Genomic DNA, 56761 nt, shown 5'->3' on the forward strand with positions numbered 1-56761 from the left:
CGGCGGGGATGTCGCCCTCGGTCGCCTGGAACCCTCCCGAGTAGGTGTACGCCCTTCCCCCGACGAGGTTGGCGACGCCGCGCAGGCCGGACTCGGCTCCCAGGGGCACCTGAATGGGGGCTATCGGCGTACCGAAACGCTGCTTCAACTCGGCGAGGGTCGTGGAGAACGAGGCGCGCTCGCGATCCAGCTTGGAGACGAACACCGCCCGGGCGATCCCCTCCTCGGCGGCCATCCGCCAGATCTGTTCCGTCTGCACCTGCACGCCGTCGACCGCCGACACCACGAAGAGGGCCAGGTCGGCGATGCGCAGGGCGGCGCGCACCTCCCCGACGAAGTCCGACGTCCCCGGCGTGTCGATGAGGTTGATCCGGTGTCCCTTCCAGGTGAAGGGCGCCATCGCCAGGCTGACCGAGGAGCCGCGCTCGTGCTCTTCCGGCTCGAAGTCGGTGACGGTGTTGCCGTCCTCGACCCGCCCCATCCGCGTGGTGACTCCGGCCGCAAAGAGGAGGGCCTCGGCGAGCATGGTCTTGCCGCTGCCGCCGTGTCCAACGAGTGCGACGTTGCGAATCTGGTCCGAACCCATGCAGCCTCCGTTCCGGGCGGGATTGTAGTGATCGGGCCGGGGCCCGAACCCGGTGTGGTAGGTTCCGCTCGAGGTCCACCCATGCTCGATCTGAGAGCGCGCAAGAACGTGTCCCGGGCGGCCGACCCGGTGGCTCGCCTGCTCGGCAGGATCGGGCTGAGCCCGACGCTGGTGACGCTCGCCGGCCTGGCATTCTCGATCGCCGGGGCAGTGCTCATCGCACTGGGACATCTCACCTGGGGGGCGGGCACGCTCGGCTTCGGAGCCGTGCTCGACGTGCTGGACGGGGTCCTGGCCCGGCTCACCGGGACCGAGACCGTTCGCGGGGCGTTTCTCGACTCCTTCACCGATCGGGTGGGGGAGGTGGCGGCCTGGACCGGGCTCGCCTTCTACCTCGGTGAGCGCGCCGAGGCGGCATTGGTGACCCTGTCGATAGTGGCGGTGTGCGGATCGCTCCTCATCCCCTACGTTCGCTCCCGGGCCGAGGCCCTCGGCGTCGACGGCAGGGGCGGCCTGCTCGGCCGGGCAGAGCGGCTCCTGGCCTTCGGATTCGGGATCGGTCTCGCCGGCCTCGGACTGCCCACCCTCGAGGCAACGATCTGGATCCTGGCCGTGGGCACATGGCTGACGGTCGTGCAGCGGTTCGCTCAGACCTGGAGACGCCTGGCGTCGTGAGAGAGGCCCTCGGCTACTACGCCTACCGGTTCCTCTCCGGCGCGTTCGGACTGCTGCCTGCTGGCGTGGTGAGGCGGGTCGGGTTCGGCCTCGGCTGGCTGGGCTCGTTCATCGCCCGCGATCGGTTTCGCATGGCCCAGCGGCACCAGGCGCGGGTCGGTGGCGAGGGGCCTGACCTGCGGCGCCGAGCCCGATTGGTTTTCGCCCACTACGGCCGGTACTGGGCCGAGACCTTCTGGCTTCGCCCGAGACGCCATCACTCCATTCTGGAGCGGACCACCCTCGAGGGAGTGGAGCGTCTCCACGCCGCCATCGCCACCGGGCGCGGGGTGATCGTCGCCCTTCCCCACACGGGGAACTGGGAGGTGGCGGGACTCCGGGCAGCCGCCGAAGGGGCGCGGGTGCTCGCCGTCGCCGAAGACCTGGGCAACCAGCGGATCGTCGACTGGTTTGTCGCCATGCGCAACATGATGGACATCGACATCGTGATCGCTCGCAAGGGGGGCCGTGTCACCCGCGACCTCCTCGAGCGTCTCGGGGCCGGAGGGGTGATCGCCCTGCTCGCCGACCGCGACGTCACCGGACGCGGCGTCGAGGCCGAGTTCTTCGGTGAGATCACGACGATGCCTGCTGGTCCCGTGGCCCTCGCCGATCGCACCGGGGCCGTGCTGTTGCCGGTGGGCATCTACTTCGGTGCCGGAGACCACCACCGGTTCGTCATCCATCCTGCCATGGGGATCCCGGCGGGGGACACCGCAGAGGAGAGGGTCCGCCTCGGCGTGGCGAAACTGGCAGGAATCCTGGAGGAGATCATCCGTGTCGCCCCGGAGCAGTGGCATCTGATCGTCCCCAACTGGGCTTCGGATCGGGCGTCGTCGTGAGGATCGCCGTCGTCTGCCCGTACGCCTTCGATGCCCACGGGGGAGTGCAGGACCAGGTGGAGAGGCTGGTTCGATGGCTCGGCGAGGAGGGGCACGAGGCCTGGGCGGTGGCTCCCGGATCGGGGGGTCCTCCGGGGACCAGGACCGTCGGTGCCTGGCGCTCGGTTCCGGGAAACCGCGCCCGCGCCCCGATCGCCGTCGATCCGCGTGCGGTTCGGCGCGTGGCCGAGGCCGTCGCCGACGCCGATGTGGTCCACGTCCATGAGCCTTTCATGCCGATGGTGTCGCTGGGGGCACTGCTGGCGGAGACACCCCCCGTCGTGGCCACGTTCCATGCCGATCCGGGCAAGGTGGGAAGGCGCCTCTATCGGCTGGCGCGTCCGCTGATGCGGCGGGTCGCCGGCCGCATCGCCGTGGCCACCGCGGTGAGTCGGGTGGCTGCTTCGGCGATCACGGGAGTTCCCCGGGTGAGGATCATTCCCAACGGCATCGATCTCGACCGGTTCGATCCCGAGGCGCTGGCGATCCCGGGGCGGGTGCTGTTCATCGGCCGGGACGAGCCCCGCAAGGGCCTCGATGTGTTGCTCCAGGCCTGGCCGCGGATACTGCGCGATGTTCCCGGTGCCACCCTGCGCGTCGTCGGTTCGGAGCGGGACTCGGGGCCCGTGGGTGTGACCTTCCTCGGGCGCCTGGGAGCCGAGGAGAAGGCGATCGAACTCGGGCGGTGCCAGGTGCTGGTCGCTCCCAACCTGGGGGGAGAGAGTTTCGGGCTGGTGGTGCTGGAGGGCCTGGCTGCTGGGCGCGCCGTGGTCGCCTCGGCACTGCCCGCATTCGCCGCCGTCGCCGGCGACTCGGCCGTTCTGGTACCGCCTCACGACCCGGTGGTGCTGGCAAGGGCGGTGGCCGACCTGCTGGTCGATCCGGCCGCGGCGAGGCGACTGGGGGACAGGGCGGCAGCGCGGGCCGCCGCCTTCGGGCGCGAGACGGTGCTCGGCGCCTACATCGCCGCATATCGGGATGCCATGGCCCACTCTGGTTGAGGCCCCGCCGACGGTAGAATCGATCACTACTACAAGGAGTCATCCCGTGGAACAGGGCACGGATCGCGTCAAGCGCGGGCTCGCCGAGATGCTGAAGGGCGGCGTCATCATGGACGTCACCACGGCGGATCAGGCCCGCATCGCCGAGGAGGCCGGAGCGGTGGCGGTGATGGCCTTGGAGCGGGTGCCGGCCGACATCCGTCGCGATGGGGGGGTGGCCCGGATGGCCGACCCTTCGCGGGTGGAGGAGATCATTTCCGCCGTGTCGATCCCGGTCATGGCCAAGGTGCGGATCGGCCACTTCGTCGAAGCGCGGATCCTGCAGGCTCTCGGGGTCGACTACATAGACGAGTCCGAGGTGCTGACCCCGGCCGACGAGGCACACCACGTCGACAAGTGGCAGTTCACCGTCCCCTTCGTCTGTGGAGCGCGCGACCTGGGCGAGGCGCTGCGTCGCATCGGTGAGGGCGCCGCCATGATCCGAACCAAGGGCGAGGCGGGGACCGGCAACGTGGTGGAGGCGGTGCGCCACATGCGCGCCGTGACCGGAGGGATTCGACGGTTGCAGGCACTCGACCCCGAGCAGCTCATGTCGGAGGCCCGTGATCTGGGGGCGCCGTTCGATCTGGTGCAGGAGGTCGCCTCCACCGGACGGCTGCCGGTGGTGAACTTCGCCGCCGGTGGGATCGCCACCCCGGCCGATGCAGCCCTGATGATGCAGCTCGGCTGTGACGGTGTCTTCGTCGGGTCCGGCGTCTTCAAGAGCGAAGATCCGTCACCGAGGGCGCGTGCCATCGTCGAGGCCACCACCTATCACTCCGATCCCCAGATCCTGGCCAAGGTGTCGCGTGGGCTGGGAGAGCCGATGGTGGGCATCGAGATGGACCGGCTCGCCGACGAGGATCGTCTGGCCCGCCGGGGCTGGTGACCATGCGCGTCGGGGTTCTCGCCCTTCAGGGCGACTTCCGGGAGCACGCCGCCGCCCTGAAGGCGATCGGCGCCCAACCGGTGCTGGTCCGTCTGCCCCGGGATCTTGCCGGTCTGGAGGGGCTGGTGATCCCGGGCGGCGAGAGCACCACCATCGGGAAGCTCGCCGATCGGTACGGTCTGGTGGAGCCGCTCCGTGAGGCCATCGGGTCGGGCCTCCCCACGCTCGGCACCTGCGCCGGGCTCATCTTCCTGGCGGCGGCGACCACCGAGGAGCAGCCGCAGGTTCAGCTCGGGGTTCTCGACGTCGTGGTGCAGCGCAATGCATTCGGGTCTCAGGTGGCCTCCTTCGAGGCAGACCTCGACATCGCTGGACAGAAGGAGCCGATGAGGGCGGTGTTCATCCGCGCTCCCTGGATCGTGAAGGTGGGTTCGGGTGTGGAGGTGCTGGCCGAGGTCGACGGGCACCCGGTGATGGTTCGCGAGGGCGCAGTGATCGGGACCTCGTTCCACCCCGAGCTCACCCGGGATGGCAGGGTCCATCGGATGATGTTCGAGAGCGGGTAGGAGGTCTCATGTCGGGTCACTCGAAGTGGTCGACGATCAAGCACAAGAAGGGTGCCAAGGACGCCCAGCGGGGCAAGCTGTTCGCCAAGCTGGCACGCGCCGTGGAGGTGGCAGCACGAGAGGGAGGCGGCGATCCCGATGCCAACGCCACCCTGGCGCAGGCGGTGGCCAAGGCCAAGGCGGCTTCCATGCCCAACGACAACATCGACCGGGCGATCAAGCGCGGGGCGGGCGAGATCGGCGGCGCCGCATACGAGGAGGTCTGGTACGAGGGGTACGGTCCGGGCGGTGTTGCGGTGTTCGTGCAGGTGCTCACCGACAACCGGAACCGCGCCGCCTCCGACGTCCGGACGGCCTTCAGCCGCGCCGGCGGAAACCTGGGCGAGCCTGGTTCGGTGGCGTACCTGTTCAGCCAGTGCGGCTATCTGCTCGCCGCAGGTGACGAGGACGCCATCCTGCTCGCCTCGCTGGATGCAGGTGCCGAGGACGTGCGTCCCGGCGACGGCGAGCACGAGGTGATCTGCCCGCCGGGACTCCTCTTCCAGGTGCAGGCCGCCATGGAGGAAGCCGGGATCGAGGTACGCGCCGCCGAGGTCACCTGGCTGCCGTCCACCACCATCCGCCTGGATGAGGCAGGCGCCCGGGCGGTTCTCCGGCTGGTGGATGCCCTCGAGGACCTCGACGACGTACAGACCGTCTTCGCCAACTTCGACATCTCCGACGAGGTGATGGCGGCGGTCGCAGGCTGAGCGTTCCCGGGGCTGCAATTCCGCCCGGCGACGTGAGCGGCGTGTAACCTACCGTACACATGTTCGTCCTCGGCATCGACCCGGGCCTCTCCACATTGGGGTATGGAGTGATCGAGGGGGGCTCGGTGGTCCGTCCCGTCGCCGTGGGCGTGATCCGCACCGATCCGGCTCTCGCCACCTCCGTCCGGCTGCAGGAGTTGGCAGGCGACCTCGAGGCGATCATCGCCGAGTACCGTCCCGATCAGGCTGCCATCGAGGAGGTGTTCGTGAATCGAAACCTTCACTCGGCCCTGGGCGTGGGGCGGGCTTCGGGGGTCGCCATCCTGTTGGCGGCTCGGGCGGGGATGGAAGTGCACGAGTACACACCTACCGAGGTGAAGAAGGCGGTCACCGGCCGGGGTGACGCCTCCAAGGCTCAGGTGCAACACATGGTGGCGCGAAGACTCGGTCTCGCCGCCGCCCCGGCTCCCGCCGACGCCGCCGACGCCCTGGCCGTCGCCTTGTGCCATCTGCAGACCTTTGCCTCTCTGCGTGCCGGAGGCCGACGGTGATCGGCCGCCTGAGGGGGCTGGTAGCCGGCCGTCACGGTGAGGGTGCTCTCATCGAAGTGGATGGCGTCGGCTACGAGGTCGCCATGCCGGGGCGCGACCTCGCTCTGCTGCCCGCCGTCGGGGAGGAGGCGGTGGTGCACACCCACCTCCACGTTCGCGAGGATGTGATGGCCCTCTACGGCTTCGCCGGCGAGGATGGACGGAACCTCTTCCGCCTCCTGATCGCCACCAGCGGAGTCGGCCCCAAGCTGGCGCTGGCGATTCTCGGGGTGTTGCCGCCGGAGAGGCTGCGGGCCGCCGTCCTCGCCGAGGACGTCGATGCCCTCACCCAGGTCCCCGGCATCGGCACCCGCAGTGCTCAGAAGCTGGTGCTCGACCTTCGGGCGCGACTCGCCCTCCCCGCCGGCGACATTCCAGGGCCTGGCGGCATGGCCGAGGTGCGCCGGGCACTCGAGGGTCTCGGGTACGACGCTTCCGAGATTCGAGAGGCGATCGACGGTCTCGAGGGTGACGACCCACAGGCCTTGCTCAAGTCCGCACTGCAGCGTCTGGGCCGGAGATGAGGGAGGAGGGCCTCCTGGCGGCGCGTCCCGGCCCCGAGGAGGCCGCCTTCGAGGCCGGATTGCGTCCGGGGACCCTCGACGAGTTCATCGGACAGGACGACCTCAAGGAGCGTCTCTCGATCCTCATCGAGGCGGCACGCCAGCGGGGTGAGCCTCTCGACCATGTCCTCTTCAGCGGGCCGCCGGGTCTGGGCAAGACCACCCTGGCTTCCATCCTCGCCGATGGCATGGCGGCCCAGTTTCGGGGGACCTCGGGCCCTGCCCTCGAGCGGGCAGGCGACCTCGCCGCCATCCTGTCGAACCTGGGCCCCGGCGATGTGATGTTCATCGACGAGATCCACCGGCTTCCCCGCCAGGTCGAGGAGATCCTGTACACGGCGATGGAGGACTTCCACCTCGACGTCGTGGTGGGCAAGGGTGCCGGGGCCAGCTCGATCCGTCTCGACCTGCCGCCCTTCACCCTGATCGGTGCCACCACGCGAGTGGGGAGGGTGTCGGCGCCTCTGCGCGACCGCTTCGGATACGTGGCGCGCATCGACTACTACCAGGCGGTGGAGCTGGAGTCGGTGGTGAGGCGGTCGGCCGGCCTACTCGAGATCCCGATTGCCGACAGTGGGGCCGCCGCCATCGCCCTGCGTTCTCGCGGCACGCCGCGAATCGCCAACCGCCTCCTGCGGCGGGTGCGCGACTTCGCATCGGTTCGGGCAGGTGGCGTCATCGACGACGGCACCGCCCGGCGGGCCCTCGAGGTCTTCGAGGTCGACCCGGCCGGGCTCGATCGGATCGACCGCGCCATCCTCGAGGCGGTGATCCTCAAGTTCGGCGGTGGTCCGGTGGGTCTGTCCACGCTGGCGATCGCCGTCAGCGAGGAGACCCAGACCGTCGAGGACGCCTACGAGCCGTTCCTGCTGCAGATGGGGTTCCTGCAGCGCACGCCTCGCGGCCGGATCGCCACCCGGCTCGCCTATGAGCACCTGGGGCTGGAGGCCCCCGGCGTCGACCATCAGGGCAGGCTCCTCTAGCGGGTTCCCCGGTTCGGCCGAAGGATGACGGCGGCCATTAGGTTGTCCCCCTCCGATGGACACCGCCGAATTCCGCTACGAGCTGCCCGCGACCTCGATCGCCCAGGAGGCGGTCGAGCCCCGGCACGCGGCGCGCCTCCTCGACACCAGGGATCTCGGAGATCACCGCTTCTCCGATCTCCCTGGCCTTCTCCGGGAGGGGGATCTGGTCGTCGTGAACCACACCCGGGTGAGGAGGGCCCGCCTGCGGGGCAGGCGCCTCACCGGTGGTGCGGTCGAGCTGCTGGTGCTCTCTCCGGTCGGAGACGGCAGGTGGGAGGCCCTGGCCCGGCCGGCGCGCCGGCTGCGCGCCGGCACCGAGATCGAGGTGGGAGGGTCGAGGGTGGTGGTCGAGGATGATCCGGTCGAGGGAAGGGTGGTGCTTCGATCGTCGAGCGGGGATCTCGAACGGGAGATGGAGCGAACCGGCGAGGTGCCGCTGCCTCCCTACTTCACCGGTCATCTCGAGGATCCGGAGCGATATCAGACGGTGTACGCCAGACGCCCGGGGTCGGCGGCCGCCCCCACCGCCGGGCTCCACTTCACCGGGGCGGTGCTCGACGCCCTGTCGCGGCGTGGGGTCGCGGTGACTGGCATCGAGTTGGAGGTCGGGCTCGACACCTTCCGCCCGATCACCGAAGATCGGGTCGAGGCCCATGAGATGCACAGCGAGCGCCTGGTCGTGGACGAGGCGACGGTCGCCGCCGTCGAAGAGACACGCAGGAGCGGCGGCCGGGTGGTCGCGGTCGGAACCACGGTGGTGCGAGCGCTGGAGTCGGCGGCGACCGATGGCATCCTCCGCCCGTTGGACGCCAGGACCGACCTGTTCATCAGGCCCGGCCACCGGTTCCGCGTCGTCGATTTGTTGGTGACCAACTTCCACGTCCCCGGTTCGACCCTTGTGGTCCTGGTTGCGGCCTTCATGGGGGAACGCTGGCGGCAGGCATACCAGGTGGCCCTGGAGAGGGGGTATCGATTCCTGTCCTTCGGCGACGCCATGCTGGCGGAGCGTTCGCCGTGAGCACCCTTCGCTTTCGGGTCTTGGCCACGGATGGGGCCGCCCGGCGCGGCGTCCTGGAGACGGCGCACGGATCGGTGGAGACTCCCGCCTTCATGCCGGTCGGCACCCGGGCCACGGTGCGAGCGGTCGACTCGGCGGATCTGGAGACGGTCGGTGCCGAGATGGTCCTGGCGAACACCTATCACCTGGTGCTCCGCCCCGGTGATTCGGTGATCGAGTCGTTGGGAGGCATTCATCGATTCATGGCCTGGGACAAGCCGATCCTCACCGATTCGGGTGGATATCAGATCTTCTCGTTGGACCCGCGCCTCGACGAAGAGGGAGTCACATTCCGGTCGGCGTACGACGGCTCGGCACTTCGCCTGACACCCGAGGATGCCGTGGTCGTCCAGGAGCGAATCGGCGCCGATGTGGCGATGGTCCTCGACCACCTGGTCGGTCTTCCGTCTCCTCGGGAGGTGGTCGTCGATGCCATGGAGCGCACTCTGCGGTGGTCGGAGCGGGCGCTGGCGGTGCATCGGCGGACCGACCAGGCCCTCTTCGGGATCGTCCAGGGCGGTGTCGATGTCGACCTGAGGGCGGAGAGCGCCCTGCGGACTTCCGACCTCGGGTTCGAGGGGTTCGGGATCGGCGGGCTTTCGGTGGGTGAGTCACCCGAACAGCGCGACTCCGCCCTCGAGGCGGTCGCCGGGGTCCTGCCGGCGGACCGTCCCAGGTACGTCATGGGCCTGGGGGACACCGCCGGGGTGTTGGATGCTGTGGCTCGCGGATACGACATGTTCGACTGCGTGTGGCCGACCCGGCTGGCGCGCCACGGCAAGGTGTTCACCTCGAGCGGAGACTTCTCGGTGCGACTGGCAGGCCTCGCCGGCGACGAGCGCCCGCTGGATCCGGAGTGCGAGTGCCTCACCTGCCTTCGGTACTCCCGTGCCTACCTGCGCCACCTGGCGGTCACCGGCGAGCTGTCCGTGCACCGGCTCCTCACCATCCACAACCTGCAGTACACGCTTGGCCTCATGGCCAGGGCCAGGGAGGCGATCACCGCGGGGAGGTTTGTCGAGTTCCGGGAGCAGACGTTGCAGCGACGAACGCCCCCCGCCTGACAGGGGCTACTCTTCGAACTCCCCGGGGCGATCCTCCCGGGGTGGTTCGCGACTCCGGAGGACCGATGATCCAAATCCTCGCCCAGACCGCCGAGGACGCCGCCGCCGAAGGTTCGGCGTGGCAGGTGCTGATCCTCTACGCCGTGATCATCGGCGGGCTGTTCTACTTCCTGATGATCCGCCCTCAGCGGACGCGGATGCGCCGTCACCAGGAGCTCGTGTCGTCGATGGCGGTCGGTGACGAGGTCACGACCATCGGCGGGATCTTCGGCAGGATCGAGTTCCTCGACGACGAGAGTGCCGTGCTGCTGGTGGAGGGTGGCGGGCGACTGCGTGTGCTGCGCCGCGCCCTTGCCGGAAAGGTGACCCGGTAAGCGGATGACGCGTCGGTCGGCCCTGATCACCCTGGGGATGACGCTTGCCGTCGTCTATGGGGGCATGGCGCTCACCCAGTTGGGTGGCGTCAGGCCCCTGCTCGGCCTCGATCTCCAGGGCGGGTTCTCGGTGGTGCTCGAGGCCGAGGAAGGAACCGATCCCGAGGTCCTCGATCAGGCAGTCGAGATCATGCGCCGGCGCATCGAGGCCCTGGGCGGCGTGCAGGAGCCGGAGATCGCCGTGGTCGGCGACTCCACCGTCGAGGTGCAGCTGCCCGGCGTCACCGACCGGGATCGGGCACTCGAGGCCGTGGGAACCACGGGATCGCTCGAGTTCAGGCCGGTGCGTCAGGTGAGCCCCATCCCTGGGGTGAGCCCGGTGTTCTTCGGAGCCACCCCGACCCCAGAGCCGGAACCCGACACCACCACGACCACGGTTCCCTCGGTGGGCGGCACAACCTCGACCACGGCCGGCGAGGGCACGGCCTCGACCACCACCACGACCACCGTGCCGGAGGGGTCCACGACCACGGAGCCATCGACCACCACCACGACGCTCGATCCGACCGAGGGCATCGTGCTGCCCGCCGGGGTCACCTGGTGCGACGAGGTCGAACAGGCCGGATGCGTCGATCGGGAGTCGGGCCTGACCGTCGACCCCGATCCCACCCTGGACGCCTTCCTCACCACGGGCCCCGCCGGTGGGGACATCATCTATCACACCGCTCCCGCCCGGATCCTCGGCTCCGACCTCGAGGGTGCCCAGGCGCAGTTCTCCGGAGGCACATCAGGGAGCGGCAACGTCGTCGGCTCCTGGGTCGTGGTGCTCGACTTCACGGCCGAGGGCGGCGACAAGTTCGCCGAGGTGACCAGGGAGCTGGCCAACTACGCCATCGGCGATCCCAGGCGCCAGTTCGCCATCGTCCTCGACGGAGAGGTGCAGTCGGCGCCCCAGGTGTCACCCGAGGTGGATCCCAACACCGGGATCACCGGAGGCAGCGCCATCATCACCCTCGGCTCCTCGGCCGATCAGGAGGAGGAGGCGCGCAGCCTCTCCGTCGTCCTCCGCTACGGAGCGCTGCCAGCGGCCTTCGAGATCTCCACGGTTCAATCGGTCTCGGCGACGCTGGGGTCGGATTCGCTGCGCGCCGGCCTGATCGCCGGATTCGGCGGCCTGGCGCTCGTCGCCATGGCCATGATCCTGTACTACCGGGCTCTCGGGCTGGTGAACGTCATCGGCCTCACCGTGTTCGGCAGCCTGATGTTGATGGTCTTCTCCCTGCTCGGGGAGTGGCAGGGGGTCACCCTCACCCTTGCCGGAGTGGCCGGCGTGATCGTCGCCGTCGGCATCACATCCGACTCCTACGTCGTCTACTTCGAGCGGATTAAGGAGGAGGTCCACCGCGGTCGCTCGCTGCGATCCGCCATCGATCACGCCTTCTCGCGGTCGATTCGGACCATCCTCACCGCCGACACAGTGTCGTTCACCGGCGCCGTGCTGCTGTTCTTCCTGGCGGTCGGATCGGTGAAGGGCTTCGCCCTGGCCCTGCTGATCGCGACCGTATGCGACGTCCTGGTGGCGGTGTTCTTCACCCGTCCCGCAGTTGCGCTGGTGGCGATGTCGCGCCTCGGCGACGGCGGTCGCTTCTCCGTCCGCGGCGCAACCGGTCTGCCCCCGGAGGGCACCTCATGAGCGTCTGGCGCGACCTCTATCGCGGCGACACCCGGTTCGACTTCTTCGGCAACCGGAGGCGTTGGTTCACGATCTCCGGCGTGATCGTGGCGGTTTCCCTGTTCGCCCTGGTCTTCCTCCGCCTCGACCTCGGGGTCGACTTCGAGGGAGGGACGCTGGTCGAGTTCGAGAACCCCAATGCCGTTTCGGTGACTGCGGTTCGGTCGATCGTGGACGGTCTCGACATCGGGGGCGGGCGGGTCCAGGAGGTCGGTGGACAGGGGATTCGGGTGCAGACCGCCCAGCTCGACCCAGCCGACGAGGACCGGCTGGTCGACGCCCTCGCCGCACTCCTCGGCGAGGCTCCCGAGGATGCCAGTCGGTTGTCGGTTGGCCCCACCTTCGGATCGCAGGTCGCAGAGTCGGCCCTGCGGGCGCTGATCGTCTTCTTGATCGTGGTGGCGCTGTTCATGGCGTGGCGGCTCGAATGGAAGATGGCCGGGGCCGCCTTGATCGCCCTCGCCCATGACCTGATCTTCACCGCCGGGATCTACGCCCTGGTCGGTTTCGAGGTGTCGCCGGCGACGGTCATCGCCATCCTCACCATCCTCGGGTACTCGCTGTACGACACCGTGGTTGTGTTCGACAAGATCCAGGAGAACGTGCGGGAGAGGGGGGACCGCCACGCCTTCGGCTCGATCGTCAACCTCTCCATGAACCAGGTCCTGATGCGCTCCATCAACACCTCGCTGACCACGCTCATCCCCATCAGCAGCCTGCTGTTCGTGGGATCGTTCCTGCTGGGAGCCACCACGCTGCGCGAGTTCGCACTGGCGCTGTTCGTCGGGGTGGCCACCGGCACCTACTCGTCGATCTTCCTGGCGGCTCCGATCCTCGGCGTCTGGAAAGAGGGCGAGGAGCACTGGATCAAGGTTCGCCGGCGGGTGGAGCGCAAGGGAGCCGAAGACGACTTCGCTCCCACCCACGGCGCCACGGTGCCGGCGGCTTCGATGGTTGGCGCCACGGGCTCCGGGGCCGTGCCCAGGCCTCCGCGCAAGCGGCGCAAGCACCGCCGGTGAGTCCCGTCGGCCGATCTTGAGCCGAGCCGCCTCCCTACAATCCCTGGATGGATGGCCTGCGCGCCCTGATTCGTGACGTCCCCGACTTTCCCGTACCCGGGATCGTCTTCAAGGACATCACACCGCTGCTGGCGGATCCCAAGGCCTTCGCCGAGACGGTCGACCTCATGGCCGAGCCGTGGTCGGGCGATGGGATAACACACGTCGTCGGGATCGAGGCCCGGGGTTTCATCCTGGGAAGCCCGCTGGCGCTGCGGCTCGGCGCCGGGTTCGTGCCGATTCGCAAACCGGGTCGCCTCCCGGCAGCGACGCTGCGGCGCGAGTATCTCCTGGAGTACGGAACCGACGCCCTTGAGGTGCATGCCGACGCCTTCACCACCGCAGACCGGGTGCTGGTCGTGGACGACGTCCTGGCCACCGGTGGGACCGGCTCGGCGGCGGTGACCCTGGTGTCGATGCTCGGCGCCGAGGTGATCGGATTCGGGGTTCTGGTCGAGTTGGGGCTCCTCGAGGGTCGGGAGCGGATTCCGGTCGTCACCGAGGCGGTGATCCGATATGGCTGACCGGCCCCAGGACGCCGTCATGGCAGAGCTGGCCCCGGTGCTCGACGGATTCAGGACCCACTTCCCTCACGCCTCGGACAGCGTCATCCACCGCGCCTACGAGAGGGCGGCAGCCGCCCATGCCGGGCAGCTCCGCAAGTCGGGCGAGCCCTACATCACGCACCCCCTCGCCGTGACCCAGATCCTCGCCGGGTACGGCCTCGACGCCGAGACCCTGGCGGCCTCGCTGTTGCACGACACCGTCGAGGACACCGGGCTCACCCTCGACGAGATCCGTACCGAGTTCGGCGACACCGTCGCCGGCCTCATCGACGGCGTCACCAAGCTCGACCGGCTCCGTTACTCGTCGACCGAGGAACAGCACGCCGCAACCATCCGCAAGATGGTCATCGCCATGGCGCGCGACGTGCGCGTGCTGCTCATCAAGCTGGCCGATCGCCTTCACAACGTGAGGACGATCAGCCCCCTCTCCAGCGAGAAGCAGCAGCGCATCGCCACCGAGACCCTCGAGGTGTACGCACCCCTGGCACACCGTCTGGGCGTGCAGGAGATCAAGCACGAGATGGAGGACCGGTGTTTCGCCATCCTCCAGCCTCGTCGCCACGCCGAGGTGCTGGAGCTCTTGCGGGCGCGCGCACCCGAGCGCGACGCCTATCTGACGGCGGTGATCGACGAGGTACAGGCCATGCTCGGCGAGGCGGGGATCGCCGCCGAGGTGACGGGTCGACCGAAGCACGTCTACTCGATCTATCGCAAGATGGTCGATGGCGGTCGGACGTTCGACGAGATCCACGACCTGATCGGGATCCGGATCGTGGCCAAGGAGGTCGCCGACTGTTACGCCGCCCTCGGGATCGCCCACACCCGCTGGCCGCCGGTGCATGGACGGTTCAAGGATTACATCGCCATGCCCAAGTTCAACCTCTATCAGAGCCTGCACACGACCGTGCTCGGGCCCGGCGGCCGGCCACTCGAGGTCCAGATCCGGACCCGGGAGATGCACGACCGGGCCGAGCAGGGGATCGCCGCCCACTGGCGCTACAAGGAGGGCGGGGCCACCGAAGAGGACCTGAAGATCACCGGTGACCTTGCCGAGACCGCCGACGACTACGACAGTCCCAGTGAGTTCCTCGCCGGCCTCAAGCTGGACCTCTACCAGGACGAGGTCTTCGTGCTCACCCCGGGAGGTGCCGTGAAGACCCTCCCGCGCGGGGCCACGCCGGTAGACTTCGCCTACTCGGTGCACACCGAGGTCGGGCACCGGTGCACCGGAGCGCGGGTCAACGGTCGCCTGGTCCCGCTGAGCACCCGTCTCGAGTCGGGTGACATCGTCGAGGTGATCACTTCGAAGTCGGACTCACCCAGCCGCGACTGGCTGGGGTTCGTCCGGACCTCACGGGCGGCGGCGAAGATCCGTCAGTGGTTCAGCAGGGAGCGGCGGGAGCAGACCCTCATCGAGGGTCGGGAGCAGGTGACCCGGCTGCTGCGGCGAGAAGGTCTCGGCCTCAAGGCGGCGGAGAGGGACCGCAACCTGGCGGATGTGGCCGAGTCGCTCGGATTCAGGGACATGGATTCGATGTTCGTCGCCGTGGGCGCCGGGAACGTCCAGCCGGGCACGGTGATCAGCCGCCTGGTGCGGCTGGTTCGTCCCGACCTGGCGACGGAGGACGACGAAGACGAGGCCGGCCTCCTTCCGGCGGCGCCGCACCGCGTGACGACGGGCGGTGTCGTGGTCGAGGGCATGGACGACATGCTGGTCAGGGTGGCCAACTGTTGCACCCCGATGCCGGGTGACGCCATCGTCGGCTTCGTGACCGTGGGCCGCGGTGTGTCGATCCATAGGGCCGACTGCACCAACGTCGGCGCCCTGGGGGATCGATCGGAGCGGATGATCGAGGTCGGCTGGTCGGCCGAGGAGTCGGGGACCTATCGCGCCGCGGTGCAGGTCGAGGCCCTCGACCGCCCGCGCCTGCTGCGAGACGTGACCACGACCCTCTCGGACCTGGGAGCGAACATCGTCTCCTCGTTCAGCGGCACCAATCGCGATCGGGTGGCCATCCTTCGGTTCGAGATCGAGCTCTCCGACGTGACCACCCTCGATCGCGCCCTGACCGAGATGAAGTCGGTCGACGGCGTCTACGACGCCTACCGGCTGCTGCCGGGGAGGACTGACTAGTCAGCCAGGTTGCTCGGGAATGACGCTCAAGGCAGGGCGATCACCTCAAGCCGCCACCTCGAGTGGTCGATGACCACCATGTGAGCACATCAAGCGGCTCCGCGGCGCGTCGCGCCGAAGACGGGTTCACCATCGTCGAGGCGATGGTGGCCGTGACCGTGCTCGCCCTCGGGATCGTTCTCACCATGCAGCCCCTTCTCGGTGCCATGCATCGCGTCAACGATGCTCGCGTGGTCCTGGTGGCCGAGAACCTGGCCCAGGCCGAGGTGGAGGCGATCCGCGCCCTCGACTACGGCGACGTCGGGCTTCCCGGTCGAACCCCTTCCGGAGTCCTCACCGAGGACCGCACCATCACCGTCGAGGGCCGTGACTATCAGATCGAGGTCGATATCCGGTACGCCGGGTCGTTCACCGGGCTCACCGTCGTCCCCCAGGGCGGTGATGGCGTGCAGGGAAGCTGGGATCCGGGCGTGGACTACAAGATGGTCGTCGTCACGGTCACCGCCGAGGGGCGAGACACCGACCCCGTGGTGATGGAGACCATCGTCGCCCCCCGCCAGATCGGCGCCCACGAGGGGATCGCCAACGCCCGGGTGTATGTGGTGGCGTACGAACCGTTCGCCACGGGAGGGATGGCACTGCCGATCCTCTCCATCCAGAATGGTGTCGGGTCGACCATCTCGTCGGCCATGTCGGCCACGGAGCAGGTGTTCCCGGCGATACCGACCGGGGCCTACACGGTGATCCTCGGGCAGGCCAACGGATGGGTGATCCACCCCGACGACGTCGTCGCCGGGCTCACCGAGATCACGGCGGCCTCGGGGACCCTGGTGGAGACCACTCTGCGGGTGTACCGCCCGGCGACCTTGATCGCAGAGGTCGTCGATGCTTCCACGGGGTCGGCCATCGCCGACGCCCGGATCACCCTCAACCACCTGGAGAGCGGACGGATCACCTCGCTCGACGCCGGGGTCTACACCGCCGAGGGCCTGCTTCCCGGCGCCTACGACATCTCGGTGACCGCCGACGGCCACCTGCCCTGGTCGGCATCCTCGCTCAACGTGCCGGCCGGGTATCCGGATCCGGTGCATCTGCTGACCGTCGCCATGGAACCGATCGTGGTCACCACCACCACGAGCACGACGACGACCACGGTGGCAGGCAGCACGACCACAACCACCGTGGGGGGCACCAGCACCACCACCAGCACGAGCACGACGACCACCGTGGCCGTCCCCACCGCCACCGTGCTGGTGACGGTCCGCGACAACACCAACCGTGTGGTGAACGGCGCAACGGTCACGGCCAGCCACCCTTCGGGCGGCGAGACCGGCGGCTACACGGACTCCCGCGGCGAGGTGCTGCTCACCCTCGAGGCCGGCGTGAGCTACACGGTCACCGCATCGACCGACTGGGGTCACGGCCCCAAGTCCGGATCGGTGACCCCTGGGTCCCAGGCGAACCTCGATCTCAAGCTCACACGCCCCTCGGGCAAGGGGACGATGGTGCTCAAGGGTGGAACCCAGGCCGAGTTCCTCTTCCGCGAGGTGGGGATCAGCACCTGGAAGGTGATGCCCAGCAGCTACCTCGGCGAGGCTTCGTTCGTGGGCTACGCCGGGACCTACGACGTGGCCAAGCGATGCCTGGCCAACGGGGCGGTCCTCGGTCAGCGGACCGCCAGCGTCGCCGCCGACCGCAACCGATCGGTCACGATCAGGGGCGGAACCTGCCCGTGAGGCGGCGTCTCTCCTCCGATGACGGTTTCAGCCTGGTCGAGCTGGGGGTGGCCCTGGCGCTGTCGGGAATGGTGGTCGGCACCCTCGTCAGCGTGTTCCTCTCGTTCAGCCAGAACGTCGGCGACTCGGAGCGGCGCGCCGAGCACCAGGCGCTGTCTCGCGAACTGATCGCCGAGATCGTCGTCGAGCTGCGCCAGGCGGTGAGGGCGAACCCCAACGGCGACCCGGTGGAGAGCGTCGACTCGGATCAGCTGGTGTTCTACACGACCCAGGTGGGAAGCAGCGAGCCGGTGCGCACCGTGTACGCGCGGACCGATTGCAGCGCCGGCATCTGTGAGCTCTGGGTCACCCGCTACGCCGTGGACACCTTCGCCTCCGGGGTGTACACCTTCCTCACCACGCCCAGGGAGGAGAGCTTCCTGCTCGGGGGCGTCCTCGAGGACCAGCCGCTGTTCTACGGGATCGATTGGGTGGGGGATCCCAAGGTTCAGGTGCACATCGCCTCCTGCGGCGCCCCGGTCGCCTGCGACTTCCCGCTGGTCGGGATCACGCTGCGCTCCTATCCCCTCAACACCTCGGACGGCGCCCGGCAGGTCCTCGAGATCCAGGAAGAGGTGAGGATCCGCAATGGCTAGGCGCGACGAGGGATTCGCCATGATGACCGTGGTGATGGGGCTGGGGGCGATAGTTGTGCTCGCCACCGTCGTCTTCCAGGGTGCCCTGCGTGAGTACGACGGGGCCCAGTACCAGCGCCGCGACGACACGCTGATCGCCGGTGCCGAGGCCATGCTGGAGCGCTACGCCACCAAGCTCACCATCGACCCCCTCTACTACCTCTCCTGGGTGGACGAGGCCGAGCTTCCGAGGCGCTGCACCCAGAACGGCTCCTCGGGCAACGGCGACGTCGTCCAGCCCGGCAACGCCTGGTTCGACGACTGCTTCACCTGGACCTACGAGCCGCTCACCGACTACTTCTTCCACCCGCTCGTCCTGGGAGTCGCCGACAACCCGGCCGACGACGTCGGCGTGCGTATGACCGTGACGCCGCCCGAGTCGAGCGAGATCGGGGTGGGTGTGACCCTGGTGGCCACGCACGGCGAGTTCGGGCAGTCGCGCGCGGTGCAGGCTTCGGTACGCGCCGAGGCGATCAGCGAGTTCGCCTTCCTGGTCGAGGACGACCTTCGCTTCGGATCCGGGGCGAACATCCACGGCAAGGTCTACACCGGCGGCAACCTCGACTTCGTCCAGACGCCGGACCAGGGCAGGGTTCATCGCAACGCCTACGCCGAGGGGCTCATCGGCCGGACCGCCGGATACGGCCCGCCCGAGTTCGTCTCCGGAGCGGTTGGTTACGACTCCGGCGGGACATACCAGGACATCCGAACCCAGTACCCGGACCCGCTCGACTTCACCAACTTCTGGGACGACCTGGAGATCATCCGCAACGTCGCCTGCTACCGGGACGGACTGTGCCTCTCGGCGACCAACCCTGCCCTCAACCTCGTCCAGACGCCCACCGCCTGGCTGCTGCGCCCCACCACCAGCGGGTCCAATGCGCGGATCGAGGTCTCGGTGGCCTACTCGAACACGACCACCGGGTGCCTCACCGCCGAGGAGTGGTGGTGGTTGAACTCGCAGAACGCCGCGTGGACCCTCCTGGGGACCTACGACGTGCCACCGAGCGGCGTGGTCTGGGTGGAGGGGCACGCCGTGATCGGACAGCCCGGGGACACCTCCCGGATCGGGAGCTCGATGACGATCTACGCCGGGTCGCTGGGTGCGCCGCGCAACGTGATCCTCGCCAGCGACATCATCTATCAGTCGGGCACTTCGGGTACGACCGTCCTCGGCCTGATCGCCTCCGACGAGATCTGGATAAACCCATACGCCGTGGGAGGGGACGACGAGATGACCTTCTCGGCGGCGCTGCTGGGACAGGGCGGATCACTGAACGTGGCCCGCGACTGCGGCAGCAGCGGCAGCGTGATCCTTCCCTACTCGGGCGGGGTGCCGGTGTCCACCCTCCACACCAACGGGGCCATGGCCCTGAGGGACACCGGCGACGTCGCCGCCCATTTCGGCACCCGCAACTATCAGTTCGACCAGCGCCTGGAGACCATGCGCCCACCGTTCTTCCCGTTGATGCGCGAGACCTGGACCTATCAGGAGTGGTTCGAGGTCAACCTGCCCTGCTGGGCGACGGCGGCGGGGTGCGGATCCTGATCCGGTAGCGACGGGCTCTCCGGCGGTACCCGATCGACCCCGCCCTATCGTGGGGCCCATGCTGATCGATGGCGCCTCCCTGTGGCTGGCCGAGACGAACTCGTGGGTGTTCGCCGCCGAGAGGGGGGGCCTGGCGGTTGTGATCGACGCTCCCCCCGATCCCGATGGCGTCGGAGCCCTGCTCGCCCGTCACGAGCTGACCCCGGTGGCGTTGCTGGCCACCCACGGGCACGCCGACCACATCGGCGGGGCCGGCGATGTCGTCTCGCGGTTCGCCATGAGTGCCTACCTGCATCCCGACGACGGGTGGCTGGCAACCGACCCCAGAGAGCAGCTGAAGGCCCTCTGGGGGATGCTGCCGCCGGGCGAGTTCTCCTCACCCCAGCGTTGGGAGTCACTGTCCGACGGCGCCGTCCTCGCCCTCGCCGGGTTCGAGGTCGAGGTGATCCACACTCCGGGCCACACTCCGGGCCACTGCTGCTTCCACGTTCCGGCAGAGGGTGCCCTGTTCAGCGGCGACCAACTGTTCGCAGGATCGATCGGTCGCACCGACCTCCCGGGCGGCGACCATGGGGCGCTGATGCGAAGCATGGGCGAGCGAATCGTCACCCTTCCCGAGGAGACGGTGGTCCTGCCCGGACATGGGCCCACCACTACCCTGGCGCAGGAGCTCGCCACCAATCCCTTCCTCGAGCGTTTCCGCAAGTGATTCCCCGGCTCAAAGGCACCGACGACATCCTTCCCCCCGACTCCGAGCGGTGGCGGCGGCTGCTGCGCGCCTTCGACGAGCTCGCCGAGCGCTACGGATACGACCTGGCGGTGATGCCGGCCATCGAGAGCACCGAGCTGTTCGCCCGGGGCGTCGGCGAGTCCACCGAGGTGGTGGAGAAGCAGATGTACACGTTCACCGACCGTGGCGGCCGCTCGGTGACGCTGCGTCCCGAGTTCACCGCGGGGATAGTGCGCGCATATGTCGATTCGGGTGCCTCCGGCGTGTTGAAGCTGGCGGCATCCGGGCCCCAGTTCCGCTACGAGCGCCCGCAGCGCGGTCGCCGGCGCCAGTTCTTCCAGGTCGACCTGGAGTATCTCGGCGAACCCGGGCCGAACGCCGATGTGGAGGTGATCGAGTTCTCCCACCGCCTGCTCACCATGCTCGAGGTGCCGGAACCGCAGGTGCTGCTCAACTCGATCGGAGATCCAGCCGATCGAGCCGCCTACCGGGTGGTGCTCCTCGACTTCCTGGCGGGTGTCGAGGGGGAGCTGTCGCCCGACGCCAGACGCCGACTCGCCGACAATCCGCTTCGGGTGCTCGATTCCAAGGCCGACGCCGAGGTGGTTGCGGACGCCCCGGTGCCGCTCGATCATCTCGGCGGGGAAGCCGCATCTCACTTCGCCAAGGTGCGGGCCGGGCTGGAGTCGCTGGGGGTTCCCTACGCGCTGGCTCCGAGGCTGGTGCGCGGCCTCGACTACTACAACCGCACCGTATTCGAACTGGTGTCGCCGGGCTTCGAGGCGGCACAGGCATCCCTCGGGGGAGGAGGTCGCTACGACCCTCTCGCCGAGATGATCGGGGCCGACCGGCCGGTTCCCGCCGTGGGCGTCGCCCTCGGCTGTGACCGGATCGTGGCCGCCATGCCCGGTCCCGCCTCGGGGCGTCTCGACCTCTTCGTGGCGCTCGCCGATCCGGAGCAGTACGGAGAGGCCGAGCGGTGGGTCAGCGACCTGCGGGCCCGCGGCCTGCGGGTCGACTGGTCTCCCGGCGGATCATTGAAAGCCCAGTTCCGGGCCGCCGACCGTTGCGGTGCGGCGGTGGCAGCCGTCGTCGGCGGTGAGTGGAACGCCGGTGAGGTCACGGTCAAGGACCTGACAACCGGTGAACAGTCGGTGGTGGAGATCGAGGAGGTGCTCGCTTGGCTACAGAGGTGATGAGGACGGCGCGCGCCGGCGAGCTGCGTTCCCCGGACAGCGGCCGACAGGTGCGGCTGGCCGGCTGGGTGGCTGCTCGCCGTGATCACGGTGGCATCCGCTTCTTCGATCTGCGAGACGGCAGCGGCCTGGTCCAGGTGGTGATCGATCCGATGCTCGATGCCGCCCTCGCCGACCGGGCGCAGGCCCTGCGCGACGAGTTCTGCGTGCGGGTCGAGGGAACGGTGCGCATCAGGCCCGAGGGCACGGCCAACCCCGAGCTCGGCTCGGGGGAGGTGGAGGTGGCGGCCACCGGGCTGGAGGTGCTGTCGACCTCGGACCCGTTGCCCTTCCAGATCGACGACCGCGCCGAGATCGACGAGATGCGTCGGCTCGAGTTCAGGTACCTGGACCTCCGCCGGCCAAGAGTGGCCCGCAACCTGATCGCCCGGTCGCGTGCGATGGGGGCGATTCGAACTTCGATGCTGGAGCAGGGGTTCCTCGAGGTGGAGACACCGACCCTCGTGAAGTCGACGCCAGAAGGGGCCCGTGACGTACTGGTGCCCAGCCGGCATCGTCCCGGCAGCTTCTACGCCCTGCCCCAGTCGCCGCAGCTGTTCAAGCAATTGCTCATGGTCGGGGGGGTGGAGCGGTACTACCAGCTTGCCCGCTGCTATCGGGACGAGGACTTCCGTTCCGACCGTCAGATCGAGTTCACCCAGCTCGACCTCGAGGGGGCGTTCTGGGACCGGGAGGGGGTGTTCGCCGCGGTGGAGCCGGTCATCGGGGCGACCGTCGCCGCCCTGCGTGGGGAGTCCGTTTCGGCACCGTTTCCCCGGCTCACCTGGGACGAGGCCATGGCCCGCTACGGATCGGACAAGCCCGACCTCCGTTTCGGCATGGAGATCGTCGACCTCGGCGAGGTGTTCGCCGGCAGCGGTTTTCAGGCGTTCGCCTCGGCTCTCGCCGAAGGGGGGATGGTCGCCGGGATCGACGCCGGGAGGCAGGATCTGTCGCGCTCCGGCCTCGACTCCCTGGTGGAGAGCGCCAAGACCCTCGGTGCCCGCGGCCTGGTGTGGATGGTGGTGGAGGAGGGCGGGGTGTTGCGATCCCCGATCACCAAGTTCCTGAGCCCCGATGAGCAGGCGAAGGTGATCGGTGCCTTCGGGGCGGCACCGGGTGATCTGCTCCTGATCGTCGCCGACGACCGCCGGAAGGTGCTTCCGGTCCTGGGTGCGCTGCGTCTCGACATGGGCCGGCCCGACGGCCACTCCGAGCTCAGGTTCGTCTGGGTGGTCGACTTCCCGGTGTTCGCAGTGGACGACGAGGGGGGGCTCAGCCCGGAGCATCATCCATTCACGGCCCCGCACTCGGTCGAGGAGATGCGCTCCAGTCCCCAGACCGCCCTGGCGCGCGCCTACGACCTGGTGGTGAACGGCGTCGAGCTGGGCTCGGGCAGCGAGCGGATCCACGACCCCGCCACCCAGAAGGAGGTGTTCGACATCCTGGGGATCTCCGACGAGGAGGCCGAGAACCGGTTCGGGTGGTTCCTGAGGGCGCTGCGTTACGGCACCCCTCCGCACGCCGGGTTCGCCTTCGGCCTCGACCGGCTGGTCATGGTGCTCCAGGATGAGCCCAACATCCGCGAGGTGATGCCGTTTCCCAAGACGCAGAGCGGATTCGATCCGATGACGGCTAGCCCGGGGCCGGTGGACGACACCCAGCTGGTGGAGCTGGGGATCGACCTCCGCCCGGAAGTGAGGGTCGCCCTCACCGGGGAGGTGCCGGCCGGTTGATGGACGACCTCTTCGCCGCCGACCGCGAGGCCCGGCGGCGCGGCGCCGAGCCGCTGGCGGCGCGGATGCGCCCCCGAACCCTGAACGAGGTCGTCGGGCAGTCCCATCTGCTTGCGCCAGGGGCGGCCTTCGGGGAGATGGTGCGTGCCGGCCGCCCGGTGTCGATGATCCTCTGGGGCCCGCCCGGAACCGGAAAGACGACGCTCGCCCTTCTCGTGGCCGAGGCGTCGGCGGCGGCGTTCGAGCCGCTGTCGGCGACGTCGGCCGGGGTCAAGGACGTGCGCGAGGTGCTCGCCGCCGCCCGCCACCGGCTCGAGGAGTCGGGACGGCGAACCGTCCTCTTCCTCGACGAGATCCACAGGTTCACCAAGGCCCAGCAGGATGCCCTGCTTCCCGGAGTGGAGGCGGGAACGGTGATCCTGGTCGGAGCGACCACCGAGAACCCGTTCTTCGAGGTGAACTCGCCGCTGATCTCACGCAGCACGCTGTTTCGCCTGGAGCCGCTGACCACAGCCGAGGTCGAGGGCTTGATCGATCGAGCGTTCCGCGATCCGAGGGGAGTGACGGATCCGCCCTCCATCACCCCGGAGGGACGCGCCCTGCTGGCGGGACGATGCGGAGGCGACGCCCGGCTGGCACTCACCGCCCTCGAGGTGGCCGCCCTGGTGGCCGCCGGACGCGGCGACGAAGCGGTGGGGGAGGCGGCGGTGGCAGAGGCCCTGCAGCGTCGGATCATCCCCTACGACCGCGCCGGTGACCGGCACTTCGACGTGATCTCTGCCTTCATCAAGAGCATGCGCGGCTCCGACCCGGACGCCGCCGCCTACTGGTTGCAGACCATGATCGCTGCGGGCGAGGATCCCGAGTTCATCGCTCGACGCATGGTGGTCCTGGCGTCGGAGGACATCGGCCCGGCCGACTCCAGGGCGCTCCTGGTGGCCGTGGCCGCCGCCCAGGCGGTGCAGTTCGTGGGGCTTCCCGAGGCGGCATACGCCCTCCACCATGCCGCCCTCTACCTTTCGGCGGCGCCCAAGTCGAACTCGGTGGCCGGCCTGTTGGCAGCAGCAGGGGAGGCGGTGGAGTCCTCGGCCGGTGCCGACGTGCCGCCCCACCTCCGCTCCACCGGATATCGGGGGGCCAAGGTGCTCGGCCACGGGGAGGGGTACCTGTATCCACACGATCACCCGGAGGGTCTGGTCGCCCAGCAGTACCTCCCCGACGGGATGGAGGACCTGGTCCTCTATCACCCGAAGGATGCCGGGGCCGAGCCCTCCATGGCCGAGCGGGTAGCCGCCGCCGACCGGGTCGGCCGCAGGCGCCGCCGCCGCTGACGCCGCAAGGCTCGACTTCGGGACTCCGGTACTCTCAGGGCTCCATGGCGACGCCTCCTCTCACCGGTGCCGAGATCCGCTCCGCATACCTGGAGTTCTTCCGGGAGCGCGGGCACACCGTCGTGCCATCTGCATCCCTCATTCCGACGGATCCATCGTTGCTTCTCACCGTCGCCGGGATGGTCCCCTTCAAGCCTTACCTGCTCGGTGACGAACCGGCCCCCTACCGCCGGGCCGTCACCTCACAGAAGTGCATCCGGACTGTCGACATCGACATCGTCGGCACCACCGCCCGGCACATGTCGTTCTTCGAGATGTTGGGGAACTTCTCGTTCGGGGACTACTTCAAGGAGAAGGCCATCCCCTGGTCGTATGAGTTCTCCACAGAGGTCCTCGGGCTGGATCCGGATCGGCTCTGGTTCACGGTCCACGAGAGCGACGACGAGGCGGCCGAGATCTGGATCGACGGTGTCGGAGTTCCTGCAGAGCGCGTGCAGCGCCGCGATCGCGACAACTTCTGGCAGATGGGGGTGGCCGGACCTGCCGGGCCCTCATCGGAGCTGTTCTACGACCGCGGGACCCAGTTCGGTCCCGATGGCGGGCCGATCGTCGACGAGGAACGCTTCATGGAGTACTGGAACCTGGTGTTCATGCAGTACGTCCAGGACGAGCCGTATCGGGTGGTCGGCGACCTGCCTGCCCGGAGCATCGACACCGGGTCTGGCCTGGAGCGGGTGGCGGTGATCGTCCAGGACGCCCCCAATGCTTTCGCCACCGATCTGGTGAGACCGGTCCTGGCGGCCGGAGAAGCAGCCACCGGCAGGCGGTACGGCGACGATCCGTCGGCCGACGTCGGGCTGCGCATCCTCGCCGACCACGGGCGAGCCATCACCTTCCTCATCGGCGACGGAGTGGTGCCTGCCAACGAGGGTCGCGGCTACGTGCTGCGGCGCCTGTTGCGACGCGCCGTGCGCCACGCCTGGCAGCTGGGTGCCGAGGAGGCGGTGACGCCGCGCCTGGTGGATGCCACCGTGGATGTGATGGGCGACGCCTACCCGACCCTGAGGCAGGGCCGTGACGGCATCGTCGAGACCGCAGAACGCGAGGAGCAGCGGTTCCGGAGGACCCTCGAGTCCGGCCACACCCTGTTGTCCGCGGAGCTGGGAGTCCTCGGCGAGGGTGCGGTTCTTCCGGGGACGACCGCCTTCAAGCTCCACGACACCTACGGGTTCCCGGTGGAGCTCACCGAGGAGATCGCTGCCGAGCTCGGGTTGACGGTCGATCGGACAGGCTTCGATGCCGAGATGGAGCAGCAGCGGACCAGGGGGCGAGCCGCCCGGGCAAAGGGCTCCGCAGGGGAGTCAACGGGTGCGTACAAGGACCTGCTCGACGCCCACGGCCCGACCGGGTTTCGTGGATATGAGCTGCTGGAGACCGAAGCCTCCCTGCTCGCCATCCTGCGCGACGGCGAGCCGGTCGACTCCGCTCCCGAGGGCGCCGACGTCGAGGTGTTCTTCGATGCCACCCCCTTCTACGGGGAGTCTGGTGGGCAGGTGGGGGACACCGGGACCGCCACCACGGCGACGGGCAGGCTCCGGGTGACCGACACCAGGCTTCCACTGCCCGGCCTGCACGGTCATCGCGCTCGGGTGGAGCGGGGGAGTGTCGAGGTGGGCCAACAGGCGCTCCTCTCGGTCGATGCGGGGCGCAGGGAGCGCATTCGCAAGAGCCACACCGGCACCCACATCCTGCACTGGGCGTTGCGCGAGATCGTGGGTCCCCATGTGCATCAGGCGGGATCCCTCGTGGAGCCGGGGCGCCTGCGCTTCGACTTCTCCCACTTCGCCGCACTCGACGAGGAAGAGGTGCTCGCCGTCGAGCGCATCGCCAACGAACGGGTCATAGAGAACGGGGCCGTGAAGTCCTATCAGGTGTCCCGGGCCGAGGCCGAGGAGCTGGGGGCCCTGGCATTCTTCGGCGACAAGTACGGGGACCAGGTGCGCGTGGTGGAGGCGGGTTCGTACTCGCGCGAGCTGTGCGGCGGGACCCATGTTCCCACCACGGGCCAGATCGGGCCTCTGGTGGTGCGCGCCGAGTCCTCGATCGGTTCCAACCTTCGCAGGATCGAGGCCCTCGCCGGGTCGGCCGCCTACGAGTACATGACCGGCCTGCGTCGTCAACTCGATGAGGCGGCGTCGCACCTACGGGTTCGGCCAGATGAGGTGGCGGGTGCGGCCGCGGCAGTCGTGGCCCGCTCCAAGGCGCAGGAGGATCGCATCGAGGAGTTCGAACAGGAGAGCCGGTCCCGCATCGCCGCCGAGATCGCTGCCGGAGCGGTCGACCGGGCCGGGCGGAGCCTGGTCGTGGTCGAGACTGGGAGTCTCGATCCCGAGGCGCTACGTCTGCTGGCACTTCAGGTGCGCGATCGGATGGGCACCGGGGTGGCGGTTCTCGGATCGAGGCGCGACGGCAAGGCCGGCCTGGTTGCGATCGTGTCGCCCGATCTGGTGAAGTCCGGAATCTCCGCCGCCGAGATCCTGCTGCCGGCGGCTCGGGCGGTCGGTGGCGGCGGGAGTCGCGATCCGGAGCTGGCACAGGCCGGCGGTCCGCACGGTGATCGGTTGGGAGACGCCTTGGAAGAGGCGCGCCGTGGCGCCGTCGCCGCGTTGGAGGCGTGACGGTGGGCCGGGTGCTGGCACTCGATCCCGGCGAACGGCGGGTCGGTGTGGCGGTGAGCGACCCCTTGCACATGATCGCCCAGCCGGTGGGAACGATCGACCCCAAGAAGGACCTGGAGGGTTCGGTTCAGAACCTGATCACCCAGTGGGAGGTGGAGAGGGTGATCGTCGGGCTTCCCGTGAGGCTCGATGGTGGAGAGGGCGCTGCCGCCGAGGGCGCCCGGCGGTTCGCCGATGTCGTCGCCGCCGCCTGCTCGATCCCGGTCGAGATGTACGACGAGCGCTTCAGCACGGTGGTGGCCGAGCGGGTGATGATCGAGGGTGGTGCCCGGCGCCGAGTCCGTCGGGAGCGGCGCGACTCCGTGGCCGCCGCCGTGTTCCTGCAGGGGTGGCTCGATCGGGATCGGCGATGAGCCTCGAACTCGAGAGGTATCGACCGCCTCCTCGTCCCGGCCGGTCACGAGCGATCAGGGCGCTGACTGCCATGGCGATCACAGCCGTCTCGTTGCTCGCCGCCTACGCCGGGGTGAAGTGGCTGGCGGCGGAGGTGAGTGATCTGATCGCCGGACCTTCGGTTTCCACCGTGGCTCCGGGAATCCCCGTCGAGTTCGAGGTGGAGCCCGGCGCCAGTGCATCGCAGATAGCGCGCGACCTGGCGGCTGCTGGTGTCGTCGAGTCGGCCTCGGCGTTCGATCGCGTGGTGCGGGAGCAGCGGGCCGCCGATCGCCTTCAGGCGGGCGTCTATCAGTTGGAGACGGGGATGGCGCCGACGGCCGTCCTGGCCCTCCTCATGGAAGGACCTCCTCGGTCCTTCTACCTGCTCACCGTGGTCGAGGGGCTCACCACGGCGCAGATGCTCGAATCGGTTTCCCGCCAGACGGACATCCCCTTCGAAGACCTCACCCGGGTGTTGCTCGACGGGACCGTGACCAGCAGCCTGATGCCGGGAGACGCGACCGCGTTGCAGGACTGGGAAGGTCTCCTCTTCCCCGACACCTACGAGTTCGCTGCGGATGCGACCGCCGCCGACATCCTCGACCGGATGGCGCGCACCGCCGAGCAGAGGGTCGCATCGATCGATTGGAGTGCGCTGGAGGCAGCCGGCTACACCCCTTATGAGGGGTTGATCATCGCCTCCGTGATCGAGCGCGAGGCGGTTCTCGACGACGATCGGCCGCTGGTGGCAGGCGTCATCATGAATCGCCTCGAGGCGGGCATGAAGCTGCAGATGGACGCCACCGTCGTCTATGCACTGGGCGGGCTGCCGCCCGGCGGCTTGACCCTGGCCGACCTCGAGGTCGACTCGCCGTACAACACCTATCGGATCTCCGGCTTGCCTCCGACTCCCATCGCCGGGGTGGGGCCGGCTTCGCTGGCCGCTGCGGCCTCGCCGGCGGAGACCGACCATCTCTACTTCCTGGTGGCCGACGACACCGGAGCGCTGCGCTTCACCGCCGACTTCGACGAGTTCATTCGCTGGCAGCAGGAAGGCGTCGGCGGGTGACCTCGGGAACGAGGGTGGTCGGGGGTCCGGCCGGCATCCGCCTGGCGCTCCTCGGCGATCCGGTGGGCCACTCGCGCTCTCCTGCCATTCACTCCGCGGCGCTCGCCGCTCGCGGCGTCGCCGGGCGGTACGAGGCCAGGCGTGTCGACGAGGCCGGCCTGCTGGCGGCGTTCGAGGAGATCCGATCCGGCGAACTCGATGGGGCAAATGTGACCACCCCTCACAAGGCTCGAGCAGCAACCGCCTGCGATCATCTCTCCCCCGAGGCTCGGGCGGCCGGTGCGGTCAACACGGTTGCAGCCACCGGCGAAGTGTTGTTCGGCTGGAACACGGACGCCGTCGCCGCCGGGGAGATGGTGGCGACCCTTCCCGAAGCGCCGATCCTGGTCCTGGGCGCAGGACCGGCCGCCGCCGCAGTCCTCGTCGGAGTCGACGACCACCAGCGGATCGTGTCGGCGCGCCGACGCTCTGCCGCCCAGGCGCTCGCCGATCGCCTGCCAGGGCCCATCGCCGTGGTCGAGTGGGGAGCTCCGCCACTCGAACCGGTGGTCCTGGTCAACGCCACCAGGATCGGGATGGTGCCCGGAGAAGGCGCCTCGCTGCCCCTCGATGGTGTTCGTGGGGTGATCGACCTGCCGTACGGCGACACGCCCACCGATCTGGTGAAGGCGGCAGGCGCCGCCGGGATCCCTTTCAGGGACGGGGTCGATTTCCTGGTGGCCCAGGCGGCGGCGGCGTTCGAGATCTGGACCGGTGTGGTCGCTCCGCGCGCCGTCATGCATGCCGCCGCCACTGGCACCTGATCGCTCAAGCCCGCTGACATTGCTGCCGAAATCCACCGTGATGGGCTGATCGCGGCCCCGGAGGAATCGTGGCAGAGAGCCGTCCACTCGGATCGGTGCTGGTCGACTCGGGCATGGTGTCCGACGAGGACATGGACCGCGCCCGCGGGATTCAGGCCGAGTCCGGCGAGGCGCTGACCGAGGTCCTCGTCGATGAGGGCATCGTCGAGGAGATCGAGCTGGTACGCGCCCTGGCGCGCCACATCGGCGTCGAGTTCATCAACCTTGCCGAGAGCAACATCGATCCGGCGGCCGCCGCCCTGATCCCCGACACGCTGGCGCGTCGCTACGCGGTGATCCCGGTCGCATTCGAGGGCGAATCCCTGGTGGTCGCCATGGTCGATCCGGGCAACGTGCTCGTGCTCGACGACGTAAGGGCGATCACCGGGCGCCGGATCATCCCCAGGATCGCCACCCGCGCCGACATCGTCGATGCCATCCGGCGCCTCAGCAGGTACGACGAGTCGGTGGCCGATCTTGCCGAGCAGGTCGGCGACGATCTCACCGAGGAGGACATCGGCACCATTCAGGCGGCGGTCGACGAGGCCCCGATCGTGAAGCTGGTGAACACCCTGATCACTCGCGCGGTGAACGAACGCGCCTCCGACCTCCACATCGAACCCGGTGAGCGCGACCTGCGGGTGCGCTTCCGCATCGACGGCGTGCTCCACGAGGTGATGACCACCCCGCGGTCGGTATCCGGCGCCGTGGTGAGCAGGCTGAAGATCATGGCCGATCTCGACATCGCCGAACGCCGCGTCCCTCAGGACGGCAGGGTGAGCCTTCGCGTCGGCGGCCGTCCCATCGACCTGCGGGTGGCCACGCTGCCTTCGATCTATGGAGAGAAGGTGGTGCTGCGAATCCTGGACAAGGACGACGCCATCCTCGGCCTCCCCGAGCTCGGGTTCCTGCCCCGCTCCCTGGAGCGGTTCTCCAAGTCGTACACCCGTCCCTACGGGGCGATCCTGGTCACCGGCCCCACCGGTTCGGGAAAGACGACGACGCTCTACGCCACGCTCGACATCCTCAACCGCCCCGAGGTGAACATCATCACGGTCGAGGACCCGATCGAGTATCGGCTCCCCGGGATCACGCAGGTCCAGGTCCATCGCAAGGCGGGCCTGCAGTTCGCCACGGTTCTCAGGGCGATCCTGCGAAGCGACCCCGACATCGTGCTCGTGGGCGAGGTCCGGGACACCGAGACCGCCAAGATCGCCGTCGAAGCAGCCCTCACCGGGCACCTCGTGCTCTCCACCCTGCACACCAACGATGCGGCGTCGTCGATCGGTCGGCTGATCGAGATGGGCGTCGAGCCGTACCTGGTCGCCTCGGCCATCGACTCCATCCTCGCCCAGCGGCTCGCCCGGCGACTCTGCGACCGCTGCAAGGAGCCGCGGCAGGCTTCGGCCGAGATGATCGGTGAGATGGGCCTCGACCCCGCCGACGGACCGGTGACCATCCACTTTGCCACCGGTTGCAAGATGTGCGCCGACACCGGATACCGCGGCCGGGTGGCGATCAACGAGGTGCTGCTGGTTACCGAGGAGATCGAGCGCATGGCAGTGGAACGCCGCCCATCCAACGAGGTGAAGATGGTCGCCGTGGAGCAGGGGATGTCGACTCTGCGAGCCGACGGGATGGAGAAGGTCCGCCTCGGGATGACCACCCTCGAAGAGGTCCTGAGGGTGGTGGTGTGATGGAGGCTCCGGTGACCGTCCGTCAGCTCGGCCAGGCCCTGGTCGATAGGTCGGTGCTCACTCCCGAAGAGTTCGAGGCCGCCCTGCTCGCTGCACAGACCGCCGGCGTGCCCGCCGCGGTGCATCTGATCGAGTCGGGGCGGGTGAGCCGTCCGGAGGCTCTGGCCGCGGTCGCCTCCCGCCTGGGGATAGAGTTCGTCGACCTCGACGACGCCGTTCCCGAACAGATGGCACTGCAGCGACTGTCACGCGAGGCGGCCCGTGCCGAGATGGCCCTGCCGCTTCGGATCGACGCCGGATCCCTGGTCATCGCCACCGACGATCCCCTCGACCTCGGCCGAAGGGAGCGCCTCACGCGGGCGGCGCGCAGCGACGTCACCCTGGCGCTCGCCTCGCGTTCGACACTGGTGAGGGCGATCGAGGCCGCATACGAGCCAGGCAGGCAGCCGGTCATTGCCGCCGCTCCGCCCGGACCCGCCCCCGAGAGCGCCACGCGGGTCGAATCCGGGTATCACGTGAACGACCTGCTGGCGGAACTGATCGACCAGGGCGGCTCCGACCTTCACCTTGCTGCCGGTTCGCCGCCCCAGATTCGGATCAATGGGGACCTGCAGCCGGTCGGTGACTACGAGAGGCTGCTCCCGGCGCAGATCCGTTCGCTCACCTACGCCATCCTCTCGGGGAAGCAGCGCGAGACTTTCGAGGAGAACCTGGAGCTCGACTTCTCACATCCGGTCCCCGGGAAGGGACGCTTCCGGGTCAACCTGTTCCATCAGAGGGGCTCCGTCGGAGCGGTGATGCGAGCCATTCCCAGCAGCATCCCCACGATCGAGGATCTGGGGCTGCCTCCGGTGGTGCGAGATCTGTCCGACATGCGCCGGGGCCTGGTGCTGGTGACCGGAATCACCGGATCCGGGAAGTCGACGACGCTCGCCGCCATGCTCGACGCCATCAACTCGTCCCGAGCGGCGCACATCATGACCGTCGAGGACCCGATCGAGTTCATGCACCACCACAAGATGTCGCTGGTCAACCAGCGCGAGCTCGGCGGCGACACCCGAACCTTCGCCGAGGCCCTGCGCCGCGCACTCCGGCAGGACCCGGATGTGATCCTGGTCGGTGAGATGCGCGACTTGGAGACCATGGCGACCGCCCTCACCGCCGCCGAGACCGGCCACCTTGTCCTGGCAACGCTGCACACCAAGGACGCCCCCGGTTCGGTGGAGCGGATCGTCGACGTGTTCCCGCCCCACCAGCAGCAGCAGATCAGGGTGCAGCTGGCGGAGAGCCTTCAGGGTGTGATCAGCCAGCAGCTGCTCCCGACGGCCGATGCCAAGGGACGGGTGGCGGCGGTCGAGATCCTGGTCGGCATCCCGGCGGTGCGGAACCTGATCCGGGAGGGCAAGGGCCATCAACTGCGCAGCGTGATGCAGACCGGTGGCAAGCACGGCATGCAGACCATGGACGCCGATCTGGCGCGGCTGGTCCGCTCCGGAAAGGTCGATCCGACCGTCGCCACGAACCGGGCCTACAACCCGGATGAGTTCACCAACCTCCTGGGAGGCAAGACGCGATGACCACCACCACGTTCGAGTACCGCGCCCGCGATCGCCGCGGCACCGTCCACTCCGGAGCGGTCGAGGGATCGTCCTCGGCGGCGGTCGCCAGCAGCCTGCGCGAGAAGGGTCTGGTTCCCCTCAAGATCGCCGAACGGCGCGACTCGGCTCTCCAGAAGGAGATCTCGATCCCCGGGTTCCGCAAGAAGGTGAAGCCGAAGGAAGTGGCCATCTTCAGCCGACAGCTGGCGACGATGGTCAACTCCGGGCTCACCCTGATCCGGGCCCTCTCCATCCTCGAGGAGCAGACCGACAGCCAGTTGCTCGCCGGCATCATCGGCGATGTCCGCGGCCAGGTGGAGCGGGGAAGCTCGCTGTCCGTGGCGTTGGAATCTCATCCCCAGGTCTTCAACCACCTCTACGTCTCCATGATCCGCGCCGGCGAGGTCGGTGGTGCCCTCGACGAGACCCTGGTGCGAATCGCCGACACCCTCGAGGCTGCGGTGCGCCTGCGCTCCAAGGTGAAGTCGGCGATGGCCTACCCCGTGGTGGTGCTGGTGCTGATCGTGCTGATCGTCGCCGGGATGATGCTGTTCGTGGTGCCCATCTTCGAGAACATGTACGCCGATCTGGGCGGCTCGCTGCCACTGCCCACCCAGGTGCTGATCGGGATCTCGGGGATACTCACCACCTTCTGGTGGGTGTTCGTGGCCCTGACCGCGGGTGCCGTGTTCCTGTTCCGGCGGTGGAAGGCGACCCCCGAGGGGCGCTATGCATGGGACAAGCTGAAGCTGAGGCTTCCCATCTTCGGGAAGGTGGTGCAGAAGATCGCCATCAGCCGCTTCGCCCGGACCTTCTCCGTGCTCAGCCGCACGGGAGTGCCCGTGCTCCAGGCACTGGACATCGTGTCGGTCACCTCGGGCAACGCCCTCGTGGGTCGCGCCATCGACGAGGTCAAGCTCTCGGTGAAGCGAGGCGAGTCGCTGGCCGGCCCACTGCAGCGCCATGACGTCTTCTCGCCGATGGTGGTCCACATGATGGCGGTGGGCGAGGAGACCGGGGCAATCGACACCATGCTCTCCAAGGTCGCCGACTTCTACGACCAGGAGGTCGACGACACGGTGAGCGCCCTGACCTCGCTCATCGAGCCGCTGCTCATCGTCGTGATGGGTGTGGTCGTGGGCGGGATCCTCATCTCCCTCTACCTCCCGATGTTCAACATCGCCAACCTGATCCAGAGCTGATCCGGGTTCGCCGATCGCCGTCGGAGCTGGGGTTCGGGCGCGCCTGCGGAACCCTGTCGAGGACTAGTCACCTCGTTCCACGAGATGACACCCGCTTCCGTCAGAAGTGCCTCAAGTGGCGGCCACGGTCGCGCCGATGAATGGGGGAGTCCAGCCAACCGGCTGGCGAACCGAGATCCAGGAGGTTCTCACAATGCTGAAGACCATTCGTCGGGCCATGCGCCGCGACGAGGGGTTCACGCTCATCGAGCTCATGGTCGTGGTGATGATCATTGCAGTCCTCATCGCCATCGCCATTCCGTCGTTCCTCGGGTTCCGTAGCTCGGCCCAGGATCGTTCGGCACAGAGCGAAGTGCGCAACGTGCTCCTCGCCGAGAAGGCCTACTGGCTGGACAACGGCGACTACACCGAGACGGCGGCCAACATCACCGCGTTCGAGCCGAACGCAGTGATCAACGCCAGCCCGGCTCTCGGCGTGTACCTCGACCTAAACGCGGCGAGCGCAGACGTCGTCTGCATCACCCGCCAGTCCGACTCGGGGAACTTCTTCTCCGTGTGGGAGAGCGCCACGGCCGGCACGTTCTACGGGGCGACCGACCTCAGCGCCGCAGCCTGCCCGGCTGCTGCACCTGACGCTTACGCCCAGGGCGGCTGGTAAGACCCCTGCGGGCGCCTGATCGGCGTCCCAGGTCCCACGGTCGGTCACATGATCGGTCGTATCCAGGGGGCGGGAAATCCCGCCCCCTGGTCGCGTCCTGACCCGGTTAGCCTCCGACGGCGGTTCACCCGAGGAGGGTCATGATCATTTGGGGAGCGGCCTTCGCCGGGCTCCTGATCGGCAGCTACGTGAACGTGGTCGCCCACCGCGTTCCGCTCGGCAAGGGCGTGGTGCGGTCGCGCTCCGAGTGTCCGGAGTGCGGCCACGAGATCGCTGCCGGCGACAACATCCCTCTGGTCTCGTTCCTACTGCTCCGGGGCCGCTGCCGGCACTGCGGGAAGCCGATATCGCTGCGGTACCCGGCCGTCGAGGCAGGCACCGCGATCGCGTTCGGCCTCGTCGCCTGGCTCATTGGGCCGTCGTGGGTGCTTCCCGCCTATCTGTGGGCAACCGCAGTCGTCGTCGCCCTGGTGGTCACCGACCTGACCCACCGTCGCATCCCCAACCGGATCCTGTACCCCGGCGTGGCAGTGGGCACGGCTCTACTCGCCGCCGGCGCCGCGCTGGAGGGGGAGATCGGCGCCCTGGGCCGGGCGTTGATCGGTGGCGGCGCCTACTTCGGAGGTCTGCTGCTACTGGCGATAGCGGCACGAGGAGGCTTCGGGTTCGGCGATGTCAAGCTGGCGTTCCTCCTCGGCGAGTTCACGGCCTATCGGTCTTGGGGCGCGCTGCTCACTGCGGTCATGGGCGGGTTCGCGGTCGGAGGGCTGATCGGAATCCTGCTGCTCCTGGCGCGACGCGTGGGCAGGAAGGACGTGATCGCCTTCGGCCCGGCGATGACCCTGGGCGCCGCCATCGGGCTCGGGTTCGGTGAGGCTATCTCCTCCTGGTATCTGGGCCTGTGAGCCCTTGGTTTGTGGGTGGCGGCCAGAGCATGGCGCGCAGCGCGCAAGAGTGATTCGCCTTCTGCGCAGCGGTGCTTGGTGATGGGGTGGCAGCCCGTTAGCCTGTGATCACATGGGCGTAACTACACGCCTGTGAGACAGCGAGGAGCCGTGATGGTTCCCATCGAAACCATCTGGAGAGCTGCCCCATGTCGGTGACGGTCGGGCTCGACATCGGGTCGGAGGCGGTGCGCGCCGCAGTGGTGGAGACCGCCAAGTCGGGCGCAGTGCTGAGGCGCTTCGCCGAGATGCCGTTGCCCCCGGGCGCCGTTCGGGCAGGAGACATCGCCGACGAGGACGCCGTGACCGAGGTCGTGGCCGCACTCTGGAAGCGAAACCGGTTGCCGCGCAAGCGCGTGGTCGTCGGCATCGGCAACCAGCGCGTGATCGTCCGCCAGGTGGAGGTCACCCACCTGGAGGAGGACGAGATGGCGGATGCCCTTCCCTTCCAGGTTCAGGACGCCATTCCCATTCCCGTAGAGGACGCCGTCCTGGACTTCGTGCCCCTCGAGGAGTACACCACTCCCGAGGGCGACCTGATGATGTCCATCCTCGTAGTGGCCGCCCAGCGGGACATGGTCGAAGGCCTGGTGCGAGTGGCCACCGGTGCCGGTCTCGGCGTGCTGGCCATCGATCTCCAGGCGTTCGGCTTGGTCCGAGCCGCATTCGGCACCGACCTGCTCGAAGGCGGCGACGGACCACAGGCGCTGCTCGACATCGGGGCGTCGATGTCCCAGGTGGCGATAGTGCGCGGTGGGATCACCCGTTTCGTGCGGATCCTTCCGACCGGCGGGGAGCACTTCACCGAGACCTTGATGACCGGCATGTCACTCAGTCGCGAGGACGCAGAGGCGATGAAGCGGCGTGTCGGAGTCGTCCCGGAAGGTGCGGTTGCAGGGGATGACGAAGAGTCGCTGGCCCGGCGCATCCTCACCCGGACGGCGGACGCCCTGATCGACGAGATCCAGGGTTCCATCAACTACTACCTGACGCAGGCGGGGGAGCACGCCCTGGAGCGTCTGGTGATCTCGGGAAACGGCGCACGCCTTCCGCACCTGGCCAACCGTCTGGGACGCACACTGGCCACGCGGGTGGAGCCGGTGCGGGTACTGGACCAGGTGGCCGTGGGCAGGCTGCAGATGACCGAGGCCGACCTGCTCGCCCTGCAGCCCGTCCTTCCCGCCGCCGTCGGGCTCGCCCTGTGGGGCTCCTTCGTGGTGCCGCCTACGAACCGATTCGCCCATGTCGCCTAGGAGCATGCCGTGAGGCCGATCAACCTGCTGCCGCCCGAGGTCGCAAGGGAGAGGTCCCGTCGCCGCAAGGTGGCCCTCGGCGTGGTGGCGTTCTTGGCCTATCTGGTGCTGCTCGGCGTGGGCGTCTTCTACTGGAGCGGAAAGGTGTCGACTGCCGCCGAGGAGCGCGACGCCCAACTGGTGATCAATCGAGACCTGGAGCGGCGTGTCGCCGCTCTCGGCGAGAGTGCTCAGATCCAACAGGACTTCGAGGCCCGGGCCACGTTGGTCCGCACCGCCCTGGAGGTGGACGTCGACTGGGGGATCCTGCTCAACGACCTTGCCCGTCTGATCCCGCCGAGGGTGTGGGTGGAGACCTTCAACGGTCGTGTGGAGGCTTCGACCATCCCGGGACTGCTCGGCCAGGTGTCGTTCAGCGGCGTCGGCTTTTCGTTCCCGGACGTGTCCGAGTGGCTGCGATCGCTGGACTCGACCGAGTTCGCCGGCCTCACCGCAGGATGGGTGAGCACGGTGTCGCAGGGCGTCATCGGTGAGGAGGAGGTCGTCACCTTCTCATCGACGGCGGTGCTGACCGATCGGGCGGCCTCGGACCGAGCCGATAGCCTGATCCCGGAGGTGCCGTGATGAAGCGCAACCTCCTGCTCGCCGTGCTCGGCGTACTCCTCATCACGGTGCTGTGGTGGATGTTCCTCATCAGCCCCCGCAACGGCGAGATCGCCGATCTGGAGCGCGAGACGTTCGCGGCGGTGGACACCGAACAGAGGCTGCGGGTGCAGATCGTGCAGTTGGAGGAGATCAGCGAGAGCGAGGACGAGTACGTCGAGGCGCTCGACTCGCTAGCCGCATTGATTCCCACCGAGCCGGAACTGGACGAGTTCATCGAGGACATCGATGCCCTCGCCCAGGCGACCAGCGTCGACCTGCTGACCCTGGCGCCGTCAACCCCTGCGGCACCGGTGTCCGAGACCAGCACCCTTCGCGACATCCTGGTGTCCTGCGAGATCGAGGGGGAGTTCTTCGAGATCCTCGGGTTCCTCTTCGGGCTCACCGACATGGAGCGCCTGGTGCGCGTCGATGCGGTGTCGCTGTCTTCGAGTGAGTCCGAGACGGGTGCGATCATCATCTCGGCGGGTCTCGAGCTTCGCCTCTTCACGCTCAGCGGCTTGATCCCCGCCGAAGGTGCGGAGGGGGCTGCCTCCGCCCCCGAGCCCGATGACGGGGGAGGCGACACACCATGACCGGGGCGAAGCGGACTGCGGTCTCGATCGTCGTCGCCACGGCACTGGTCGCCACCGCACTGGCATCGATGTGGCTGATGGCCTCGGCCGGTGTCTTCTCCAGTGGCCAATCGCAACTGCCCAGTTCACCGGCGGGGGCTGGCCCCCTGGTGACCTCGGCGCTCGGTGGATTCCAAGTGGACGACGACTACCCGGTGGGACAGCCACGGGACCCGTTCCAGCCCCTGATCACTACCCCACCACCCGATGAGACCTCGACGACCTCGGCCGGTGGCACGACGACGACCTCGGCGGGAGGCACGACGACGACCTCGGCCGGTGGCACGACGACGACTTCGGCGGGAGGCACGACCACCACCACCGGGGACCAGCCCTCGGGAGTGAGGGTGACGCTCTGGGAGATCAGGAGCGAACAATCGGGACTGGTCGCCGTGGTCGAGGTGGACGGTGTCAGCCACACGGTCGAGGTCGGGGACACCTTCGCCACCGATTTCAAGGTGGTGAGTCTCACCAGCAACGCCGGGGTCTTCACCTACAAGGGCAACGCCTTCACCCTGGCCGTGGGGCAGAGCATCCTCAAGTAGCGTCCCTCGGCATCGGTACCATCGGCGCCGATGCTGAGGTTCCTGACTGCAGGCGAATCGCACGGCCCGGGGCTGGTGGCCATCGTGGAGGGCCTTCCCTCCGGCCTGACCGTCACCGCCGAGATGCTGTCGGCCGAGCTCGAACGGCGGCGGCAGGGACACGGCCGCTCACGGCGCATGGCCCTGGAGCGGGACGATCTCGAGATCCTGGGCGGCGTTCGCTTCGGGCGTACCACCGGCGCACCGGTTGCGGTGTCGGTGCGAAACACCGAATGGCCACGCTGGCAGGAAGAGATGAGCCCTGCGCCCGGCGAGACTTCGCGGCCGTTGACCGCACCTCGGCCGGGTCATGCCGACCTTGCGGGAATGCTCAAGTACGCAACCCACGACGCCCGCGACGTCCTGGAGCGGGCGTCGGCTCGAGAGACTGCGGCTCGCACAGTCGTCGGGAGGCTGGCCAAGGAGTTGCTGGCGACCGTGGGCGTCGTGGTCATCAGCCATGTGGTCGCCATCGGAGACGCCACCTCGGGGGGGAATCGCCCGGGTCCCGAAGACGGGGAGGCGGTCGATGCCTCACCGGTCCGCTGCCTCGACCCGGCCGGGACCGAGGCCATGGTGGCCGCCATCGACCGGGCGCGGGAGGCACGCGACACCGTCGGCGGTGTGTTCGAGGTGATGGCCTACGGCGTGCCGGCCGGACTGGGCAGCCATGTCCACTGGGACCGGAGGCTGGATGCGACCCTTGCCGGGGCGGTGATGTCGATCCCCGGCGTGAAGGCGGTGGAGATCGGCGACGGGTTCACGCAGGCCACACTGTCGGGTTCGGCGGCACATGACGAGATCGAGTTCGGTCCCGGCGGGTGGGACCGCAGCAGTGACCGGGCTGGAGGCATCGAGGGCGGCATCTCGACCGGCCAGCCGCTCCGGCTGCGAGCCGCCATGAAACCGCTGGCGACCCTGATGAAACCGCTGCGCACGGTGGATGTGGTGTCCAAGGAACCTGCCGAGGCGATCCGGGAGCGGTCCGACGTGTGTTCGGTACCCGCTGCAGCCGTGGTCGCCGAACAGATGGTGGCCTGGGTGCTGGCATCGGAGGCGCTGCGGGTGTTCGGCGGCGACACCGTGACCGCCTTCGTCTACGGAGCCGAGGCGCACACCGTACGGCTGGCCGGATTCTGAGTGGCCACGCTCTGGCTGGTCGGGATGATGGGTGTGGGCAAGAGCACGGTGGGCCCGATCGTCGCCGAAACTCTTGGGAGGGAGTTCGTCGACACCGACGAAGAGGTCGAGCATCGATCCGGGATGTCGGTGGCCGAGTGGGTACGGCACGACCTGGCCGGTTTCAGGTCCCTCGAAGACGAGGTCGTCGAGGAGCTGGCCGGCGGGCCGCTGGCGGTGGCGTGCGGCGGCGGTGTCATCCTGTCCGGGAAGTCGCGGCGGCTCATGAGGAGGAGCGGCATGGTGGTCTGGCTGGTGGCGCCACTCGATGTGCTGGTGGCCCGGCTCGGGAGCGCCGAGGACCGACCACTGCTCACCGACGACCCAGCCGTCCGACTGAGACGGATTCTCGGCGAGCGCCGACGGCTGTATCGGCGGGCGGCGCACGCCGAGGTCGATGCGACCGGCACCGCGGAGGTCGTGGCAGGGGAGGTGGTGGCGGCATGGAACGCCTTCCGGTAGTCGGCGGCAAGGTCCTCTTCGGGCGTCGTCCGGATGCCGGCGAGCTGTTCGGCGACCTCATCCCGCGAAGGGTCGCCTTCCTCACCCAGCCGGGCCCACCGGCGGCCCATGCAGCCCGGCTCGCCGAAGCGGCCAGGGTTCTGGGGGCGGAGTCTCTTGTGCTGCCGGTGCCCGACGGCGAGGCGGCGAAGAGCCTGGAAGTCGCCGCCAGGGTGATAGATCGATTCGAAGAGGCGGGGTTCGAGCGCGCCGACATGGTGGTGGCGGTAGGGGGAGGAGCGGTCACGGACTTCGGGGGCTTCGTCGCCGGCATCTATCTGCGTGGCGTTCGATGTGGGCTGGTTCCGACGACGCTGCTGGGGGCGATCGATGCCGCCATCGGGGGCAAGGTGGCGGTGAACGCCCGCGGCAAGAACCGTATAGGACTGTTCCGGCAACCCGAGGTCGTGATCGTCGATCTGGACGTCCTCGACCAGTTGCCGGTCCACTTGGTGCGCCACGGGCTGGCAGAGGCCCTGAAGGTGGGCCTGGTGGCCGATCCGGGCCTGGTCGACATGGTCGGGGCGGCGCTTCCGGGTGGCTCCCTCGAGGGCATCGTGAGGGCTGCCATCACCGCCAAGACTGCGATCGTGGAGAGCGATCCGCTGGAGGGGGGCCGGCGCGAGATCCTCAACTTCGGGCACACGATCGGCCACGCCGTCGAGACGGTGAGCGGACTGCCCCATGGCGAGGCCGTTGCTCTGGGAATGGTCGCCGAGGCGTACGCCTCGGCGGCGGTCGCCGGCTTCTCCGATGCCGAGGCGGTGCGGGGGATGGTCGCAGCTCTCGGCCTGCCGGTGGAGGCTCCGGACATTGCCCCCTCTGCCCTCGATGACGCCCTCGGACTCGACAAGAAGCGGCGAGGTGCCGAGACACGAATGGTGCTCCTCGAGGCGATCGGGCGACCGCGGGTCGGCGTGGTGGGCGACGCTACCGTACGGGCCGCCCTGGCCGCCATCGGAATCGGAGGACGAAGCCCGTGAACCACGGATCGCGTATCGAGGCGCTGCGCACGACCCTCGACTCCCCACTCCTGGTGTCCCGGCTGCCCAACCTCAGGTACCTGACCGGCTTCACCGGGAGCAACGGTTATCTGCTGCTCGACCCGGCCGGATCCGACACCTTCGTCACCGACGGGCGCTATGGCGAGATGGCAGAAGGCCTGGTCGCCGCCCTCCCCGGCGTTGAGCTGGTCGTGTACACGTCGGGCATGTGGGATGTCCTGCGCCGTCTGGCGACCGCGGCGGGATCGGTTGCACTGGAGGAGGGTGGGGTCACCTGGGAGTTCGCCGACCAGTTCGCCTCCGAAACCGGTGTCCAACCCGGCAGGGCGGGCGGCGCGGTGGAGGAGTTGCGGCGCACCAAGTCGGCCGAGGAGATCGCGGCCCTTGGTGAGGCTGCGGCCGCCGGTGACTCCGCCTTCGCCATCATCGGCAGGCTGGCCGCCGGGGCCGATTCAGAGGTGGCACTGGGATGGGCGTTGATCGACGAGATGCGTGCCCGGGGAGCGGATGCAGCCGGGTGGGAGGCGATCGTCGCCGCAGGCGCGGGCGCTTCGATCCCGCACTACCGCTCGGGACGAGCCTCTGTGGGCCGAGGCCTGCTGCTTCTCGACTACGGGTGTGTGGTCGATGGCTACCACTCCGACATGTCGCGAACCGTCTGGTTGGAGGGCGAGCCCGACCATCAGATCGTCCAGATCCACGGAGCCGTGCTGGAGGCCCAGGAGGCGGGGCTGGCCGCCATCGCCGCCGGTGTCTCCTGTGGCGATGTCGACGAAGCGGCGCGCGCCGTGCTGCGGGCGCATGGATACGAGGAGCACTTTCTGCACAGCACCGGACACGGGGTGGGGCTCGAGATCCACGAGGCGCCGTGGGTACGGCGCGGCAACGACGATCTCCTGCGCGAGGGCGACGTCGTCACGGTCGAGCCCGGCGTGTACCTTCCAGGTGTGGGAGGTGTTCGGATCGAGGACATGGCCGTGGTCACCGCCGGTGGCTGCGAGGTCCTCACCCGATCCCCGAAGGGCCTGACCCTCTGATGGTCTCCACCAACGATGTGCGCCCGGGCATGACGCTCGACCTGGACGACGGCATCTTCCAGATCGTTCAGTACGAGCACGTCAAGCCGGGCAAGGGCAAGGCCTTCGTGCGCATGCGCCTCAAGAACCTGATCACCGGGGCGGTGGTCGATCGGACATTTCGAGCCGACGAGTCGGTGCAGCAGGCGATCGTCGAACGACGGGCTCATCAGTTCCTCTTCCGCGACGACACCGGATTCCACTTCATGGACGGCGAGGAGTTCACGCAGCTCACCATGTCGGAGAGCGACGTGGGCGATGCGGCCTGGTATCTGATCGAGGGCGAGACGGTCCACCTCGCCCTGTACGGTGGGGGGCCGATCGGAATCGACCTCCCCGTGTCGGTCGAACTCGCCGTCGTGGAGGCGGAGCCCGGGGTCAAGGGGGATCGATCCTCGGCCGGGACCAAGCCGGCGACCGTGGAGACCGGGCTGGTGGTGCAGGTACCCCTGTTCGTGGAGAAGGGCGATCGCATCAAGGTGGACACCCGGTCCGGGTCGTACATGACTCGGGTCTCATGAAACCGGGGGAGGCCCGGGATGACGCCCTCGCCGCCCTCTACGAAGCCGACCAGCGCCACACCGACCCCGACCTGGGCACCTTGAGCCGGAGGGCAAGCGAGATGGTCGCCGGGGTGTGGGAGTGCCGCGATGCCCTCGACGCCGAGATCGCCGAGGTCGCCGCCGGATGGCGCGTCGAGCGGATGCCTCCGATCGACCGCAACATCCTTCGCCTCGGCCTCTGGGAGCTCCGCAATCGGCCGCACACGCCGGTGCCGGTCGTGATCTCAGAGGCGGTCCGGCTCGCCCGCCGCTTCTCGACCGGCCGCTCCGCCGGCTTCGTCAACGGAGTGCTGTCCCGACTCGCCTCGACCGAGGAGGAGTAGGTGGAGACGTTCGTGAGGGTTCCGGGCCGTAGCGCCGAGGACGCCCTGCGCTACGCATCCGGGCTCGGAGGCGAGTTCGGGCTGGCGGTGCCTGTCGGTCTCATCATGGGGGTGGGGCCGCTCGTGGTGCGTGCCCTGGCGGAACACGGCCCGGTCCTGGTCGAGGTGCCGATTTCCGGGCCCGGGCCCGAAGTCTCCGAGGCCGTGCGCAGACTGGGTCGTCTCGGTGCCGCCTGGGTCGTCGTCGACGCGTCGTCGGGAGTCGAGGCGGTCAGTTCCGGAGTCGCCGCCGCCGCCGGTGTCGGGGTGCGGGTGGCTGCGGCCACACTGCAACCTTCGATCGACGACGCGGCATCACTGAGGCTCTTTGGGGGATCGCGTGGAAGCGTGGTATCCCGGTTGTCTCGGGCCGCAGTGGGGGTTGGAGCCGTTGGCGTGATGTGCACCCTCTCCGATCTCGGCGTGGTGGCGGGCCTCGAGGCATTCCGTTTCGCCTTCGTGGGCTCGCGCGACGAGTTGGAGGAGGCCGGGCGACGGGGCGCCGATGCGGCCCTGGTGACCGACCCAGGAATCGCGGCGGGATTGATAGAGTGACCGGACCCACTGGAGGAGTGGAGTGACAGACCCGCCGGCACTATCGCCCGAGCAACGAGCCGTCGCACTGGAGCGTGCCGCCGAGGCCAGGCGGGTACGTGCCGAGGTCCGACGGGCGCTGGGCAGCGGTGAGACCGGTCTTGCGGAGGTCCTCGAGCAGGCACACGACGACCTCATCGGGGGGATCAAGGTGAAGGCACTCCTCACGGCCCTGCCCGGTCTGGGAAAGGTGAAGTCGCGCCGACTGATGGAGCAGCTGGGAATATCCGAGAATCGCCGGCTGCGTGGACTCGGGATCAGGCAGAAGCGGGCTCTGCTCGACGCCCTGGGCTGATCAGCCTTCCTCTTCGGGTCGAGCCCAGGCCGGCAGCGTGTCGAACGAGAACCCGTTGGCCGCTTCCCACGCCCGGACCTTGGCCGGCGTGACGCCTGACCGCGACGGCGGACGCCCATAGGCGGCGAGCCGGCACTCGACGAGGGACCTGCCTCCCTCGATCGCTGCCATCACCGTCCCGTGGCCGGCGACGATGACCGGGAAGCCGTCGCACACCGCGACCGAGATGTCCGAGGTCGGCCCGACGGCGAAGTCGGTGCCCCGGGCACGCGAGGGAAGCAGGCGGCGCGGCGAGAGCATGCAGCGCGGCTGGATCGGTGGCGGCGAGGCCACGGTTGACAAGACCGCATCGGCGACTGCTTCCGCCGGCGCATGGGTGGAGTCGACGATGAGGTCGTAGTTGCGCCAGTCGTCGCGCACCACCCCGTAGAGCGCCAGGTAGCGGCGAGCCTCGACCCGCTCCCGTGTCTTTCCCTTCTCCCGAGCGGCGTCGATCGAGTCGTGGTGCTCGTCGTGGCGTCCGGCCCCGTAGACGCGGCGGGCACCCTCGGCGGCATCGACCACGATGAAGACCTTGAAGGAATCGGGCACGAAGAACCATGCCATGCGCGAGTCGATGACCAGTGGACGCGGGTCGTCGGCCAGGCGGCGCAGGTGGCCGTCCACCTCGTCGTCGACCTCGGGGTGACCGCGGGCGTACTCGTTTAGTTCGAGGACGGTCATCCCCAACCGGTCGGCCAGGCGGCGGAACACGCCACCCGTCGAGAAGAGGTCCATGCCGGTGCGGTCGGCGATGATGCGCGCCACCGTGGACTTGCCGCTTCCGACGTGCCCGGCGATGGAGATCATCCGTTGCTGCGGCGTGGAGGGGGCGGTCACGGGACCTCTGTCGGCTGGGCGAGCCAGGCTACCAGCGTCCCCTGCGCATCCCGGTGGCAGAAGCGGGACCAGGCGCCGGTATACTCGTCCCGTCCCCGACCCGGGTTTCCAATCATGATGATCGAGCCTCCGATCGAGACCGTCCTGCAGCGCACCGGCCATCGGTTCACCCTGGTGGTGCTGGCGGCTCGCCGTGCTCGACAGATCCAGGCCTACTTCAACCAGCTCGGCGATGGCATCGGCGCCTACGTGCCGCCTCAGGTGCACTCGCTGTCGCGCAAGCCACTGTCGATCGCCTTCGAGGAGATCGCCGCCGACAAGGTCGTCGTCGACGCCGGCGAATAACCATGCTCGCCGGTAGGCGGATCGTCCTCGGCGTCACCGGGGGGGTGGCCGCATTCAAGGCCGCCTACCTGGCTCGACGCCTCGTGGAGGCCGGCGCCGAGGTGCGCGTCGTGATGACGCCATCGGCCACCGAGTTCCTCGGTCCGCAGACGATGGCCGCCATCACCGGCAGCCCGCCGCTCACCGGGCTGTTCGGACAGGACTCCGTTTCGCCCCACACCGAGCTGGCATCCTGGGCGGATCTGATCGTGGTGGCACCGGCCACTGCCGCCACCCTCGCCCGTCTCGCCACCGGCGAGAGCGAGGACCTCCTCACCGCCACGATCCTCGCCTTCGCTGGGCCCGTGGTGATGGCCCCCGCCATGCACACCGAGATGTGGGAGCACCCGGCGACGCGTCGCAACGTTCAGACTCTCGCCGGCGACGGTGTCACCCTGGTCGGGCCTGCCACCGGCGCCCTCGCCGGTGGCGACGAAGGCCCAGGTCGGATGGTCGAGCCCGAAGAGATCGTGTCCGCCGTGGAGGGAGCCCTCTCCGGTGGCGACCTCTCAGGGTGGAGGGTGCTGGTCAGCGCAGGCGGCACGCGGGAACCGCTTGATCCGGTTCGCTACCTGGGCAACCGCTCCTCGGGGAAGATGGGAAACGCCATCGCCGAGGCGGCCTGGCGTCGTGGAGCCGATGTGGTGCTGGTGACGGCGGGCGAGCCGCCCTCGCGAGGGTCGTTCGAGGTGGTTCGGGTGGAGACGGCCGAGGAGATGGCCGAGGCGGTCTGGGCGAGAGCCGTCGACTCCGATGTGGTCGTCCTCGCCGCTGCCGTCGCCGACTTCCGACCCGCCCACTCGGCCGAGCAGAAGCTGCGCCGTGCCTCGGGGCCGCCCGAGGTGGTGTTGGAGGCCACGCCGGACATCCTCGCCGGGGTGGCGGCCCTCGATCCCCGTCCCTTCCTCGTGGGCTTCGCCGCCGAGGCCGGTCCCACCGAGGCTGCGGCCCCGAAGGCGGTGGAGAAGGGGGTCGACATGTTGGTCGCCAACGACGTGACCGCCCCCGGGGCCGGGTTCGGAACCGACACCAACGTGGTGTCGGTGTTCTTCCCGGACGGCCGGCGTCAGGACTGGCCCCTCCAGACCAAGTCGGCGGTGGCGGAGCGGCTGTGGGACCTGGTGACTCAGGAACGCCCTCGCTGAGCGGTGCCGTCCGGGTCGTGCCGGATGTGCCTTCGTTTGCCGTCGATGATGGTTTTGCATACGCCGTACCCGACGGGATGACTCTCGCCGTGGGTAGCGTCGTCCGGGTGCCCCTCGGCGGCCGCCGGGTGCGCGGCTGGGTGGTGGGTGGAGAGCGAGAACGGCCCGGTCTGCGGTCGGTTCTATCCACCTCGGGCAACCTGCCGGTGTTCGGCGTCGACACCCTCGAGGTGTTGCGGTGGGCGGCCGCCCACTACGTGGCACCCCTGGCGGCGGTGCTGAGCAAGACGAGCCCTCCCAACGTCGCCAGAGGTGTCGGCACCATCCCGCAGGTACGGCGAGGGGACGCGTCGTCTCGTCGCCTGGTGGTGGCGCCACTTCCCTGGACTGAGGTCATCGCCGCCGAGGCCGAGGGGTTCCTCCTCTCCGGTCGGTCCGTCATGGTCGTGTGCGCCACGGTCGTCGAGGCAGAAGCCCTTGCGACCTCCCTGGGGGCGGCTCTCGGCATGCCGATCACTGCGGTCTCCTCGGGTACCCCGGCGGCAGAGATCACGAGGAGATGGGTTGAGGCCGCCACCCGGCCGGGCACACTCCTGATCGGCACCCGCGAGGTGGTGTTCTGGCCGGTGGCCGCTCTCGGGCTCGTGGTGCTCGCCGATGAGGGGCGGCGCGGGATGAAGGATCGCGCCACGCCGACCGTTCATGCTCGCGATCTGGTCCTGAAGAGGGCGGAGGCCGAAGGCTTCGCCACCACGATGCTGGCATTGGTTCCCTCGGCAGAGGCGGTGCTGCGGGCGACCGATGTGGTCGAGACGGCACGGCCGTGGGGGCTGGTGGAGGTCGTCGACCGCAGTGTCGAGGCTCCGGGCAAGAGCCTGTTCTCCGAGATGGCGGCCGCCGCACTGCGCGCCTCCGGCGACAGGCGGGTTCTGGTGTTCACACACCGTCGCACCGTGGCGCAGCGATGCGTGCGGTGCCGCCTGCTGCGAGCCTGTCCTGCGTGCGGCGCGGCGCCCGGGGAGTCGGAGGTCTGTCCCCGGTGCTCGACACCGGTCCCTTCGTGCACCGGCTGTGGAGGGCGGCGTTTCGAGTCGCTGGGCGCTGGGCTTCCTCGCGTGCTGTCGGAGACGGCCCGGATCGTGCCTCGCGACGAGGTCGGTCCCGTCGACTCGGGCAGGCGTGTCGTGGTGGGCAGCGAGCGCGATCTGCCTGGACTCGAGGTCGACCTGACCATCGTGGTCGACGGCGACGGCCCGGTGATGGCACCCCACTATCGGGCCACCGAAGATGGCCTGCGCCTGCTGGGTCGCGCCGCGGCCGCCGCCGGCCGCGGCCCGGGCAGGAGGGCTCTCGTGCAGACCTCCAACCCTTCCCATTCGGTGATGCGGGCCCTGGTCGCCGGGGCTCCGGTGCCTGTGGTGAGAAGCGACGCCGGCGTTCGCTCCGCTCTGGGGTTTCCTCCAGCGGGTGAAGTCATCGCCCTCGAGGCGACCGGGCTGGAGGCAGCGATGGCCGGCGGGCTTGGGAGGCTCCTTGGAGGCCGGGCGAGCGTTCACGGTCCGGCACCTGCCGGAGAGGGCCTTCGCTGGCTGATCCAGGGGCCCGACCTGGCACAGGCCCGGGCCGTGCTCCGTCGGATCGTGGGGCAGTGGCGTGAGGCGGGAGTCAGGGTGCGGATCGATGCCGACCCGACCGATCTCTAGACGGGGCTAGCCTGCGCGCCTCCAGGAGAGCCATGGCGATCTTCCCCATCCGAACCCATCCCGACCCCGTGCTCCGGCTGCGGGCGGCGGACGTGACCGAGTTCGGCGAGGCTCTGGCGAGGCTCGTGGACGACATGACAGAGACCATGTACGCCGCTCCCGGAGTCGGTCTGGCGGCGCCACAGATCGGAGTCTCCCTACGCGTGGTGGTGTTCGACGCCGGCGATGGACCCCACCATCTGATCAATCCGACGCTGGAGCAGACCTCGGGGACGGCCGAGTACGAGGAGGGGTGCCTCTCGGTGCCCGGGCACTACTGGCCGATCACGCGTCCCTCGTACGCCCGGGCTCGAGGCACCGATCTGGCGGGCAGGGAGGTCGTGTACGAGGGGGAGGAGCTGATGGGGAGGGTCCTTCAGCACGAGCTGGACCACATCGAGGGGATGCTCCTCCTGGAACGGCTCTCCCGGCGGGATCGCCGGGAGGCTCTGCGGGACCTGAGGCGGGAGGCCCTGGAGCGGGGCGTCGGCTGATGCGTACCGCCTTCTTCGGCACGCCGCAGGAGGCGGTGCCATCACTCGATGCGCTCAGGGAGGTGTCCGAGGTCGCCTTCGTGGTCACCCGGCCCGACCGGCCACGGGGCAGGTCGGGGCGCTCCGTTGCGCCTCCGGTGAAGTCGGCGGCCCTGGCTGCCGGACTCGGCGTGCTCCAGCCCGCCCACCCTGCGGATGTGGCAGGGGACCTGGAGGGTTGTTCCGTGGCCGTCGTCGTCGCCTACGGACGGATCCTCCCGGCCTCCCTGCTCTCGGTGCCGGACCACGGTTTCGTGAACGTCCACTTCTCGCTGTTGCCCCGCTGGCGGGGGGCCAGTCCGGTGGTGCGAGCAATCCTGGCGGGCGACGAGCTGACCGGTGTCACCCTGATGAGGGTCGACGAGGGGCTCGACACGGGGCCGATCCTGGCTTCGGCATCCACCGCCATCGGTGGCGAAGAGAGCGCCGGGGAGCTCACCGCTCGGCTGGCAGCCATGGGTGCCGACCTGATCAGGACCCACTTGCGGGCCATCGCCGACGGCGAGGCGACCGGGGTTCCCCAGGATCCGGACGGGGTCACCCACGCCGGACGGATCCACTCCGATGAGGCGTTCATCGACCCCCGTCGCCACGGGACCGTGGCAACGGGACGGGCCGTCCGTGCCTTCAACCCTCGACCCGGGGCGTGGGGGCTCACCGAGGAGGGACGCATCAAGCTGTGGCGTGCCCGGCCGGCATCCGTGGAAGGTCCTCCGTCTGGAGTCGCCGAGAAGCGGGGGGGCAGGGTGCTGCTCGGGTGCCGCGACGGCTCCGTGGAGCTGCTGGAGGTGCAACCGCAGGGCCGCCCGGCGATGGCGGCGGCGGCATGGATGAACGGCCGCCGTGGTGCCCCGGCGGAGTTCCTGCCGGCTAGCGGACGACCAGGCCGCTGAGGTCCTCCTCAGGCGGCGGGTAGCGAGGGTCCAGGGCCTCGATGGTGTCCACGAGCACGCTGCCGACGACGAAATTCCGGTACCACTTGCGGTCGGCAGGCACCACGTACCATGGCGCCCACTCGGTGGAGGTGGCGGTGATGGCGTCTTCGAACGCAGCCATGTAGTCGTCCCAGCGGGCCCGCTCCGCCAGGTCTCCCTTGGCGAACTTCCACTGCTTCGTCGGGTCGTCGATCCGTGCCTGCAGGCGGTCGGCTTGTTCCTGCGGCGAGATGTGCAGGAAGAACTTCACGATCGTGGTGCCCTCATCGGCCAGCATCCGTTCGAAATCGTTGATGTGCTGGTAGCGCCGGCCCCACACCTCAGCGGCCACCAGCGAATGGACCCGCACCACGAGCACATCCTCGTAATGAGACCTGTTGAAGATGACGATCTCGCCGTCGCCGGGCACATGGGGATGCACCCGCCACAGGTAGTCGTGTGCCAGATCCATCGGGGTCGGCCTCTTGAACGAGGCCACCTTGACGCCCTGAGGATTGACCCCGTCGAAGACGTGCCGGATGGTGCCGTCCTTGCCCCCGCTGTCCATGGCCTGCAGCACCACCAGCAGGCGGTGGCGACCGTCGGCGTAGAACACCTCCTGCAGCTGCTCGAGCCGGTCGTTGAGCGCCGCGGCCGCCGCCTTGCCCTCGGCCTTGCCTCCCGATGCCAGGGTGTGCTCGCCGGGGTCCCGAGCTGCCAGATCGGCGGCATGGCCCGGGAGAACTCGATATCGGTCCATTCCCACAGGCTAGGCGTCGTCCACCGGCGGACGCCGGTAACCTCGCCGTCGTGAAAGCCAAGCTGGCGCCATCCCTCCTCGCCGCCGACTTCGGCCGCCTGGGAGAGGAGATCGGTCGGGTGGAGGGTCTCGTCGACTACCTGCATCTCGATGTGATGGACGGTCACTTCGTTCCCAACCTGACCTTTGGAATGCCGGTGATCTCCGCCCTGCGCAGGCTGACCGGCCTCGAGTTCGACTGCCACCTGATGGTGACCAACCCGGTGGCACTGTTCGAGCCACTGCGCCGGGCCGGTGCCGACCTGGTGACCGTTCATGTGGAGGTCCATCCCGATCCGGTCCCGGCGGCGCGAGAGGCGCGCCGGGTCGGGCTTCGATTCGGGCTGGTCCTCAACCCGTCCACTCCTTTCGCCGCCGCCGAGCCTTTCTTGGAGACCCTGGATGTGTTGTTGGTGATGTCGGTGGAGCCCGGTTTCGGAGGCCAGTCGTTCATCGAGGAGGTTCTGCCCAAGGTGGAGGCCGCGAGAAAGTCGGTTGACTCGGGAGGTTCGCAGGCCGATATCCAGATCGACGGTGGAATCACCCCCGCCACGGCACGTTTGGCCCGGGATGCCGGCGCCGACTCGTTCGTGGCCGGTACGGCGATCTTCGGAGCGCCCGACCCGGCGGCGGCGATCGCCGAACTGAGAGACGCGATAGATGGGACGTGATGGGCGAGACGATCTTGGTGATCGACGACGACGCCGAACTGCTCGAGTTCGTGCGCGATCGTCTGGAGTCCGAGGGCTTCAAGGTGGAGGCCTCGGAGGACGCCATGTCCGGCTTGACCCGAGCGGCGATGACCCCTCCAGACCTGGTGCTTCTCGACGTCTCCGATCCCGCAGGATTCGAGGTGCTGCGCTCGCTGAAGGGCGGGGCGTCCACCGCCAACGTTCCGGTGGTGCTGCTCACGGTCGCCGCCTCCGTCGAGGAGCTGGTCAAGGGTCTCGACGCCGGGGCTGACGACTACGTCACCAAGCCGTTCGCCGTCGAGGAACTGCTCGCTCGGGTGTCTTCGGTGCTGCGACGGGCAAAGACGATGCGGGAGCTGTCGCCGCTCACCGGTCTGCCGGGGAACTTCCGGATCGCCGAGGAACTGCAGCTGAGGGTGTCCTCCGGGCTCCCCCTCGCCGTCGTGTACGCCGACCTCGACAACTTCAAGGCCTTCAACGACCACTACGGCTTCATGCGCGGCGACAAGGTGATCAAGTTCACTGCGAACACGCTGGTCGAGTCGGCGGTGGAGATAGGCGACCCCGGAGCGTTCATCGGCCATGTCGGCGGGGACGACTTCATCCTGGTGATGAACCCCGAGGTGGTCGAGGAGTTCTGCAAGGCGGTCGTGGAGAGGTTCGATGACGGCATCCTCGACTTCTACGACCCCCAGGAGGCGATGCGCGGCTTCGTCGAGGTCATCGATCGACGAGGGGAGCGCCATGCCTTCCCGATCTGTTCGATCTCCATGGGAGTCGCCACCAACTTGCGACGGTCATTCGCCAGTGAATGGGAGGCCTCGGCGGTCGCCTCCGAGATGAAGGAACACGCCAAGACCGAGGCCGGTTCCTCCTACAAGGTGGATCGCCGCACCACCTGAGCTTGGGCCCCTCCGGGCGATACACTCGCCCGGTCCGAGCCGCCTCCAATGCCGAACCGTCCGGGAGACACCCGTGGACAGACACCTTTTCGCGATGGCACGGGCAGTGGCGCTGGCCTCACCGCATCATCCCCATCCCAATCCTCGCGTCGGGGCGGTGGTGCTCGATTCCTCCGGGGCGGTGGTCGGGGGCGGGGCGCATCGGGCCGTCGGGGGGCAACATGCAGAGGTGGTGGCGCTGGCGGAGGCGGGGGAGGCGGCGCGTGGCGGCACCCTGGTGGTGACCCTCGAACCCTGTGTGCACCAGGGCCGCACCCCGCCCTGTGTGGAGGCGGTGATCGACGCCGGGATCGCCCGGGTGATCGTGGGCGTTCTCGACCCCGATCCCCGGGTCGACGGCAAAGGGGTCGAACACCTCCGCGCCCGGGGGATCGCAGTGACCGTCGGCACCGGGGCGGACCTCGTCGAGGCACTGGACCCCGGCTACCTGCACCATCGGCGCTCCGCACGACCGCGGGTGACGCTGAAGATGGCCGCAACCCTCGACGGTCAGGCGGCGGCGGCCGACGGCACTTCACAGTGGCTCACCGGGCCCGAGGCCCGGCGCGACGCCCACGAGCTGCGGGCCCGTTCCGACGCCATCATGGTCGGTGCCGGCACCGTGCTGGCCGACGACCCCAGGCTCACGGTGCGCCTGGGGGCCGGTTCTCCAGATCCGAGGCCGGTGATAATCGCCGGTGACCGAGATCTCCCGGCCGACGCTCGCCTCTTCGCCCGGCATCCCCTCGTCTACTCACCGCGCCCGCTCGACCTGCCGGCCGAGGTCGTGGTGCTCCCGGGCGCCACCGGGGTCGATCTGGTCGCCGTCATGGAGGATCTGGGAAGGCGCGGGATCGTCGATCTGCTGGTGGAAGGGGGCCCCACGCTGGCGGGGGCACTGAATGGGGCGGGTCTGGTGGACCGGTACGTCCTGTACTACGGAGCCGGCCTGGCTGGTGGGGTGGGACGGCCGGTCTTGGAGGGGAGGTTCACCACCGTGGCCGGTCTCGACGGCGTCGACGTGGTTTCGGTGCGTCTGCTCGAGGGGGATCTGCGGGTCGAGGCCGTGCCGGCAGGGAGGGTCGCCGGGCGGCCGGCTCCGGTCAGAACGGCCGAGGCCCGGCTCCCGATCGACCAGGCTGAGTTCCGGGTCATCGGATACCGGCAGGATGGCCAGGAACACGTTGCGCTGGTCCTGGGCGGGTTCGATCGCAAGGGCCCTGCGCCGTTGGTACGGGTTCACTCCGAGTGCCTCACCGGCGACGTCTTCGGGAGCAGGCGGTGCGACTGTCGCGACCAGTTGCACCGCGCCCTGCAGCGAATCGCCGCCGAGGGCTCGGGCGCTCTGGTGTACCTGCGCGGGCACGAGGGTCGTGGAATCGGGCTGAGCGCCAAGTTGCAGGCCTACGCCCTGCAGGACCTCGGCAGGGACACGGTGGAGGCCAACCTGGAGCTCGGCCTCCCTGCCGACGCCCGCGAGTACGGCATCGCCGGCGCCATCCTCCACGACCTCGGGATCGGGAGGATCCGGCTCCTCTCCAACAACCCGGCGAAGGCACTGGGTCTGGGAGCAGCAGGGGTCGTCGTCGAGGAGATGGTGGCGCTGGAGACCGCGGTCACGTCCGAGAACCGCGGGTACCTGAAGACCAAGGCGACCCGGATGGGCCATCTGCTCGAAGTGGAGCCATGAGAGCACAGGGCCGGATCGCTCCGCTGAGGCCTTCACTGCGCCGAGATGCACCGGATCTGTCCGAGGAGAAGGCACTGTGGGGATGCGGTGCGGAGGTGGTCGTCGGCGTGGACGAGGTGGGGCGGGGGGCATGGGCCGGTCCGGTCTCGGTCGGCGCCGTTGTGCTGCCCGCCGACCGACGGGTCTACAAGGTGCGCGACTCGAAACTGCTCACCGAGCCGGAGAGGGAGGGCCTCTTCGATCGGGTCGCGTCTTGGTGCCGGTCATGGGCGGTGGGGCATGCCACCGCCGACGAGTGCGATCGTCTCGGGATGTCGGCGGCGCAGCGCCTGGCAGCGGAGCGCGCCATCGACCGCCTGGACCTCCAGCCCGACGCCGTCCTGGTCGACGGCTCCTGGGACTTCGTCGGCCACCCCTTCACCCGTACGCTGGTCGGTGGAGACGCCACCTGCCTCTCGGTCGCCGCAGCTTCGATACTGGCCAAGGTCACTCGGGATCGCCTGATGCGCTCCGAAGCCGAGCACTACCCACATTGGGGTTTCGACGGGAACAAGGGTTATCCGGGGCCCCGGCACCGGGCGGCGTTGCAGTGGTACGGGCCTAGTGCCATCCACCGCCTCTCCTGGGTGTTCATGGATGCGACGCCTTGGAACGGCCTGAGACGAAGGGAGCGGGACACCTCGCAGGGCCGGATCTTCCCGTCGCATTGATCCCGCTCGTCCACTTCCGTATACTCCGCCCATAGAGAAGTGGAGGCGCTGCTTCCCACCCGGCCACCATCGGTGCGCCGAGGTCCGACGATTGGAGCCGGCCACTGCGCCGGGCCATTGACGGCGGCAGCACCGAGCCGCCGTTCCTCTTTTCCGGGAGTGTTTCCGGCGTCGGACACGCCGGCGGGTAGGTGACCGCCATGCAGGAGGTTTGGAGAACATCGCACAGGAACTGAGGATCAATGACAAGATCCGGGCCAAGGAGGTGCGCGTCGTTGCGCCCGACGGGAGCCAGATCGGTGTGTTGAAGATCGACGAGGCCCTGTACCTGGCCGACCAACTCGGCTTGGATCTGGTCGAGGTCGCGGCCGATGCTCACCCACCGGTTTGCCGGATGATGGATTACGGGAAGTACAAGTACGAGCAGTCGGTTCGCCAACGAGAGGCTCGCAAGAAGCAGACCCGGACCGTCATCAAGGAAGTGAAGTTCCGCCCCAAGACCGATGACCACGACTACGAGTGGAAGAAGCGGCGGGTGTTGGAGTTCCTCGGCGACGGTGACAAGGTCAAGGTCACGATGATGTTCAGGGGTCGCGAGGTGACACATCCCGAGCTCGGGTCCCGCGTCCTGCAACGGCTCGTGGAAGAAGTGGGGGAGTGGGGGGCCGTGGAGCAGGCGCCCCGGCTCGAGGGCCGCAACATGACAATGCAGCTGGCCCCGGGGAAGAGGCGGCCGGCGGCGACGATCGACGGCGAACTTCCCGATGAGGGTGCCGGCGAGGAGGAGTGAACGTGCCGAAACAGAAGACGCGGCGAGGCGCCGCCAAGAGATTCAAGATCACCGGGTCGGGCAAGATCATGCGCCGGCAGGCTTGGCGTTCCCACCTGGTCATGGGCAAGAAGTCGGGACGGCGGCTGCGCCGACTCCAGGGTGAAGCCGAGGTGGCGCGCTCCGACGCTCCACGCGTCAAGCGGATGTTGGGGAGGTAGCGGAAATGGCACGCATCAAGCGCTCGGTACACGCCCAGAAGAAGCGTCGCAAGATCCTCGAACGCGCCTCGGGTTACAAGGGGGCGCGCAGCCGGAGGCTGAGAACGGCCAACGAACAGGTCATGAACGCCATGCAGGACGCGTACCGCGACCGCAGGGCGCGCAAGGGTGAGTTCCGCAGGCTGTGGATCGCCCGCATCAACGCCGCGGCTCGGGCAAACGGGACCACCTACTCGCGGCTCATGGCCGACCTCAAGGCCGCCGAGGTGGAGGTCGACCGCAAGATGCTCGCCGAGATGGCGGTGTCGGACCCCGAGGCCTTCGGGGACCTGGTGCGGACGACTTCGGGAGCCGCCCACGCCTGAGGCCCCGAGGCCGGCATCCCGGCTTCCGGGGCCAGCCTCTAACCTTCCGGCGCCATGACCTCAGCCGAATCCCTGCACGAGTTCGTAGCCGAGGTGCTGAGGCGCCTCGATCTATCGAACGATGCAGCAGCGGTTGCCGCACTCGAGACGGAGGCCTTAGGGGCCGAGTCGCCGATCGTCTCGGCCCGCAGATCTCTGAAGGACCTGCCGGAGGAGGCGCGCAGGGTCCTGGGCAAGGCGGTGCACGAGTCGGCCGAGAGGCTGCGCACCTCCCTCGGAGCACGTCGGGCCGAGTTCGAGGCGGCCGAACTCGATTCCCGCCTGGCTGCAGAGTGGCAGGATCTGACCCTGCCCGCACGAGAGCCGCCCCGCGGCGCCGCGCATCTGGTCCGCCAGGTGTGGGACGAGGTGGTGGACATCTTCGTCGGGCTGGGCTACACGGTGGCCAGCGGCCCCGAGGTCGACACCGACTACCACAACTTCCGGGCACTCAACTACCCGGATGCTCACCCGGCGCGCCTGGAGAGCGACACCCTGTACGTCGATCACGGCGATGATCCCGAGGGGGTGCTGCTGCGCACCCAGAC

At 68.9% G+C, this 56761-nt stretch carries 60 protein-coding genes (2 of these 60 running past the window's edge); 57 read left to right on the top strand and 3 right to left on the bottom strand.

Annotated elements, in window-relative coordinates; translation table 11 throughout:
• Nucleotides 1-586, bottom strand: partial view of an elongation factor G gene (gene fusA, locus QY307_00585; GenBank protein ID WKZ82784.1) — the 5' end (the start) only. It extends 1463 nt beyond the left edge of the window; 586 of the gene's 2049 nt are visible here — the first part of the coding sequence; the start codon lies at nucleotides 584-586; its stop codon lies beyond the left edge, outside the window.
• An 81-nt stretch (nucleotides 587-667) separates the two neighbouring features.
• Between fusA and QY307_00590 the strand changes: the two genes are divergently transcribed.
• From QY307_00590 to mihF, 44 genes are all read left to right on the top strand, one after another.
• Nucleotides 668-1261 carry a CDP-alcohol phosphatidyltransferase family protein gene (locus tag QY307_00590; GenBank protein WKZ82785.1) on the top strand — a complete coding sequence of 198 codons (594 nt, stop codon included), beginning with the start codon at nucleotides 668-670 and terminating at the stop codon, nucleotides 1259-1261.
• Complete coding sequence (locus QY307_00595) at nucleotides 1207-2142, top strand: phosphatidylinositol mannoside acyltransferase (protein WKZ82786.1); 936 nt, start codon at nucleotides 1207-1209, stop codon at nucleotides 2140-2142. Before QY307_00590 ends, QY307_00595 begins: the two co-directional genes overlap by 55 nt.
• Entirely contained in the window at nucleotides 2094-3182 is a 1089-nt protein-coding gene (locus QY307_00600; protein WKZ82787.1) for a glycosyltransferase family 4 protein, read from the top strand. Before QY307_00595 ends, QY307_00600 begins: the two co-directional genes overlap by 49 nt.
• Before the next feature lie 88 nt (nucleotides 3183-3270).
• Nucleotides 3271-4110 (top strand): pyridoxal 5'-phosphate synthase lyase subunit PdxS, encoded by an 840-nt coding sequence (gene pdxS, locus QY307_00605; protein WKZ83801.1) that lies wholly within the window; start codon nucleotides 3271-3273, stop codon nucleotides 4108-4110.
• Between the two features lie 2 nt (nucleotides 4111-4112).
• A complete protein-coding gene (gene pdxT / locus QY307_00610) occupies nucleotides 4113-4676 on the top strand; it encodes a pyridoxal 5'-phosphate synthase glutaminase subunit PdxT (protein WKZ83802.1) in 564 nt (187 codons plus the stop codon).
• Between the two features lie 8 nt (nucleotides 4677-4684).
• Nucleotides 4685-5425 carry a YebC/PmpR family DNA-binding transcriptional regulator gene (locus QY307_00615; GenBank protein WKZ82788.1) on the top strand — a complete coding sequence of 247 codons (741 nt, stop codon included), beginning with the start codon at nucleotides 4685-4687 and terminating at the stop codon, nucleotides 5423-5425.
• A 59-nt stretch (nucleotides 5426-5484) separates the two neighbouring features.
• Nucleotides 5485-5976, top strand: a complete 492-nt coding sequence (gene ruvC / locus QY307_00620; GenBank protein ID WKZ82789.1) for a crossover junction endodeoxyribonuclease RuvC — start codon at nucleotides 5485-5487, stop codon at nucleotides 5974-5976.
• Entirely contained in the window at nucleotides 5973-6539 is a 567-nt protein-coding gene (gene ruvA, locus QY307_00625) for a Holliday junction branch migration protein RuvA (protein ID WKZ82790.1), read from the top strand. Before ruvC ends, ruvA begins: the two co-directional genes overlap by 4 nt.
• Nucleotides 6536-7561 (top strand): Holliday junction branch migration DNA helicase RuvB, encoded by a 1026-nt coding sequence (gene ruvB, locus QY307_00630; protein WKZ82791.1) that lies wholly within the window; start codon nucleotides 6536-6538, stop codon nucleotides 7559-7561. Before ruvA ends, ruvB begins: the two co-directional genes overlap by 4 nt.
• 55 nt (nucleotides 7562-7616) lie before the next feature.
• Entirely contained in the window at nucleotides 7617-8621 is a 1005-nt protein-coding gene (gene queA, locus QY307_00635; protein ID WKZ82792.1) for a tRNA preQ1(34) S-adenosylmethionine ribosyltransferase-isomerase QueA, read from the top strand.
• Nucleotides 8618-9724, top strand: a complete 1107-nt coding sequence (tgt, locus tag QY307_00640) for a tRNA guanosine(34) transglycosylase Tgt (protein WKZ82793.1) — start codon at nucleotides 8618-8620, stop codon at nucleotides 9722-9724. The genes queA and tgt overlap by 4 nt, the downstream gene beginning before the upstream one ends.
• A 65-nt stretch (nucleotides 9725-9789) precedes the next feature.
• Nucleotides 9790-10098 (top strand): preprotein translocase subunit YajC, encoded by a 309-nt coding sequence (yajC, locus tag QY307_00645; GenBank protein WKZ82794.1) that lies wholly within the window; start codon nucleotides 9790-9792, stop codon nucleotides 10096-10098.
• A gap of 4 nt (nucleotides 10099-10102) precedes the next feature.
• The gene (gene secD / locus QY307_00650; GenBank protein WKZ82795.1) at nucleotides 10103-11791 is read left to right on the top strand and encodes a protein translocase subunit SecD; all 1689 of its coding nucleotides are present in this window, start codon (nucleotides 10103-10105) and stop codon (nucleotides 11789-11791) included.
• Complete coding sequence (secF, locus tag QY307_00655; GenBank protein WKZ82796.1) at nucleotides 11788-12849, top strand: protein translocase subunit SecF; 1062 nt, start codon at nucleotides 11788-11790, stop codon at nucleotides 12847-12849. The genes secD and secF overlap by 4 nt, the downstream gene beginning before the upstream one ends.
• 47 nt (nucleotides 12850-12896) lie before the next feature.
• The gene (locus QY307_00660; protein ID WKZ82797.1) at nucleotides 12897-13412 is read left to right on the top strand and encodes an adenine phosphoribosyltransferase; all 516 of its coding nucleotides are present in this window, start codon (nucleotides 12897-12899) and stop codon (nucleotides 13410-13412) included.
• Nucleotides 13405-15588, top strand: a complete 2184-nt coding sequence (locus QY307_00665) for a bifunctional (p)ppGpp synthetase/guanosine-3',5'-bis(diphosphate) 3'-pyrophosphohydrolase (GenBank protein WKZ82798.1) — start codon at nucleotides 13405-13407, stop codon at nucleotides 15586-15588. The genes QY307_00660 and QY307_00665 overlap by 8 nt, the downstream gene beginning before the upstream one ends.
• Before the next feature lie 80 nt (nucleotides 15589-15668).
• Nucleotides 15669-17324 carry a carboxypeptidase regulatory-like domain-containing protein gene (locus QY307_00670; protein WKZ82799.1) on the top strand — a complete coding sequence of 552 codons (1656 nt, stop codon included), beginning with the start codon at nucleotides 15669-15671 and terminating at the stop codon, nucleotides 17322-17324.
• The gene (locus QY307_00675) at nucleotides 17321-17959 is read left to right on the top strand and encodes a hypothetical protein (protein WKZ82800.1); all 639 of its coding nucleotides are present in this window, start codon (nucleotides 17321-17323) and stop codon (nucleotides 17957-17959) included. Before QY307_00670 ends, QY307_00675 begins: the two co-directional genes overlap by 4 nt.
• Nucleotides 17952-19547, top strand: coding sequence for a hypothetical protein (locus QY307_00680; GenBank protein WKZ82801.1), 1596 nt, complete (start codon nucleotides 17952-17954; stop codon nucleotides 19545-19547). Before QY307_00675 ends, QY307_00680 begins: the two co-directional genes overlap by 8 nt.
• A gap of 58 nt (nucleotides 19548-19605) precedes the next feature.
• Entirely contained in the window at nucleotides 19606-20256 is a 651-nt protein-coding gene (locus tag QY307_00685; GenBank protein WKZ82802.1) for an MBL fold metallo-hydrolase, read from the top strand.
• A complete protein-coding gene (gene hisS / locus QY307_00690; GenBank protein WKZ82803.1) occupies nucleotides 20253-21473 on the top strand; it encodes a histidine--tRNA ligase in 1221 nt (406 codons plus the stop codon). Before QY307_00685 ends, hisS begins: the two co-directional genes overlap by 4 nt.
• The gene (gene aspS / locus QY307_00695; GenBank protein WKZ82804.1) at nucleotides 21473-23248 is read left to right on the top strand and encodes an aspartate--tRNA ligase; all 1776 of its coding nucleotides are present in this window, start codon (nucleotides 21473-21475) and stop codon (nucleotides 23246-23248) included. The genes hisS and aspS overlap by 1 nt, the downstream gene beginning before the upstream one ends.
• Complete coding sequence (locus tag QY307_00700; protein ID WKZ82805.1) at nucleotides 23248-24579, top strand: replication-associated recombination protein A; 1332 nt, start codon at nucleotides 23248-23250, stop codon at nucleotides 24577-24579. The genes aspS and QY307_00700 overlap by 1 nt, the downstream gene beginning before the upstream one ends.
• Before the next feature lie 44 nt (nucleotides 24580-24623).
• Entirely contained in the window at nucleotides 24624-27257 is a 2634-nt protein-coding gene (gene alaS / locus QY307_00705; protein ID WKZ82806.1) for an alanine--tRNA ligase, read from the top strand.
• Entirely contained in the window at nucleotides 27254-27670 is a 417-nt protein-coding gene (gene ruvX / locus QY307_00710) for a Holliday junction resolvase RuvX (protein WKZ82807.1), read from the top strand. Before alaS ends, ruvX begins: the two co-directional genes overlap by 4 nt.
• The gene (gene mltG, locus QY307_00715) at nucleotides 27667-28761 is read left to right on the top strand and encodes an endolytic transglycosylase MltG (protein WKZ82808.1); all 1095 of its coding nucleotides are present in this window, start codon (nucleotides 27667-27669) and stop codon (nucleotides 28759-28761) included. The genes ruvX and mltG overlap by 4 nt, the downstream gene beginning before the upstream one ends.
• Nucleotides 28758-29564, top strand: coding sequence for a shikimate dehydrogenase (gene aroE, locus QY307_00720; GenBank protein ID WKZ82809.1), 807 nt, complete (start codon nucleotides 28758-28760; stop codon nucleotides 29562-29564). The genes mltG and aroE overlap by 4 nt, the downstream gene beginning before the upstream one ends.
• 113 nt (nucleotides 29565-29677) lie before the next feature.
• The gene (locus QY307_00725) at nucleotides 29678-31300 is read left to right on the top strand and encodes an ATPase, T2SS/T4P/T4SS family (protein WKZ83803.1); all 1623 of its coding nucleotides are present in this window, start codon (nucleotides 29678-29680) and stop codon (nucleotides 31298-31300) included.
• Nucleotides 31301-31311: 11 nt separating this feature from the next.
• Complete coding sequence (locus tag QY307_00730; GenBank protein WKZ82810.1) at nucleotides 31312-32877, top strand: PilT/PilU family type 4a pilus ATPase; 1566 nt, start codon at nucleotides 31312-31314, stop codon at nucleotides 32875-32877.
• Nucleotides 32874-34100 (top strand): type II secretion system F family protein, encoded by a 1227-nt coding sequence (locus QY307_00735; protein WKZ82811.1) that lies wholly within the window; start codon nucleotides 32874-32876, stop codon nucleotides 34098-34100. The genes QY307_00730 and QY307_00735 overlap by 4 nt, the downstream gene beginning before the upstream one ends.
• Before the next feature lie 193 nt (nucleotides 34101-34293).
• Nucleotides 34294-34758 carry a type II secretion system protein gene (locus tag QY307_00740; protein WKZ82812.1) on the top strand — a complete coding sequence of 155 codons (465 nt, stop codon included), beginning with the start codon at nucleotides 34294-34296 and terminating at the stop codon, nucleotides 34756-34758.
• Between the two features lie 140 nt (nucleotides 34759-34898).
• Nucleotides 34899-35663 carry a prepilin peptidase gene (locus QY307_00745; GenBank protein ID WKZ82813.1) on the top strand — a complete coding sequence of 255 codons (765 nt, stop codon included), beginning with the start codon at nucleotides 34899-34901 and terminating at the stop codon, nucleotides 35661-35663.
• Between the two features lie 188 nt (nucleotides 35664-35851).
• The gene (pilM, locus tag QY307_00750; protein ID WKZ82814.1) at nucleotides 35852-36955 is read left to right on the top strand and encodes a type IV pilus assembly protein PilM; all 1104 of its coding nucleotides are present in this window, start codon (nucleotides 35852-35854) and stop codon (nucleotides 36953-36955) included.
• A gap of 9 nt (nucleotides 36956-36964) precedes the next feature.
• A complete protein-coding gene (locus tag QY307_00755) occupies nucleotides 36965-37579 on the top strand; it encodes a PilN domain-containing protein (protein WKZ82815.1) in 615 nt (204 codons plus the stop codon).
• Complete coding sequence (gene pilO, locus QY307_00760) at nucleotides 37579-38193, top strand: type 4a pilus biogenesis protein PilO (protein WKZ82816.1); 615 nt, start codon at nucleotides 37579-37581, stop codon at nucleotides 38191-38193. The genes QY307_00755 and pilO overlap by 1 nt, the downstream gene beginning before the upstream one ends.
• Nucleotides 38190-38777 (top strand): hypothetical protein, encoded by a 588-nt coding sequence (locus QY307_00765; protein ID WKZ82817.1) that lies wholly within the window; start codon nucleotides 38190-38192, stop codon nucleotides 38775-38777. The genes pilO and QY307_00765 overlap by 4 nt, the downstream gene beginning before the upstream one ends.
• A 30-nt stretch (nucleotides 38778-38807) precedes the next feature.
• Nucleotides 38808-39956 carry a chorismate synthase gene (gene aroC, locus QY307_00770; GenBank protein ID WKZ82818.1) on the top strand — a complete coding sequence of 383 codons (1149 nt, stop codon included), beginning with the start codon at nucleotides 38808-38810 and terminating at the stop codon, nucleotides 39954-39956.
• Complete coding sequence (locus QY307_00775; GenBank protein WKZ82819.1) at nucleotides 39957-40457, top strand: shikimate kinase; 501 nt, start codon at nucleotides 39957-39959, stop codon at nucleotides 40455-40457.
• Complete coding sequence (locus QY307_00780) at nucleotides 40439-41479, top strand: 3-dehydroquinate synthase family protein (protein ID WKZ82820.1); 1041 nt, start codon at nucleotides 40439-40441, stop codon at nucleotides 41477-41479. The genes QY307_00775 and QY307_00780 overlap by 19 nt, the downstream gene beginning before the upstream one ends.
• A complete protein-coding gene (locus QY307_00785; protein WKZ82821.1) occupies nucleotides 41476-42537 on the top strand; it encodes an aminopeptidase P family protein in 1062 nt (353 codons plus the stop codon). The genes QY307_00780 and QY307_00785 overlap by 4 nt, the downstream gene beginning before the upstream one ends.
• Entirely contained in the window at nucleotides 42537-43097 is a 561-nt protein-coding gene (efp, locus tag QY307_00790) for an elongation factor P (GenBank protein ID WKZ82822.1), read from the top strand. The genes QY307_00785 and efp overlap by 1 nt, the downstream gene beginning before the upstream one ends.
• Nucleotides 43094-43462: a transcription antitermination factor NusB gene (gene nusB / locus QY307_00795; GenBank protein ID WKZ82823.1), complete on the top strand. Its 369-nt coding sequence runs from the start codon at nucleotides 43094-43096 to the stop codon at nucleotides 43460-43462. Before efp ends, nusB begins: the two co-directional genes overlap by 4 nt.
• On the top strand, nucleotides 43463-44056 hold the full coding sequence (locus QY307_00800; GenBank protein WKZ82824.1) for a hypothetical protein: 594 nt from the start codon (nucleotides 43463-43465) through the stop codon (nucleotides 44054-44056).
• A 22-nt stretch (nucleotides 44057-44078) separates the two neighbouring features.
• On the top strand, nucleotides 44079-44390 hold the full coding sequence (gene mihF / locus QY307_00805; protein ID WKZ82825.1) for an integration host factor, actinobacterial type: 312 nt from the start codon (nucleotides 44079-44081) through the stop codon (nucleotides 44388-44390).
• Here mihF and QY307_00810 read toward each other — a convergent pair whose 3' ends face one another.
• Nucleotides 44391-45269, bottom strand: coding sequence for a cytidylate kinase family protein (locus tag QY307_00810; GenBank protein ID WKZ82826.1), 879 nt, complete (start codon nucleotides 45267-45269; stop codon nucleotides 44391-44393).
• A 117-nt stretch (nucleotides 45270-45386) separates the two neighbouring features.
• Between QY307_00810 and rpoZ the strand changes: the two genes are divergently transcribed.
• From rpoZ to fmt, 5 genes are read left to right on the top strand one after another with little or no spacing between them, the layout of a single operon-like run.
• A complete protein-coding gene (gene rpoZ / locus QY307_00815; GenBank protein WKZ83804.1) occupies nucleotides 45387-45614 on the top strand; it encodes a DNA-directed RNA polymerase subunit omega in 228 nt (75 codons plus the stop codon).
• Between the two features lie 2 nt (nucleotides 45615-45616).
• Nucleotides 45617-46798, top strand: a complete 1182-nt coding sequence (gene coaBC, locus QY307_00820; GenBank protein ID WKZ82827.1) for a bifunctional phosphopantothenoylcysteine decarboxylase/phosphopantothenate--cysteine ligase CoaBC — start codon at nucleotides 45617-45619, stop codon at nucleotides 46796-46798.
• 26 nt (nucleotides 46799-46824) lie between these two features.
• On the top strand, nucleotides 46825-48501 hold the full coding sequence (locus QY307_00825; GenBank protein ID WKZ82828.1) for a hypothetical protein: 1677 nt from the start codon (nucleotides 46825-46827) through the stop codon (nucleotides 48499-48501).
• 32 nt (nucleotides 48502-48533) lie between these two features.
• Nucleotides 48534-49034 carry a peptide deformylase gene (gene def, locus QY307_00830; GenBank protein ID WKZ82829.1) on the top strand — a complete coding sequence of 167 codons (501 nt, stop codon included), beginning with the start codon at nucleotides 48534-48536 and terminating at the stop codon, nucleotides 49032-49034.
• A complete protein-coding gene (gene fmt / locus QY307_00835; protein ID WKZ82830.1) occupies nucleotides 49034-49966 on the top strand; it encodes a methionyl-tRNA formyltransferase in 933 nt (310 codons plus the stop codon). The genes def and fmt overlap by 1 nt, the downstream gene beginning before the upstream one ends.
• Here the strand turns inward: fmt and QY307_00840 are convergent.
• Nucleotides 49944-50753, bottom strand: coding sequence for a polyphosphate kinase 2 family protein (locus QY307_00840; protein WKZ82831.1), 810 nt, complete (start codon nucleotides 50751-50753; stop codon nucleotides 49944-49946). The two genes, fmt and QY307_00840, sit on opposite strands and share 23 nt — an antisense overlap.
• Before the next feature lie 44 nt (nucleotides 50754-50797).
• Here QY307_00840 and rpe point away from each other — a divergent pair, with 44 nt between their 5' ends.
• From rpe to pheS, 8 genes are all read left to right on the top strand, one after another.
• Nucleotides 50798-51457 carry a ribulose-phosphate 3-epimerase gene (gene rpe / locus QY307_00845; protein ID WKZ82832.1) on the top strand — a complete coding sequence of 220 codons (660 nt, stop codon included), beginning with the start codon at nucleotides 50798-50800 and terminating at the stop codon, nucleotides 51455-51457.
• A complete protein-coding gene (locus QY307_00850) occupies nucleotides 51457-52380 on the top strand; it encodes a response regulator (GenBank protein WKZ82833.1) in 924 nt (307 codons plus the stop codon). Before rpe ends, QY307_00850 begins: the two co-directional genes overlap by 1 nt.
• 94 nt (nucleotides 52381-52474) lie before the next feature.
• Nucleotides 52475-54109, top strand: a complete 1635-nt coding sequence (ribD, locus tag QY307_00855) for a bifunctional diaminohydroxyphosphoribosylaminopyrimidine deaminase/5-amino-6-(5-phosphoribosylamino)uracil reductase RibD (protein WKZ82834.1) — start codon at nucleotides 52475-52477, stop codon at nucleotides 54107-54109.
• Entirely contained in the window at nucleotides 54106-54819 is a 714-nt protein-coding gene (locus tag QY307_00860) for a ribonuclease HII (protein WKZ82835.1), read from the top strand. Before ribD ends, QY307_00860 begins: the two co-directional genes overlap by 4 nt.
• Before the next feature lie 211 nt (nucleotides 54820-55030).
• Nucleotides 55031-55609 carry a translation initiation factor IF-3 gene (gene infC, locus QY307_00865; protein WKZ82836.1) on the top strand — a complete coding sequence of 193 codons (579 nt, stop codon included), beginning with the start codon at nucleotides 55031-55033 and terminating at the stop codon, nucleotides 55607-55609.
• Between the two features lie 2 nt (nucleotides 55610-55611).
• Nucleotides 55612-55809, top strand: a complete 198-nt coding sequence (gene rpmI, locus QY307_00870; protein WKZ82837.1) for a 50S ribosomal protein L35 — start codon at nucleotides 55612-55614, stop codon at nucleotides 55807-55809.
• A 5-nt stretch (nucleotides 55810-55814) separates the two neighbouring features.
• The gene (gene rplT, locus QY307_00875) at nucleotides 55815-56174 is read left to right on the top strand and encodes a 50S ribosomal protein L20 (protein WKZ82838.1); all 360 of its coding nucleotides are present in this window, start codon (nucleotides 55815-55817) and stop codon (nucleotides 56172-56174) included.
• 54 nt (nucleotides 56175-56228) lie between these two features.
• Nucleotides 56229-56761, top strand: partial view of a phenylalanine--tRNA ligase subunit alpha gene (pheS, locus tag QY307_00880; protein ID WKZ82839.1) — the 5' portion only. It continues 511 nt past the right edge of the window; only the first 533 of its 1044 coding nucleotides appear in the window; it begins with the start codon at nucleotides 56229-56231; the stop codon falls past the right edge of the window.

The sequence above is a fragment of the Acidimicrobiia bacterium genome (assembly GCA_030584185.1).
In the GTDB taxonomy this organism is placed as follows: Bacteria; Actinomycetota; Acidimicrobiia; order Spongiisociales; family UBA11373.

Bases quoted from the DNA above. Each gene is read 5' to 3' on its own strand.
- fmt (WKZ82830.1), top strand. From the start codon at position 49,034: ATGCGTACCGCCTTCTTCGGCACGCCGCAGGAGGCGGTGCCATCACTC.
- QY307_00725 (WKZ83803.1), top strand. From the start codon at position 29,678: ATGGTGTCCGACGAGGACATGGACCGCGCCCGCGGGATTCAGGCCGAG.
- QY307_00685 (WKZ82802.1), top strand. From the start codon at position 19,606: ATGCTGATCGATGGCGCCTCCCTGTGGCTGGCCGAGACGAACTCGTGG.
- secF (WKZ82796.1), top strand. From the start codon at position 11,788: ATGAGCGTCTGGCGCGACCTCTATCGCGGCGACACCCGGTTCGACTTC.
- QY307_00740 (WKZ82812.1), top strand. From the start codon at position 34,294: ATGCTGAAGACCATTCGTCGGGCCATGCGCCGCGACGAGGGGTTCACG.
- rplT (WKZ82838.1), top strand. From the start codon at position 55,815: ATGGCACGCATCAAGCGCTCGGTACACGCCCAGAAGAAGCGTCGCAAG.
- QY307_00850 (WKZ82833.1), top strand. From the start codon at position 51,457: ATGGGCGAGACGATCTTGGTGATCGACGACGACGCCGAACTGCTCGAG.
- queA (WKZ82792.1), top strand. From the start codon at position 7,617: ATGGACACCGCCGAATTCCGCTACGAGCTGCCCGCGACCTCGATCGCC.
- QY307_00780 (WKZ82820.1), top strand. From the start codon at position 40,439: ATGGAACGCCTTCCGGTAGTCGGCGGCAAGGTCCTCTTCGGGCGTCGT.
- pilO (WKZ82816.1), top strand. From the start codon at position 37,579: ATGAAGCGCAACCTCCTGCTCGCCGTGCTCGGCGTACTCCTCATCACG.
- QY307_00615 (WKZ82788.1), top strand. From the start codon at position 4,685: ATGTCGGGTCACTCGAAGTGGTCGACGATCAAGCACAAGAAGGGTGCC.
- alaS (WKZ82806.1), top strand. From the start codon at position 24,624: ATGGCGACGCCTCCTCTCACCGGTGCCGAGATCCGCTCCGCATACCTG.
- ruvC (WKZ82789.1), top strand. From the start codon at position 5,485: ATGTTCGTCCTCGGCATCGACCCGGGCCTCTCCACATTGGGGTATGGA.
- QY307_00665 (WKZ82798.1), top strand. From the start codon at position 13,405: ATGGCTGACCGGCCCCAGGACGCCGTCATGGCAGAGCTGGCCCCGGTG.
- mltG (WKZ82808.1), top strand. From the start codon at position 27,667: ATGAGCCTCGAACTCGAGAGGTATCGACCGCCTCCTCGTCCCGGCCGG.
- pilM (WKZ82814.1), top strand. From the start codon at position 35,852: ATGTCGGTGACGGTCGGGCTCGACATCGGGTCGGAGGCGGTGCGCGCC.
- QY307_00765 (WKZ82817.1), top strand. From the start codon at position 38,190: ATGACCGGGGCGAAGCGGACTGCGGTCTCGATCGTCGTCGCCACGGCA.
- pdxS (WKZ83801.1), top strand. From the start codon at position 3,271: ATGCTGAAGGGCGGCGTCATCATGGACGTCACCACGGCGGATCAGGCC.
- QY307_00735 (WKZ82811.1), top strand. From the start codon at position 32,874: ATGACCACCACCACGTTCGAGTACCGCGCCCGCGATCGCCGCGGCACC.
- QY307_00595 (WKZ82786.1), top strand. From the start codon at position 1,207: ATGGCTGACGGTCGTGCAGCGGTTCGCTCAGACCTGGAGACGCCTGGC.
- secD (WKZ82795.1), top strand. From the start codon at position 10,103: ATGACGCGTCGGTCGGCCCTGATCACCCTGGGGATGACGCTTGCCGTC.
- QY307_00660 (WKZ82797.1), top strand. From the start codon at position 12,897: ATGGATGGCCTGCGCGCCCTGATTCGTGACGTCCCCGACTTTCCCGTA.
- QY307_00590 (WKZ82785.1), top strand. From the start codon at position 668: ATGCTCGATCTGAGAGCGCGCAAGAACGTGTCCCGGGCGGCCGACCCG.
- yajC (WKZ82794.1), top strand. From the start codon at position 9,790: ATGATCCAAATCCTCGCCCAGACCGCCGAGGACGCCGCCGCCGAAGGT.
- aroC (WKZ82818.1), top strand. From the start codon at position 38,808: ATGCTGAGGTTCCTGACTGCAGGCGAATCGCACGGCCCGGGGCTGGTG.
- efp (WKZ82822.1), top strand. From the start codon at position 42,537: ATGGTCTCCACCAACGATGTGCGCCCGGGCATGACGCTCGACCTGGAC.
- QY307_00700 (WKZ82805.1), top strand. From the start codon at position 23,248: ATGGACGACCTCTTCGCCGCCGACCGCGAGGCCCGGCGGCGCGGCGCC.
- QY307_00860 (WKZ82835.1), top strand. From the start codon at position 54,106: ATGAGAGCACAGGGCCGGATCGCTCCGCTGAGGCCTTCACTGCGCCGA.
- QY307_00745 (WKZ82813.1), top strand. From the start codon at position 34,899: ATGATCATTTGGGGAGCGGCCTTCGCCGGGCTCCTGATCGGCAGCTAC.
- coaBC (WKZ82827.1), top strand. From the start codon at position 45,617: ATGCTCGCCGGTAGGCGGATCGTCCTCGGCGTCACCGGGGGGGTGGCC.
- ribD (WKZ82834.1), top strand. From the start codon at position 52,475: ATGGCACGGGCAGTGGCGCTGGCCTCACCGCATCATCCCCATCCCAAT.
- pdxT (WKZ83802.1), top strand. From the start codon at position 4,113: ATGCGCGTCGGGGTTCTCGCCCTTCAGGGCGACTTCCGGGAGCACGCC.
- nusB (WKZ82823.1), top strand. From the start codon at position 43,094: ATGAAACCGGGGGAGGCCCGGGATGACGCCCTCGCCGCCCTCTACGAA.
- rpoZ (WKZ83804.1), top strand. From the start codon at position 45,387: ATGATCGAGCCTCCGATCGAGACCGTCCTGCAGCGCACCGGCCATCGG.
- def (WKZ82829.1), top strand. From the start codon at position 48,534: ATGGCGATCTTCCCCATCCGAACCCATCCCGACCCCGTGCTCCGGCTG.
- ruvB (WKZ82791.1), top strand. From the start codon at position 6,536: ATGAGGGAGGAGGGCCTCCTGGCGGCGCGTCCCGGCCCCGAGGAGGCC.
- aspS (WKZ82804.1), top strand. From the start codon at position 21,473: ATGAGGACGGCGCGCGCCGGCGAGCTGCGTTCCCCGGACAGCGGCCGA.
- QY307_00680 (WKZ82801.1), top strand. From the start codon at position 17,952: ATGGCTAGGCGCGACGAGGGATTCGCCATGATGACCGTGGTGATGGGG.